At 55.2% G+C, this 46,273-nt stretch carries 43 protein-coding genes, 1 tRNA gene and 3 pseudogenes (1 of these 47 running past the window's edge); 39 read left to right on the forward strand and 8 right to left on the reverse strand.

Annotated features, from left to right (window positions below):
* The 11 genes from gyrA to pyrF form a co-directional block, all read left to right on the forward strand.
* On the forward strand, positions 1-1,103 hold the end of the coding sequence (gene gyrA / locus A3OI_RS0106795; RefSeq protein WP_018403551.1) for a DNA gyrase subunit A. Its footprint begins 1,585 nt before the window's first position; only the last 1,103 of its 2,688 coding nucleotides appear in the window; its start codon lies off the left edge, out of view; it ends in the stop codon at positions 1,101-1,103.
* Positions 1,104-1,154: 51 nt separating this feature from the next.
* Positions 1,155-2,237 carry a 3-phosphoserine/phosphohydroxythreonine transaminase gene (serC, locus tag A3OI_RS0106800; RefSeq protein WP_018403552.1) on the forward strand — a complete coding sequence of 361 codons (1,083 nt, stop codon included), beginning with the start codon at positions 1,155-1,157 and terminating at the stop codon, positions 2,235-2,237.
* 2 nt (positions 2,238-2,239) lie between these two features.
* A complete protein-coding gene (gene pheA, locus A3OI_RS0106805; RefSeq protein WP_018403553.1) occupies positions 2,240-3,337 on the forward strand; it encodes a prephenate dehydratase in 1,098 nt (365 codons plus the stop codon).
* Between the two features lie 19 nt (positions 3,338-3,356).
* Complete coding sequence (gene hisC / locus A3OI_RS0106810) at positions 3,357-4,481, forward strand: histidinol-phosphate transaminase (protein ID WP_018403554.1); 1,125 nt, start codon at positions 3,357-3,359, stop codon at positions 4,479-4,481.
* 1 nt (position 4,482) lies between these two features.
* Positions 4,483-6,711, forward strand: a complete 2,229-nt coding sequence (locus A3OI_RS0106815; RefSeq protein WP_018403555.1) for a bifunctional prephenate dehydrogenase/3-phosphoshikimate 1-carboxyvinyltransferase — start codon at positions 4,483-4,485, stop codon at positions 6,709-6,711.
* Entirely contained in the window at positions 6,711-7,391 is a 681-nt protein-coding gene (gene cmk, locus A3OI_RS0106820; protein ID WP_018403556.1) for a (d)CMP kinase, read from the forward strand. The genes A3OI_RS0106815 and cmk overlap by 1 nt, the downstream gene beginning before the upstream one ends.
* A 128-nt stretch (positions 7,392-7,519) precedes the next feature.
* Positions 7,520-9,214, forward strand: a complete 1,695-nt coding sequence (gene rpsA, locus A3OI_RS0106825) for a 30S ribosomal protein S1 (RefSeq protein ID WP_018403557.1) — start codon at positions 7,520-7,522, stop codon at positions 9,212-9,214.
* Positions 9,215-9,344: 130 nt separating this feature from the next.
* Positions 9,345-9,641: an integration host factor subunit beta gene (locus tag A3OI_RS0106830; RefSeq protein WP_014870821.1), complete on the forward strand. Its 297-nt coding sequence runs from the start codon at positions 9,345-9,347 to the stop codon at positions 9,639-9,641.
* A gap of 58 nt (positions 9,642-9,699) precedes the next feature.
* Positions 9,700-10,002, forward strand: a complete 303-nt coding sequence (locus A3OI_RS0106835; RefSeq protein WP_018403558.1) for a LapA family protein — start codon at positions 9,700-9,702, stop codon at positions 10,000-10,002.
* Positions 10,002-11,168 (forward strand): lipopolysaccharide assembly protein LapB, encoded by a 1,167-nt coding sequence (gene lapB / locus A3OI_RS0106840; protein WP_018403559.1) that lies wholly within the window; start codon positions 10,002-10,004, stop codon positions 11,166-11,168. The genes A3OI_RS0106835 and lapB overlap by 1 nt, the downstream gene beginning before the upstream one ends.
* Positions 11,169-11,221: 53 nt before the next feature.
* On the forward strand, positions 11,222-11,932 hold the full coding sequence (pyrF, locus tag A3OI_RS0106845; RefSeq protein WP_018403560.1) for an orotidine-5'-phosphate decarboxylase: 711 nt from the start codon (positions 11,222-11,224) through the stop codon (positions 11,930-11,932).
* Between the two features lie 84 nt (positions 11,933-12,016).
* On the opposite strand, the gene A3OI_RS0106850 is transcribed toward pyrF, so the two are convergent.
* Together A3OI_RS0106850 and A3OI_RS0106855 are read right to left on the reverse strand one after the other, a co-directional pair.
* A tRNA-Asn gene (locus tag A3OI_RS0106850) sits at positions 12,017-12,092 on the reverse strand.
* A 68-nt stretch (positions 12,093-12,160) separates the two neighbouring features.
* Positions 12,161-13,345: a pyridoxal phosphate-dependent aminotransferase gene (locus A3OI_RS0106855; RefSeq protein ID WP_018403561.1), complete on the reverse strand. Its 1,185-nt coding sequence runs from the start codon at positions 13,343-13,345 to the stop codon at positions 12,161-12,163.
* 208 nt (positions 13,346-13,553) lie between these two features.
* On the opposite strand from A3OI_RS0106855, the gene uvrB reads away from it, so the two are divergent.
* Positions 13,554-15,623: an excinuclease ABC subunit UvrB gene (uvrB, locus tag A3OI_RS0106860; protein WP_018403562.1), complete on the forward strand. Its 2,070-nt coding sequence runs from the start codon at positions 13,554-13,556 to the stop codon at positions 15,621-15,623.
* Between the two features lie 62 nt (positions 15,624-15,685).
* Here the strand turns inward: uvrB and rimI are convergent.
* Positions 15,686-16,208, reverse strand: a pseudogene (rimI, locus tag A3OI_RS19535) (ribosomal protein S18-alanine N-acetyltransferase); the annotation flags it as partial.
* A 38-nt stretch (positions 16,209-16,246) separates the two neighbouring features.
* On the opposite strand from rimI, the pseudogene A3OI_RS19540 reads away from it, so the two are divergent.
* Positions 16,247-17,175: pseudogene (locus tag A3OI_RS19540) on the forward strand (ATP-grasp domain-containing protein); the annotation flags it as partial.
* Positions 17,176-17,196: 21 nt separating this feature from the next.
* On the opposite strand, the gene A3OI_RS0106875 reads toward A3OI_RS19540, so the two are convergent.
* A complete protein-coding gene (locus tag A3OI_RS0106875; RefSeq protein ID WP_018403564.1) occupies positions 17,197-18,351 on the reverse strand; it encodes a cation diffusion facilitator family transporter in 1,155 nt (384 codons plus the stop codon).
* 528 nt (positions 18,352-18,879) lie between these two features.
* On the opposite strand from A3OI_RS0106875, the gene A3OI_RS0106880 reads away from it, so the two are divergent.
* On the forward strand, positions 18,880-19,899 hold the full coding sequence (locus A3OI_RS0106880) for a quinone-dependent dihydroorotate dehydrogenase (protein ID WP_026224045.1): 1,020 nt from the start codon (positions 18,880-18,882) through the stop codon (positions 19,897-19,899).
* Between the two features lie 223 nt (positions 19,900-20,122).
* Here A3OI_RS0106880 and rmf read toward each other — a convergent pair whose 3' ends face one another.
* A complete protein-coding gene (gene rmf / locus A3OI_RS21750; RefSeq protein ID WP_014870831.1) occupies positions 20,123-20,335 on the reverse strand; it encodes a ribosome modulation factor in 213 nt (70 codons plus the stop codon).
* Between the two features lie 321 nt (positions 20,336-20,656).
* Here rmf and rlmKL point away from each other — a divergent pair, with 321 nt between their 5' ends.
* Positions 20,657-22,864: a bifunctional 23S rRNA (guanine(2069)-N(7))-methyltransferase RlmK/23S rRNA (guanine(2445)-N(2))-methyltransferase RlmL gene (gene rlmKL, locus A3OI_RS0106890; protein ID WP_018403566.1), complete on the forward strand. Its 2,208-nt coding sequence runs from the start codon at positions 20,657-20,659 to the stop codon at positions 22,862-22,864.
* A 137-nt stretch (positions 22,865-23,001) separates the two neighbouring features.
* On the opposite strand, the gene A3OI_RS0106895 is transcribed toward rlmKL, so the two are convergent.
* The gene (locus A3OI_RS0106895) at positions 23,002-23,511 is read right to left on the reverse strand and encodes a hypothetical protein (protein ID WP_018403567.1); all 510 of its coding nucleotides are present in this window, start codon (positions 23,509-23,511) and stop codon (positions 23,002-23,004) included.
* Positions 23,512-23,590: 79 nt separating this feature from the next.
* Here A3OI_RS0106895 and A3OI_RS0106900 point away from each other — a divergent pair, with 79 nt between their 5' ends.
* Positions 23,591-24,880, forward strand: coding sequence for a M18 family aminopeptidase (locus A3OI_RS0106900; protein ID WP_018403568.1), 1,290 nt, complete (start codon positions 23,591-23,593; stop codon positions 24,878-24,880).
* A gap of 9 nt (positions 24,881-24,889) precedes the next feature.
* On the opposite strand, the gene A3OI_RS21085 is transcribed toward A3OI_RS0106900, so the two are convergent.
* Positions 24,890-25,633 (reverse strand): 4'-phosphopantetheinyl transferase family protein, encoded by a 744-nt coding sequence (locus A3OI_RS21085; RefSeq protein WP_155903033.1) that lies wholly within the window; start codon positions 25,631-25,633, stop codon positions 24,890-24,892.
* Positions 25,623-26,060, reverse strand: coding sequence for a hypothetical protein (locus A3OI_RS0106910; RefSeq protein ID WP_018403570.1), 438 nt, complete (start codon positions 26,058-26,060; stop codon positions 25,623-25,625). The genes A3OI_RS21085 and A3OI_RS0106910 overlap by 11 nt, the downstream gene beginning before the upstream one ends.
* A 260-nt stretch (positions 26,061-26,320) precedes the next feature.
* Between A3OI_RS0106910 and A3OI_RS21090 the strand changes: the two genes are divergently transcribed.
* The 23 genes and pseudogenes from A3OI_RS21090 (at position 26,321) to A3OI_RS0107025 (ending at position 46,162) form a co-directional block, all read left to right on the forward strand.
* The gene (locus tag A3OI_RS21090) at positions 26,321-27,103 is read left to right on the forward strand and encodes a beta-ketoacyl synthase chain length factor (RefSeq protein WP_018403571.1); all 783 of its coding nucleotides are present in this window, start codon (positions 26,321-26,323) and stop codon (positions 27,101-27,103) included.
* Positions 27,100-27,861, forward strand: coding sequence for a lysophospholipid acyltransferase family protein (locus A3OI_RS0106920; protein WP_018403572.1), 762 nt, complete (start codon positions 27,100-27,102; stop codon positions 27,859-27,861). Before A3OI_RS21090 ends, A3OI_RS0106920 begins: the two co-directional genes overlap by 4 nt.
* Positions 27,854-28,126 carry a phosphopantetheine-binding protein gene (locus A3OI_RS0106925; RefSeq protein WP_018403573.1) on the forward strand — a complete coding sequence of 91 codons (273 nt, stop codon included), beginning with the start codon at positions 27,854-27,856 and terminating at the stop codon, positions 28,124-28,126. Before A3OI_RS0106920 ends, A3OI_RS0106925 begins: the two co-directional genes overlap by 8 nt.
* 2 nt (positions 28,127-28,128) lie before the next feature.
* A pseudogene (locus A3OI_RS19555) lies at positions 28,129-28,388 on the forward strand (acyl carrier protein).
* A gap of 15 nt (positions 28,389-28,403) precedes the next feature.
* On the forward strand, positions 28,404-28,955 hold the full coding sequence (locus A3OI_RS0106935; protein ID WP_018403574.1) for a COG4648 family protein: 552 nt from the start codon (positions 28,404-28,406) through the stop codon (positions 28,953-28,955).
* Positions 28,948-30,723, forward strand: coding sequence for an AMP-binding protein (locus A3OI_RS19560; RefSeq protein ID WP_018403575.1), 1,776 nt, complete (start codon positions 28,948-28,950; stop codon positions 30,721-30,723). Before A3OI_RS0106935 ends, A3OI_RS19560 begins: the two co-directional genes overlap by 8 nt.
* Entirely contained in the window at positions 30,723-31,472 is a 750-nt protein-coding gene (locus A3OI_RS0106945) for a glycosyltransferase family 2 protein (protein ID WP_018403576.1), read from the forward strand. The genes A3OI_RS19560 and A3OI_RS0106945 overlap by 1 nt, the downstream gene beginning before the upstream one ends.
* Positions 31,472-32,443, forward strand: coding sequence for an LpxL/LpxP family acyltransferase (locus tag A3OI_RS0106950; protein WP_018403577.1), 972 nt, complete (start codon positions 31,472-31,474; stop codon positions 32,441-32,443). The genes A3OI_RS0106945 and A3OI_RS0106950 overlap by 1 nt, the downstream gene beginning before the upstream one ends.
* A complete protein-coding gene (locus tag A3OI_RS0106955) occupies positions 32,440-33,993 on the forward strand; it encodes an HAL/PAL/TAL family ammonia-lyase (RefSeq protein ID WP_018403578.1) in 1,554 nt (517 codons plus the stop codon). The genes A3OI_RS0106950 and A3OI_RS0106955 overlap by 4 nt, the downstream gene beginning before the upstream one ends.
* Positions 33,990-34,409 carry an acyl-CoA thioesterase gene (locus A3OI_RS0106960; RefSeq protein WP_018403579.1) on the forward strand — a complete coding sequence of 140 codons (420 nt, stop codon included), beginning with the start codon at positions 33,990-33,992 and terminating at the stop codon, positions 34,407-34,409. Before A3OI_RS0106955 ends, A3OI_RS0106960 begins: the two co-directional genes overlap by 4 nt.
* Complete coding sequence (locus tag A3OI_RS0106965; protein WP_018403580.1) at positions 34,406-35,014, forward strand: outer membrane lipoprotein carrier protein LolA; 609 nt, start codon at positions 34,406-34,408, stop codon at positions 35,012-35,014. The genes A3OI_RS0106960 and A3OI_RS0106965 overlap by 4 nt, the downstream gene beginning before the upstream one ends.
* 3 nt (positions 35,015-35,017) lie before the next feature.
* Complete coding sequence (locus tag A3OI_RS0106970; RefSeq protein ID WP_018403581.1) at positions 35,018-37,351, forward strand: MMPL family transporter; 2,334 nt, start codon at positions 35,018-35,020, stop codon at positions 37,349-37,351.
* Positions 37,348-38,583 carry an NAD(P)/FAD-dependent oxidoreductase gene (locus tag A3OI_RS0106975; RefSeq protein WP_018403582.1) on the forward strand — a complete coding sequence of 412 codons (1,236 nt, stop codon included), beginning with the start codon at positions 37,348-37,350 and terminating at the stop codon, positions 38,581-38,583. The genes A3OI_RS0106970 and A3OI_RS0106975 overlap by 4 nt, the downstream gene beginning before the upstream one ends.
* Before the next feature lie 22 nt (positions 38,584-38,605).
* Entirely contained in the window at positions 38,606-39,211 is a 606-nt protein-coding gene (locus tag A3OI_RS0106980) for a DUF3261 domain-containing protein (RefSeq protein WP_018403583.1), read from the forward strand.
* Positions 39,208-40,377: a beta-ketoacyl-ACP synthase gene (locus tag A3OI_RS0106985; RefSeq protein ID WP_018403584.1), complete on the forward strand. Its 1,170-nt coding sequence runs from the start codon at positions 39,208-39,210 to the stop codon at positions 40,375-40,377. The genes A3OI_RS0106980 and A3OI_RS0106985 overlap by 4 nt, the downstream gene beginning before the upstream one ends.
* 12 nt (positions 40,378-40,389) lie before the next feature.
* Positions 40,390-40,863 (forward strand): ApeP family dehydratase, encoded by a 474-nt coding sequence (locus tag A3OI_RS0106990; protein WP_026224048.1) that lies wholly within the window; start codon positions 40,390-40,392, stop codon positions 40,861-40,863.
* A gap of 2 nt (positions 40,864-40,865) precedes the next feature.
* Positions 40,866-41,591 (forward strand): 3-ketoacyl-ACP reductase FabG2, encoded by a 726-nt coding sequence (locus tag A3OI_RS0106995; protein WP_026224049.1) that lies wholly within the window; start codon positions 40,866-40,868, stop codon positions 41,589-41,591.
* A complete protein-coding gene (locus tag A3OI_RS0107000) occupies positions 41,591-42,817 on the forward strand; it encodes a beta-ketoacyl-ACP synthase (protein WP_018403587.1) in 1,227 nt (408 codons plus the stop codon). The genes A3OI_RS0106995 and A3OI_RS0107000 overlap by 1 nt, the downstream gene beginning before the upstream one ends.
* Before the next feature lie 34 nt (positions 42,818-42,851).
* Positions 42,852-43,397, forward strand: coding sequence for a methyltransferase family protein (locus tag A3OI_RS0107005; protein ID WP_018403588.1), 546 nt, complete (start codon positions 42,852-42,854; stop codon positions 43,395-43,397).
* A gap of 41 nt (positions 43,398-43,438) precedes the next feature.
* Positions 43,439-44,191 carry an ABC transporter ATP-binding protein gene (locus A3OI_RS19565; RefSeq protein WP_018403589.1) on the forward strand — a complete coding sequence of 251 codons (753 nt, stop codon included), beginning with the start codon at positions 43,439-43,441 and terminating at the stop codon, positions 44,189-44,191.
* A 10-nt stretch (positions 44,192-44,201) separates the two neighbouring features.
* Positions 44,202-45,368 (forward strand): ABC transporter permease, encoded by a 1,167-nt coding sequence (locus tag A3OI_RS0107015; RefSeq protein ID WP_177313688.1) that lies wholly within the window; start codon positions 44,202-44,204, stop codon positions 45,366-45,368.
* Positions 45,369-45,373: 5 nt separating this feature from the next.
* A complete protein-coding gene (locus A3OI_RS0107020) occupies positions 45,374-45,658 on the forward strand; it encodes an acyl carrier protein (protein WP_018403591.1) in 285 nt (94 codons plus the stop codon).
* A 21-nt stretch (positions 45,659-45,679) separates the two neighbouring features.
* Complete coding sequence (locus A3OI_RS0107025) at positions 45,680-46,162, forward strand: beta-ketoacyl-[acyl-carrier-protein] synthase family protein (RefSeq protein WP_018403592.1); 483 nt, start codon at positions 45,680-45,682, stop codon at positions 46,160-46,162.
* The last annotated feature ends 111 nt before the right edge of the window (positions 46,163-46,273 follow it).

Genomic DNA, 46,273 nt, shown 5'->3' on the forward strand with positions numbered 1-46,273 from the left:
CCGTGGCCGACCTGATTGATGAAGAAGAGCTGGTAGTGACCATCTCCCACAGCGGCTACGCCAAGACGCAAGCGGTGGAAGATTATCAGGCCCAGCGCCGTGGCGGCCGTGGTAAAGCGGCGACCTCGATGAAAGACGAAGATTTCGTCGAAAAACTGCTGGTGGCAAACTCCCACGATACGATTCTGTGCTTCTCTAACCGTGGCAAAGTCTACTGGTTGCGGGTATTTGAAATTCCGCGCGCCAGCCGTGTTTCACGCGGGCGCCCGATGGTGAACATTCTGCCGCTGGACGAGGGTGAACGTATCACCACCTTCCTGCCGGTTCGGGATTACCCGGAAGATCAGTTTGTGTTGATGGCAACGTCAGCCGGTGTGGTCAAAAAGACTCCGCTGCCGAACTTCTCCCGCCCACGCAGCAGCGGTCTGATTGCGCTGTCGCTGGACGAAGGCGATACCCTGATTGGCGCGGCGATCACCGACGGCAGCGCTGAAATCATGCTGTTCTCCACCGCGGGTAAAGCCGTACGCTTTAAAGAAGACGCGGTGCGTCCGATGAGCCGCACCGCAAGGGGTGTGCGCGGTATCCGTATGGCCGGGGGCCATCACGTGGTGTCGTTGATCATTCCACAGGATAACGCCGTATTACTGATGGCCAGTGAACACGGCTACGGTAAACGCACCAACCTGGACGAATTCCCCACTTACGGTCGCGGCAGCCAGGGTGTTATCGCCATGCAGTGCTCTGACCGTAACGGCAACCTGGTCACCGCACTGCAATTGTTCGACGGCGACGAAATGATGCTGATCTCGGACAAGGGCACGCTGGTTCGTACCCGCACCGATGAAGTATCTGTGCTCAGCCGCAACACCCAGGGTGTGCGCCTGATCAAGCTCAGCCAGGAAGACGAGCGCCTGGTGGGTGTAGAGCGTATTGCGGAAACCGACGCCGAAGACATCGCCGGCGAAGATGTCAGCGACGAAAGCACCGAGGTTGAAGGTGTTACAGGTGAAGGCAACGATGTGCAAGCAGGCAGCGAACCGCTTGACGGCAACAGCACCGATGCAGACGATAATGGCGACGCAGATGCCGGCGACGAATAAGTCGCCGCAGCCGGCACACTGAATCAGCAAGACGCAAGAGACCAGAGCAACATGAGCAGGGCGTATAATTTTTGTGCAGGCCCGGCAACTTTGCCGGAACAGGTGCTGCGACAGGCACGGGACGAAATGCTCGGCTGGCGCGGTACCGGTATGTCGGTGATGGAAATGAGCCATCGCAGCGACGAGTTTGTTGAAATCGCCGAAACTGCCGAACAGGATGTGCGTGATTTAGCTGGAGTATCAGACGATTACGCCGTTCTGTTCATGCAGGGCGGTGCCTCCAGCCAATTTGCGACTGTGCCCCTGAATCTGCTGGGTAACTCAGCCTCAGCTGATTACGTAAACACCGGTATTTGGTCTGAAAAAGCCATCGCTGAAGCCCGCCGTTACGGCGACGTGAACGTGGTGGCCAGCTCTGCCGAGTGCGGTTTTACAACCGTGCCTGATCAGGCCGGCTGGAAAACCCGTGCCGATGCCGCTTACCTGCATTACACCCCCAATGAAACCATCGGTGGCCTGGAGTTTGATTTTGTTCCTGACAGCGGCAATGTGCCGCTGGTGGCGGACATGTCATCCACCATGTTGTCACGCCCCGTAGACGTGTCGAAATTCGGTCTGATTTACGCCGGCGCGCAGAAAAACATCGGTCCTTCCGGCCTTGTGGTTGTCATCATTCGCAAAGATTTGCTGGGTAAAGCCCACGCGAAAACTCCGACCATGATGAACTATCAGGTGATGGCCGATAACGCCTCCATGTTCAACACGCCGGCCACCTATTCCTGGTACCTGGCGGGTCTGGTTTTCAAGTGGCTGAAAGATCAGGGCGGCGTCAGTGCTATAGGCGAGCTCAATGCCCGCAAGGCGAAAAAGCTGTACCACTTTATTGATACCAACCCGTTCTACGCCAATCCGATCGACCCGCGCTTCCGTTCCTGGATGAACGTGCCCTTCATCCTTGCAGATGAAGCGCTAAACAGTGCTTTTCTAAAAGGTGCTGATGAGCGTCAGCTGCTGAACCTGAAAGGTCACCGATCAGTAGGCGGCATGCGAGCCAGCATCTACAACGCCATGCCGGAAGCCGGCGTAGACGCACTGATCGCCTATATGGCGGAATTTGCCAGGGAGCGCGGTTAACCATGAGCGATGAGCAAGCTCGATTGGCGGAACTGCGCGACGAAATAGACAGTATTGATCAGCAGATCATGAAGCTGATCAGTGCCCGTGCCCGCTGCGCCCAAGAAGTGGCCCATGTAAAAATGGCCGCCAATCCGGGGCAAGACGTGGTGTATTACCGCCCGGAGCGGGAAGCTCAGGTACTGCGCCGTATTATGGATCAGAACCCGGGGCCGTTGCCCGGCGAGGAAATGGCGCGCTTGTTCCGCGAAATTATGTCGGTATGCCTGGCCCTTGAAAAACCTTTGCACATTGCCTTTTTGGGGCCATTGGGTACCTTTACCCAAGCCGCTGCGCTTAAGCACTTTGGCCATTCGGTGGTAAGCGTGCCCATGCCTGCCATTGATGCGGTGTTCCGCGAAGTGGAATCCGGGGCTGCGCACTACGGCGTGGTGCCGGTTGAGAATTCAACCGAAGGCATGATCAACCACACTCTGGATATGTTCATGTCTTCGCCATTGAAAATCTGCGGCGAAGTGCAACTGCGCATCCACCACCACCTGATGGTGGCGCTGCAGCACGACGGCCTGGAAATTACCCGAATTTACTCGCACCAGCAGTCCTTTGCCCAATGCCGCCAGTGGCTGGATACCCACCGCTACGGTATCGAGCGCATCACCGTTTCCAGCAACGCCGAGGCGGCGCGTCGTGCCGCAGCAGAGCCTGGCGCGGCCGCCATTGCCGGCGATATGGCGGCAGAGCTTTACGGTTTGGTCAAGCTGGCCAACAGCATTGAAGACCGGCCCGACAACACCACCCGTTTTCTGATTATTGGCCGCGAAGCGGTTACCCCCAGCGGTCACGACAAATCGTCGGTGCTGGTGTCTATGCGCAACAAGCCCGGCGCTTTGTATCAGCTGTTAGAGCCGTTTCACAATCACGGTATCAGCCTGACTCGCATTGAAACCCGGCCCTCGCAAACGGGGACCTGGGCTTATGTGTTCTACATCGACTTTGAAGGCCATATGGACGACGAGCCCGCCCGCAAAGTATTGGCCGAAGTGGATGTAGAAGCGGTAGAACTCAAGCGTTTGGGGTCTTACCCCATTGGTGTGCTTTAACCCGCTTTAAGGATAAATCATGGCGATTGATTACCAGAGTCTTGCAGTATCCGGTGTTCAGGCGTTATCGCCGTATCAACCCGGTAAACCGATTGCAGAGTTGGCGCGCGAGCTGGGCCTGAATCCGGCCGACATCATCAAGCTGGCCAGCAACGAAAATCCACTGGGCCCCAGCCCGAAAGCTGTGCAGGCCGCGCAAAAAGCGATGGGCGAGTTGTGCTTGTATCCAGACGGTAACGGCTTTGATTTGAAGCAGGCCCTGGCTAAGCGTTTTGCTGTCGAGACGTCACAACTGACATTGGGCAATGGTTCTAACGACCTGCTGGAAGTAATCGCCCGTTGTTTCGCCAGTGCGGATGACGAAGTGATTTATTCCCAGTACGCCTTTGCCGTTTACCCGATTGTGACCCAGGCGATTGGCGCTCGGGGCGTGTGCGTTCCAGCGCAAGACTGGGGGCATGATCTGGATGCCATGGCAGCGGCCATTACCGATCGCACAAAACTGATTTTTGTCGCCAACCCCAACAACCCCACAGGCACGGTGCACGGCGCCAAAGCCCTGAAAGCGTTTATGGACAAAGTGCCTGCGCGGGTGCTGGTGGTGCTAGACGAAGCCTACTGCGAATACATGCAGGGCGAAGATGCCGCCGACGGCCTGGTGCTGTTGCCCGACTACCCCAACCTGATTGTCTGCCGCACTTTTTCCAAAGCCTGGGGCCTTGCGGCGCTGCGCATTGGCTATAGCATCAGCTCGGCGGCCATTGCCAACATTCTTAACCGGGTGCGTCAGCCGTTCAACGTGGGCAGTGTGTCTTTGGCCGCGGCTACGGCGGTGTTGAGCGACGAAGCTTATCTTAACGAAGCACGCAGGGTGAACAGTGAGGGCCTGGCTCAGCTTGGCGCTGCGTTTGACGCCATGGGGTTGTCGTACATTCCATCTACCGCCAACTTTATTGCGGTAGACGTGGGTGAGCAGGCACTGGGTGTTTATCAGGCGCTTTTGGCTCACGGCGTGATTGTGCGCCCCGTCGCCGGTTACGGCATGCCACGACATTTGCGGGTGTCGGTGGGCCTTGCGAAAGAAAACGCGCGCTTTATCGAAGCACTATCCCTGGCGCTGGTAGCGTCCGGGCAGGGCGCTTGACATGCCTGTAGCTCAGCCTCTGTTTCAGCGCGTTGCGGTGATTGGCCTGGGGCTGATCGGCGGCTCTTTGGCTGCGGCCCTGCGCAAAAACAAGCTGGCAAAAGAAGTGGTGGGTTTTGACACCCGCGCCGACGAGCTGGCCCTGGGCGTGGCGCTGGGTGTGATCGACAGCGCCGCAGAGTCTGCTGCGCAGGCGGTCAGCGGAGCTGATCTGGTGGTGTTGGCAGTGCCAGTAAAAGCCACTCAGTCGGTGTTGCGGGAAATACAATCGGCGCTGAACGGCGATGTCATTATTACCGATGTGGGCAGTACGAAAAGCGGATTTGTAAACGATGTGCGCGCGGCTTTGGGACACTTGCCGGCAACGGTGATACCCGGCCACCCCATTGCCGGCTCGGAGAAAAGCGGCATTCGGGCGGCGAATCCGCAGCTGTTCGCCAAACACAAAGTCATTTTGACGCCTGCGGATGATGCTTGCCCGCAAGCCTTGGGCAAAGTAACCGCCATGTGGCGTGCCTGCAATGCTAACGTGCTGACCATGGCTGCGGAGCATCATGACGAGGTGCTGGCAGCCACCAGCCATCTGCCTCATCTTATCGCGTTTTCCCTGGTGGACACCCTCGCCGGCGACGACCAGAATATGGATATATTCCGTTATGCGGCCGGCGGATTTCGTGATTTTACCCGCATTGCTGCCAGCGATCCGGTTATGTGGCGTGATATTTTTTTGTCAAATCGCGACGCTGTGCTGCTTACGATTGACCGGTTTACCCAAGATCTCGACCAACTGCGTTCGGCCATTGCCGACCAGGATGGAGACACTTTGCTGCGGGTTTTTACTCGTGCCAGAGCTGCTCGCGAACACTTTTCAAAAATGCTCTCAGGACAGGCCTACGTGACTAACAATACAGAACATCAGGTGACCTTCCGGGCCCAGCCCGCCGGCCCAATTGTGGGAGATATTCGGGTGCCGGGCGACAAATCCATGTCGCACCGCTCCATTATGTTGGGTGCCCTGGCCGAGGGCATTACCGAAGTGAACGGCTTTCTGGAAGGCGAAGACAGCCTGGCCACGGTGCAGGCGTTCCGCGATATGGGTGTGACCATTGAAGGCCCCGACAATGGCTTCGTGCGCATTCGCGGTGTTGGCATGAACGGCTTGCAGGCGCCGCGCGGGCCCATTTATCTAGGCAACTCCGGCACAGGGATGCGGCTGTTTTCCGGTTTGCTGGCGGCTCAGGCGTTTGACTCCGAACTGGTGGGTGACGCCAGCCTTACCAAGCGGCCGATGGGCCGGGTGGCCGACCCGCTGCGCGCCATGGGTGCGGTGATTGATACGGCCGAAGGCGGGCGGCCACCGCTGAAAATTCGCGGCAGCCAGCCACTGGCCGGAATTCACTACGACATGCCGGTGGCCAGTGCCCAGGTAAAATCTTGCCTGTTACTGGCCGGATTATACGCCGATGGCGTCACGTCAGTCACCGAGCCTGCGCCTACGCGTGACCATACCGAGCGCATGCTGGAGGGTTTTGGTTACTATGTGTATCGCGCTGACGCGACCTCCAGCGTCAGCGGCGGCGGCAAGCTGGTTGCTTGCAATATTGATGTGCCGGCCGACATTTCGTCCGCGGCGTTTTTTCTGGTAGCCGGCAGTATCGCGCCAGGCTCTGACCTGACATTGCGCCACGTCGGAATGAACCCCACTCGTGTCGGGGTGATTAATATACTGCGGCTAATGGGTGCAAACATTGACGTTAGTAACGAGTGCGCGATTGGCGGCGAGCCGGTGGCGGATGTTCGCGTGCGTTACGCCCCACTCAAAGGCATCGACATTCCTGAAAGGGAAGTGCCGCTGGCCATCGACGAGTTTCCGGTGCTGTTTATCGCTGCTACCTTCGCCGAAGGTCGCACCACGCTGCGTGGCGCGGAAGAACTGCGGATTAAAGAAAGTGACCGTATTCAGGTAATGGCGGACGGTTTGGCAGCGGTAGGCGTTAAAACCACGGTCACCCCCGACGGCATCATCATCGACGGAGGCCAGGCCATGGCCGGCGGTATTGTTAACAGCCACGGCGACCATCGCATTGCCATGTCGTTTGCGGTGGCCTCACTGCGTGCAAAGGGCGAGATTGTCATCAACGACTGCGCCAACGTCGCAACGTCGTTCCCCGGTTTTGTCGAACTGGCGCAGCAGGTGGGTATGAATATCCAAAGCCAGGGAGATGTCTGATGGGTGTGCAGCCGGCAGCGGTTATTACTGTGGATGGCCCGGGTGGTTCCGGTAAGGGTACCATTACCCAAATGCTGGCGCGCAAGCTGGGCTGGCATCTGTTGGACAGTGGCGCTCTTTATCGTTTGACCGCATTGGCGGCCGAGCGCCAGGGCGTGGCGCTAGACAACGAGCCCGCTCTGGTAGCGGTGGCGGCCAGTCTGGATGTCACCTTTGAGCCCGCGGCCCCTGGTGAACCCGCAAAAGTACTGCTGGCCGGTGAAGATGTAAACGCTGCGATTCGCACCGAACAGTGTGGCAACAACGCGTCTAAAGTGGCTGTGAAGCAGTCGGTTCGAGATGCTCTGTTGCAGCGCCAGCGCGATTTCCGTAAGGCGCCAGGCCTTGTAGCCGACGGTCGTGATATGGGCACAGTGGTGTTCCCGGACTCACCGGTAAAAATCTTTTTGACGGCCAGCGCTGAAGAGCGGGCGCAACGCCGTTTCAGCCAGTTGCTGCAAGCCGGCGTCGATGTTAGTATTGCCAACGTTTTAGAAGAGATTCGGGTACGTGATGAACGGGATATGAATCGTTCGGCTGCCCCGCTTAAGCCCGCGGATGATGCGCAAGTCATTGATTCCACAGGTTTAAGCATAGAAGAGGTGTTAGGCAGGTGTATGGCAGCAGCAGGCCAGGCCTGACGGCACCTTTTTGCCATTGGAACTCCGGGAACAGCACAATCTGCCAGCCCCAGGCTGATTCCGGACTTAATTAACAGACCGTGTTGCTGGTGGCACGAGATACTTGCGTTGAACATATAGGACTCATAATGAGCGAGAGCTTTGCGGATCTTTTTGAAGAAAGCCTAAAAGAAATTGATATGCAGCCAGGTTCCATCGTCCAGGGAACCGTTGTTGATATCGATAGCGACTGGGTCACCGTTAACGCCGGACTGAAGTCCGAAGGCGTTATCCCCGCCTCCCAGTTCCTGAATGAAAAAGGCGAGTTGGAAGTAGCCATCGGCGACGTTGTAGACGTAGCCCTGGAAGCAGTTGAAGATGGTTTCGGCGAAACCCGCCTATCCCGCGAAAAGGCCAAGCGTGCAGAAGCCTGGACAGTGCTTGAAAAGTCCTTCGCAGCGGAAGAAGTGGTTAAAGGTATTATTAACGGCAAGGTTAAGGGTGGTTTCACCGTTGATCTGGCTGGTATTCGTGCGTTCCTGCCGGGCTCCCTGGTAGACGTTCGTCCGGTTCGCGATACCGCGCACCTGGAAAATAAAGAACTTGAATTCAAGGTTATCAAGCTCGACCAGAAGCGTAACAACGTGGTTGTTTCACGTCGTGCCGTTCTGGAAGCTGAAAACAGCGCCGAGCGCGAAGCTCTGCTGGAAACCCTGACCGAAGGTCTGACAATTAAGGGTATCGTCAAGAACCTGACCGACTACGGCGCGTTCGTAGATCTGGGCGGTGTTGACGGCCTGCTGCACATCACCGATATGGCCTGGAAGCGCATCAAGCATCCGAGCGAAATCGTGAACGTTGGCGACGAAATCAACGTCAAGGTTCTGAAATTTGACCGTGAGCGCAACCGCGTATCACTGGGTCTGAAGCAACTGGGTGAAGATCCCTGGGTTGAAATCAAGGCTCGCTACCCAGAAGGTAGCAAGGTCACAGCACGCGTTACCAACCTGACCGATTACGGCTGCTTTGCTGAGCTGGAAGAAGGCGTTGAAGGTCTGGTTCACGTGTCTGAAATGGATTGGACCAACAAGAACATCCATCCTTCGAAAGTTGTCCAGGTTGGCGATGAAGTGGGTGTGATGATTCTGGATATCGATGAAGAGCGTCGTCGTATTTCCCTGGGTATCAAGCAGTGTGTATCCAACCCATGGGAAGACTTCTCTGGCAACTTCAACAAGGGCGACCGCATCTCCGGTAAGATCAAGTCAATCACTGACTTCGGTATCTTCATTGGATTGGACGGTGGCATCGACGGTCTGGTTCACTTGTCTGATATCAGCTGGAACGAGACTGGCGAAGAAGCCGTACGTGAATACAAGAAGGGCGACGAAGTTGACACCGTTATCCTGTCTGTAGATCCCGAGCGTGAGCGTATCTCTCTGGGTATCAAGCAGCTGGAAAGCGATCCGTTTGCAGAGTTCGTTCAGTTGAATGACAAAGGCTCTATCGTTAAAGGTGTTGTCTCTGCCGTCGACGCCAAGGCAGCTACTATTACCCTGAGCGATGAAGTTGAAGCCATTCTGAAAGCTTCTGAAATCAGCCGTGACCGTGTTGAAGATGCACGCAACGCGCTGAAGGAAGGCGAAGAAGTTGAAGCTAAGATCATCAGCATTGATCGCAAAAACCGCATTATCAACCTGTCCGTCAAGTCGAAAGACGTTGAAGACGACAAGCAGGCTATTGAGACTGTGCGTACCAAGACTGCAGAAAGCTCCTCCGGTGCGACCACCATTGGTGATCTCATCAAGGAACAGATGCAGCAGCAGAACGCCAACAAAGATTAATTTCTGAGTTGTGTCAAAAAAACGGGCTCTAAGAGCCCGTTTTTTTTGTGTTTTTTTTCGGTGTGGCTAAACTACAGGCATGGTAAAGTAGTTTCATTCACCGAATAATAACGCAAGAGGGAAATACCTCATGACAAAGTCGGAACTGGTTGAGTTAATCGCTTCAAAGCAGACGCAGTTGTCGGTAAAAGATGTGGAACTGGCGGTAAAAACCATCATCGAGCACATGTCCCGATCCTTGGCAGATGGCCAGCGCATCGAAATCCGCGGTTTTGGTAGTTTTTCCCTCCACCATCGTGCCGCGCGGGTAGGGCGTAACCCGAAATCCGGTGAAGCCGTGCAATTACCGGCAAAATTTGTGCCCCACTTCAAACCCGGCAAAGAACTGCGCGAACAGGTTAACGAGAGCCTGAAACAGGGTTTCTGATGTTGTGTTGGTGCCGTTTCTCAATCGGGCCTGAGTGGCCTTCAGGAGTTCTATTGTTATGGCGGGATTACAGAAAATCCTGATCGTTCTGTTGGTATTAGTGCTGGTTCTGTTGGCACTGGTGTTCTCGTTGAATAATCAGATGGCCGTTCCGCTGAACTTTCTGGTTTTTGAAACCCGCCCCCATGGCGTAGCGTTGTGGATAATCCTGGCCTTTGTGATTGGCGCTTTGGTGGGCGTTCTGATGGCCACACTGGCTACGGTAAAGGCCAAGGTGTCGCGGCGATCCCTGCAGAAAAAGCTTGAACGTATTGAACAAACACTGGGGAAAGAGCGGGCTCAGAACGATCGGACGGTTTAATGGACATGATGTTTCAGTGGCTGCTGGTTAGCACAGCAGTCGCGGTTGGTTGGGCTGTTGGCCGCTTCGGGGGTTCGCGCAGCCACAATGAGGTAATAGCCGATGAAGAATCGGTGCGTGATCGTTTGCAATTTCTGTTCACCAACTACTCCGACCAGGCCGTTGATAACTTTGTTCAGTCACTGGCGGTCAACCGCGACACGGTAAGCCTGCATTTATCCATTGGCAGCCATTTCCGTAACAAAGGCGAAACAGGCCGCGCTATTCTGATTCATCAGAATTTGCTTGACCGCCCTGAGCTTCCTGCCCGTTATTCTCCTCAAGTGACCCTCGAACTGGCTCTGGATTACCTCAATGCCGGTTTGCTCGACCGTGCAGAGGCGTTGTTGCAGCAGCTGATGGGCGATCGTGAATATGGCCGCAGTGCCGCAATCCAGCTGATTGATCTGTACGAACGCGAGCGTGAGTGGGATAAAGCTTCTCAGGTAGCCCAAACGCTCACCCGCGGCGACGCAGACCCGGCCATGTTTAAAATTCTGGCTTATCTGACCTGCGAAAAATCGGAGCAAGCACTGCGAAAAGATGACCGATGGGGCGCCCAGCGCCTGGCCAAAGAAGCGCTGAAATTCGACCGCTCTTGCGTGCGTGCCACTCTGATACTGATGAAATTGCTGACCCGGCAGGGTAGCTTCCGCGAAGCCGGCACCATGGCAATCAAAGTGTTCGAGCAGAACCCCGACTTCGGCCCGGAAGCCATCGACCAGCTGATGAAGCTGGAACGCGAACACGGCGATATTAGCAAGCTCGGTCGGAAGTTGCGCAAGCTTTATGAAAGCTACCCCAGCACCAGCTTGCTGCTGGCGCTGGTAGAGTCGGTAGAGCGCCGCTCCGGCCGCCTAGCAGCTATTGCTCTGCTTCGTGGCGAATTGGAGGTCCGCCCTGGCGTACGCGGCTTATTGCAGCTGGTTGAAATGGCCGGATACGAAAAGGGCATGACCACCGATGAAAGCCGTCTGGTCAGCCGTATCGGCGAATTGATACTGCACAACCGCCCTGTTTACCGCTGCGTAAACTGCGGTTTTGACGGCCAGCAACTGCACTGGCTGTGCCCGAGCTGCCGCCAATGGGAAACCGTTCGCCCGATTCAGGGCGTAGACGCAGAATAAACCAGCGATCCCCTATAGATCACATCCATTCATTTAACGTCAGGAACCCCAGCGTGCAAGGCACCCAAGCATCCCCCATCATCGTTGCCCTCGATTTCCCCTCTGATCAGCCCGCACTAGCCTTGGCCGATCAGCTGGATCCAGAAAAATGCCGCCTGAAAGTGGGCAAAGAGTTGTTCACCAGCAGTGGCCCGGCTTTAGTTCGCGAGCTCCAGCAGCGTGGCTTCGAGGTGTTTCTGGATTTGAAATTTCACGACATCCCCAACACCGCCGCCGGTGCTGTTGCTGCAGCGGCCGATTTGGGTGTATGGATGGTGAACGTGCACGCCTCCGGCGGCGAAAAAATGATGATCACCTGCCGCGAACGCCTGGAACGCTTCGGCGCCGGTAAGCCTCTGCTGATTGCGGTCACCGTGCTGACCAGCATGACCGAGCAAGATCTGATGGGCATCGGCATCAACGCCTCTGCCGAAGACCAGGTTTCACGCCTGGCCACCCTGACCAAAAACTGTGGCCTGGACGGCGTAGTCTGCTCAGCGCAAGAAGCCCCCAAGCTAAAAGCAGAGCAGGGCGCAGCTTTTCAGCTAATCACCCCCGGCATTCGCCCAGCTCGCGCCGATAAGGGCGACCAGCAACGCATCATGACCCCCGCAGCAGCCCTAAAAGCCGGCTCCGACTACCTGGTCATCGGCCGCCCCATCACCCAGGCTGCTGATCCTCTGGCTGCTTTGGAAGCGATCTATGCTGAGGTGGCTGGCTTGTAGTTCGCTGTTGTTTCTGGCTCTACCACGGCAAACACCAGAACGAAAAAGCCCGCTAATCCAAAGAATTAGCGGGCTTTTAAATAGTGGCTCCCCGAGCTGGGCTCGAACCAGCGACAAACGGATTAACAGTCCGTTGCTCTACCAACTGAGCTATCAGGGAACATCGTCGTAAGACGAAGCGCGTATACTAGTCATGCCGCCTCGCCTCGTCAACCCCCTCTGGGGAAATTATCCCAGAGCTTTCTTCAGCCGTTCAATCGCGTTCGTCAGAATTTTCTGACTGGTGGCAAAACTCAATCGCATGTGCCCTGGCATACCAAATGCCGAGCCAGGAACGAGCGCTACGCCTGCTTCTTTCAACAGCTTTTCCGCGAACTCCACATCGTTGCTCACGCTGCTATCAGCATCAATCGCGCCCTGAAAGCTCGGGAATACATAGAAAGTACCGTCGCCCTTCAGGCACTCAACGCCTGGCAAGGTGTTCAAGGCTTCCACCAGGTAATCGTGACGCTCATGGAATGCCGTCACCATGGTCTGCACGCAGTCCTGACTACCATCCAGTGCCGCTTGCGCAGCTGCCTGTGAGATAGACGCCGGGTTAGAAGTGCTTTGCGACTGAATCTTCTTCATCGCGCCAATAACCTTGGCCGGGCCTGCGGCATAACCGATGCGCCAGCCGGTCATGGCATAAGCTTTAGACACGCCGTTCAACACAAAGGTACGGTCGTACAATTCCGGGGTGGCGTTCAGAATGTTGCAAAAAGGCTTACTCGTCCACAGAATGGGTTCGTACATATCGTCAGTTGCAATCATCACCTGCGGGTACTTTTTCAGTACATCGCCCAAAGCTTGTAATTCATCGAGGGTGTACGCCATGCCGCTGGGGTTAGACGGGCTGTTGATCACGAACAGGCGGGTGCGATCGGTGATCGCGCCTTCCAGTTGCTGTGGGGTGATCTTGAAGCGGGTTTCCGCGGTGCTTTCCAGAATGACTGGCTTGCCTTCGGCTACCAGTACCATGTCCGGGTAAGATACCCAGTAAGGCGCAGGAATAATGGCTTCGTCGCCGGCGTTCAGAACGGCTAGGGCAAGGTTGAAAAAGCTTTGTTTGCCACCACTTGATACCAGTATCTGGTTGGCTTCGTAATTTAGGCTATTGTCGCGTTTGAATTTAGCAATAATCGCCTTCTTCAACGCTGGAGTACCGTCGACCGCGGTGTATTTTGTCTGGCCGTTATGAATGGCCTCAATCGCAGCCGCCTTGATGTGATCTGGCGTATCGAAGTCTGGCTCACCAGCGCCAAGGCCAATAATGTCCTGGCCTGCAGCACGAAGTTCTGCCGCTTTGTTAGTGACTGCTAGAGTGGGGGAAGGCTTGATTGACTGTACACGGCTGGAAAGTTGAAGGTCCAAACTTGGGCTCCTTAAAGTTGCATCTGAAAAGGGCTGCGATCGGCCGGAGTCAGCTGCGCTGGCTGAACCTCCTCCAGCCGTCGATCAGGGAGATATTAGCACGAAGCCGGCGCAACACTAAATTTCTCTGTACTATCTATGCACTGTATCTCGGTAAGATAGTGCCAATTTCCACGGCTTACAGAGCTATCGAGGATTTTCTCAGGTTATGGTCAACAGCTTTGAAAACGTTGAACAACCCAATGTGGGTGAGGGCGCTTTTCAGGTGCACTCACCCTACGTTCCGGCCGGTGATCAGCCTAAAGCCATAGAAGCCCTGGTGGACGGTATCGAATCCGGGCTGGCCCACCAGACCCTGCTGGGGGTGACCGGTTCCGGTAAAACCTTCACCATTGCTAATGTCATCCAGCAGATTCAGCGGCCCACCATCGTGATGGCTCACAACAAGACTCTGGCAGCCCAGCTATACGGCGAATTCCGCGAATTTTTCCCGAATAACGCGGTCGAGTATTTCGTGTCTTATTACGATTATTACCAGCCAGAAGCCTACGTGCCTTCATCCGACACGTTTATTGAAAAAGACGCCTCCATCAACGAACACATCGAGCAGATGCGGCTGTCGGCTACAAAAGCTCTGCTAGAACGCCCGGATGCAATCATTGTGGCGACGGTATCGGCCATTTACGGTCTGGGCGATCCGCAGTCGTATAAAAAGATGATGTTGCACCTGGATCGCGGTGATCAGATGGATCAACGCCTTATTTTGAAACGTTTGGCTGAATTGCAGTACACCCGTAACGATATCGAATTCCATCGGGCGAATTACCGTGTGCGCGGCGATGTGATCGACGTGTTTCCGGCAGAATCGGAAAAAGAAGCCATTCGCATCGAGCTGTTTGATGACCTGGTGGAAAATCTGAGCTTTTTCGATCCGCTGACCGGTGAGATGCTACGCCGTGTGCCACGAGTGACGGTGTATCCGAAGTCGCACTATGTAACGCCGCGGCAAAACGTGTTGGACGCCATCGAGCATATTCGGGTGGAGCTGGACCAGCGCCTGACGCAGTTGCGCGACAACAACCGCTTGGTGGAAGCCCAGCGCCTGGAAGAACGCACCCGTTATGACATGGAGATGATGCAGGAACTGGGTTACTGCAACGGTATCGAAAACTACTCCCGCTACCTGTCGGGCCGGCCCCCCGGTGAGCCGCCACCCACATTATTTGACTACCTGCCTGCGAACGCTTTACTGATGGTGGACGAATCCCACGCCAGTATTCCGCAGATCGGCGCCATGTATAAAGGCGATCGCTCGCGCAAGGAAACTCTGGTGGAATACGGTTTTCGCTTGCCGTCGGCGCTGGACAACCGCCCCATGCGCTTTGAAGAGTGGGAGCGCATTGCGCCTCAGATGATTTTTGTGTCGGCCACCCCCGGTAACTACGAAGCCGAGCACCAGGGCCAAGTTGTTGAACAAGTTGTTCGGCCGACTGGCCTGCTTGATCCAGAAATTGAAGTACGGCCAGCGTCAACACAGGTTGACGATCTGATATCACAAATTCACGCCAGGGTAGCGGTCAACGAGCGGGTGCTGGTGACCACACTCACTAAGCGTATGTCAGAAGATCTCACCGATTTTTTGATGGAGCACGATATCCGCGTGCGCTATCTGCACTCGGATATCGACACGGTCGAGCGTGTTGAGATAATCCGCGATTTACGCCGCGGCGAATTTGATGTGCTGGTGGGCATTAACCTGCTGCGTGAAGGACTGGATATGCCGGAGGTGTCGTTGGTGACCATTCTGGATGCGGATAAGGAAGGCTTCCTGCGTTCCGAGCGTTCGCTGATTCAGACCATTGGCCGCGCCGCTCGTAACATCAACGGCAAGGCGATTTTGTACGGCGACCGCATTACCGGCTCCATGCAGCGGGCGATTGATGAAACGGCGCGCCGGCGCGCTAAACAGGCTGAGCACAACGAAATACACGGCATTACGCCCCAGGGCATGACCAAAAAAATTGCGGACGTCATGGAGGGCGCCAGCGGTGGTGGCCGTAGCCGCAACAAATCGAAGCGCCCGGGTCAGCAGGCGGCAGAAGAAGCCGAACATTACCGCACTCTGGTGGGCAACAAGTCGCCGCAGGCAGTGCTCAAGGAAATGTCGCGACTGGAAGACGAAATGTACAAGGCCGCGGCCGATCTGAATTTCGAGACGGCGGCGCGATTGCGTGATGATATTTCCGAGTTAAAAGAAGCGTCGCTGCGTACCGGATAACCGGTGCAGCAGACTGATGCTTTCGTTAGCTGACGCTCTCGTTAAACGGCGCGTTTTGGCCCCACAATCACAGGTAAATTCGGTGGTCTGCGGGTAATAGGGTACCGGCGGGAATTGCGCGCCTGGCGTGTAAAACAGAATGCGGCGTTCAAAGCGGAGGGCGTTACCGTGATCTTCGTAATAATCGCGATAACTGCCAAACTGGCGATAGCCCAAACGTTTATAAAGCGCAATGGCGCCGGGGTTGTCTTCTCTTACCTCCAGGCGCATCACAATACGCCCTGCGTCCGCCGCCTCGGTCTCAGCCATTTGAACCAGCTTTTCACCGATACCTTTACCACGGGAGCCAGGGTTAACGGCAATGGAGTAAATGCGCGCCAGCCGAGTTGCCGCACTCATCAATACCAGGCAATAACCCAACAGGGTGTCGCCGTCGCTGGCCAGTAGTAACCGGTCCCGCGGCATTTCCAGAAAACGGCGAAAGCTGCGGCGAGAAATCCGGTCTTCACTGAAACAGTGATGCTCCAAGGCCAAAAGGGCGTCAAGATCGTCACTGACGGCCTGGCGAAGCACAATTGAAGACATAAATCGGTGGCCTGAACAGACGTACACAAGGGCATGCGCATACGCTTCCCGTATCGGCGTATTATGGGCTTGCGCCGCGCTGGCGCAAGCGCCTCCCGTGTCCGATTCTGGAAGTGGTGTTCAAACGCCGTAAAACCTGGCAAATCGAATCCATGAAGCCGGCTGCGCCGGTAGATTTGCAGGAACAGGAGCAAGACGTGCTTGCCAGCTCGCTGGATCGTTTCAGCGGTATGGTGTGGCGCAAGCCCCGTGCCCGCCGAAACTATCGTTTTGATCTGGCCATTCTGGTGAACCCAGATGAGGAGATGCCTCCCAGTGACAAAGAAGCCCTCAAACGATTCGAAAAAGCCGGTCGCAAGCTGGGCATTAACGTAGAGCAGATCACCCGTCGCGATTACATGCGCATTCCAGAGTACGACGGTCTGTTTATTCGCGAAACCACCGCTATTGACCATCACACCTACCGCTTTGCCCGCAAGGCAGAAGCCGAAGGGCTGGTCGTCATTGATGATCCGGTGTCGATTCTGCGTTGCACCAACAAGGTGTACTTGGCCGACCTGTTAAAAAACAACAAGGTGCCCACGCCAAAAACCCTGATTCTGTCGAAAGATCAGAAAGACGCGGTAGAGCAGGTCATCAATGAGTTGGGCTTCCCGGCGGTGATCAAAATACCCGACGGCGCCTTTTCCCGCGGCGTTAACAAGGCCGAAGATGAGAAATCTCTGCGCGAAGGCTTGAGGGAACTGTTCAAGCAGTCGGCGCTGAATGCAACCCGTCTGATCGGTAACGGCCTGTACGATGTAGACATCAAGCAGTCTGGTAACCGGGTAACCGGGTAGCGGTGATTGAGGTGAACGACAACCCCAGCATTGACGCCGGGGTGGAAGATCTGTTCCTGGGCGGTGAGCTGTACACCCTGATCATGCAGGAATTCCTGTCGCGGATGGAAGCCAACCGCCGCCACTAAATAGTGTTTACGGGCCGCCGCTCAGTCGGCAGTCTGCCACACCCTTAGGCTGCCAAACCAGGGGAACTCGCCTAGCTGTGTGCGTAGCCCTGCGCTATCGAAATCGCCCTCGCTGCCGTCCAGAAATAGCTCCAGATGCACCTTGTTCTTCAGGTAGTGCAGGCGCATCCGATTGCCAGTAGGCGCTTCAGGCATGATCTGATGTATGGCCTTCTGAATGATTTTGCGAGAGGGCATCAATGCCGACGTTGGGTGGTAGCTTTCATCGTCTTCTGCATCAATGTGGAAGTTGATGTCACGAATGTTGTCCAGCTCTTTGCGCATAGCGCCTACCACGCGCATACCCACTTGGTGCCCTTCCGATACGCTGACGTCCGGGCGTACCACTAAATGCACATCCAATAGGATATCGTCGCCCATGCGCCTGCTGCGCAGTTCGTGCACATCACGAACGCCGTCGATATCACTGGCAATGGCAAGCAATCGCTCGGTGTCTTTAACAGAAAGGCCTGTATCGACCAGTTCTTTCATAGAACTCCAGCCAAAGCTCCAGCCCACATGGATGATAATGCCCGCCACAACAACCGCTGCTAGGGTATCTAGCCACAAATAGCCCAGCATGGCGCCAATGGTAGACAGCACCACAATACCTGATGAGAAAGCATCAGTACGGCTATGCCAGGCGTTGGCAATGATCAGATCTGAACGTATCTCCTGGCCCACCTTACGGGTGTAGCGAAAAATCCATTCTTTGCCCACCACCGACAACAGCGCCACAACCAGCACCGGCCAGCCCGGCGTGAAGGTTAGGTCGTCTGTGAATAGCCGTTGCACGTTTTCCCAGGCCAGGGCGGCGCCAACGGCAATTAGCAGGCTGCCCATTAACAAAGTGCCAAACGTTTCAATGCGTTGATGGCCATAGGGGTGGTCTTCATCCGGTGCCTGCCGCGATATCCGCATCACACCCAGTACCATCAAGTCAGAGGCCACGTCCGTGAACGAGTGAATGCCATCCACCACCAGCGCGTGAGAATGGAACAGGGTGCCTACCACCATCTTGAACAGCCCCAAGATAGCGTCCAGCACCATGCCAATTACGGTAACCCGGCTGGCGGCCTGTTTTTCCTTGTCCAGATTGGCGTATTTGTCAGCGGGTGCCGGTGTCGTGTGTTCCATAGTGAATGCTCCAAAGCGCGTTTAACAATGCAAATCAAGCCTTGCCGGTTAGCCGGAATAAGCCAGCGGAGGGTGGCGAGGTATTTCAGATGTTGCCAAAGTGTAGTCTTATTACTGCGTATATAGATCAAGAACAGTGTGCTTTCTGCTGATTTTATGCACAAGAGTGTAAGCCGGTTGGCAGCCAACATGGTTTGTTATTTTAAAAAAGTGTCGATTGCGAAGTATATAGGTTTCTGAAAATAAAGGAAATTTTAACTGATCAAAAAGTGATCAATTAGTAGCCGAGCGCTGCTTGCAAGGCGTGGAACGCGTTAAACCGGCATTTTCAACAGAGTTATCCACAGATTCCGTGGACAAGCCTGAGTGGAGCCAACCAGACAATGAGTTACGACGAAATTCGAACCGCACCCTAACCGCGCAGGATGCTGTGGAAAACTTCCGGTATACTCCTCACACGAATTTTTAGCGTGTGTCTTGGCGCGTGTGTTTGAGATTATTTTTGAGCGTATCTTTGAGGGTGTTTTGATGTACGGGATGATTCGCAACCTGCTGTTCAAATTGCCGCCAGAGCGGGCGCACAATCTTAGCTTGAAAGGGCTGGATATGGCCCATCGGTTGGGCGTGCTGAAGTCTTTGGCGCCGGCTGTTCCTGCACACCCGGTAACGGTGATGGGTCTGGAGTTTCCCAACCCGGTGGGATTGGCGGCGGGGCTGGATAAAAATGCCGATCATATGGACGCTTTGGGCGATCTCGGCTTTGGTTTTATTGAAGTGGGCACGGTCACGCCCTTGGCTCAGCCCGGCAACCCCGAGCCCCGACTGTTTCGCTTGCCCGAACACCAGGCCATTATTAACCGCATGGGTTTTAATAACCAAGGCTTGGGGCGTTTACTGGCCCAAGTAGACCGCCGAAAATTTCGCGGGGTGCTGGGTATCAACGTGGGTAAGAATAAAAACACCCCGGACCAAGACTCGGCGCTGGATTACCGCAAGTGCATCACCGCCGTGTATAACCGCGCCGACTATATTGCGGTCAACGTTTCATCGCCCAATACACCAGGCCTGCGGGACCTGCAATTTGGTGATTCGCTGAAGCAGTTGTTGGCCGCTGTAAAAGATGAACAACTCAGCTGCCAAAAAGAGCATGGCCGTTATGTGCCCATCGCGGTGAAAATTGCGCCGGATATGGACGACGCCGGCATCCGGTTTGTTGCAACGGCGCTGGTGGAAAGCGGACTGGATGGGGTGATTGCGACGAACACAACTATTAGTCGCGAAGCCGTGGCCGGCCACAACCACTGTAACGAAGCCGGTGGCCTAAGCGGTGCGCCGGTACGCGAACCCTCATTACGCGTTATTCGCGGACTGCACGCCGAGTTGGGTGAACGGCTGCCGATTATCGGTGTGGGCGGAATTACTGATGGCGCCAGCGCGGCGGAGAAAATTCAGGCGGGTGCCAAATTGGTGCAAATCTATACCGGTTTTATATACAGCGGTCCTGGGCTGATTGGCGAAGCGGCAGCGGCGATTAAAGCGCTGGGTTGAGGGAATGCCCAAATGTTACCCATAAAAGAAGGGCCCGCTAAGCGAGCCCTTTTTGGGGAACTACAGTCCCCTGCGGTTTACCGCGATTTTACGGGGCGGGTGGCCCCGTTTGGTTTTATCGACTACTCATCCAGTTTTCAGATTGCTCCGATTAGTGGGTTGCGTACAAACACCGAACTTAATTATGTAATGTCGTTAATGATAAACTTAACCACTACGTCCATCACGCAGTGGTGACGGTGGCTAATCGATGGATGCCAGAGACACCGGTCAAACCATCCCATTGATCTGTGCGGCCTTCTCGCCACCCATTTAGCCATTCTTGACGAACTTCAGCTTGTTCAATGGGACAGCTGTCTTTCGATTTACCGGACACTCCTGCGAGATAACCCCGCTTGAATGCTCGAGCGACCATGTCTCTTTTCTGTCTTTTCATGCCGTTCCTCACTGATGGATTAACAGAAACAAGCGTGTACACATTCTGCAGAGGTATCGACAAACGGAGTGGCGAAATGGTTTTCGCTACAACCCACTATTGCCAGCTCACACCAGAGCAGTCAGGATCCTGTTACTGGGGGCAATTGCCCCGAAACGACGCGTCAAGTACAAGGTATGCCGAACTGACTGTTAAAGTACAACACTATTTCGATCTAAGAAGTTTATTTTTTAGACGCTATACGCATAAAAATTAACCCTAAAGTGGTTAATAAGCCCAATTCCAGAAACTTAGCCGTCCCGATAAAACCAGGAGTTCAACTTGTCCCTACCTCTCTTTTTTGTAACCTGCCCAAAAGGCGTTGAATATTTGCTGGCGGACGAGCTGGACGGCTTCGGTCTAAGCCTGGTTCGCCACGCGCCCGCTGGTGTGTGGGTGGAGGGCACGTTGGAAGGGGGATACCGCGCTTGCATGTGGTCACGCCTGGCGAACCGGGTCATCCTGCACGTGGCGGAAGTCGCCGCAACCAGCGATGACGAGTTGTATGACGGCGTGGTGCATTTGGACTGGCAGCAGCACATTGCGGTTAGCGGCAGCTTCAAAGTGAATTTTATTGGCGAGAACGAAGCTATTCGCAATACCCAGTATGGCGCACAACGGGTGAAAGACGGCATTGTCGATCGCTTTACGGCCAACGGAGGTAAGCGCCCGGCGGTAGAGGCCAAAACGCCCGATGTGATTGTGTCGGCGCGCTTGCACCGCGGCCAATTGACCCTCGGCATTGATTTGAGTGGGCACAGCCTGCATCAGCGAGGCTATCGCGCCGAGCAGGGCCAGGCGCCGCTTAAGGAAAATCTGGCAGCTGCGCTGCTGATTCGGTCTGGCTGGCCCGAAACGGTCGCCGCCGGCGGTGATTTTATTGACCCGATGTGCGGCTCCGGCACGCTGTTGATTGAAGCTGCGCTGATGGCTCTGGACATTGCGCCGGGCCGACGCCAGGACGGTTTTGGTTTCGAAAAATGGCTGGGCCACGATGCTGAACTGTGGATGTCGCTACGCCAGGAAGTGGAACGCCGCGCCCACGCTGGCAAACAAGGTCGCATACCGCGTATCGCCGGTTTTGATGAAGACCGCCGGGTATTGACCACGGCACGTAACAACCTTCAGAGGGCAGGGCTGGACAGCATTATTGAGCTCACAGAAATACCGCTGCAAGAGCTTGAACTCAACGGTGACTGGGCCGAACAGGGCTTGGTAGTGACCAACCCCCCTTACGGTGAGCGCCTGAGTGAGCGCAAGTCACTGGCAGAAATCTATCAGGCCTTAGGCGCGGCGGTAAAAAGGGTAACACCAAACTGGCGCCTGGGAGTGTTTACCGGGGCGCCGGAATTCGGTAAATCCATTGGCTTGCGCAGTTTTAAACAGTACAAGCTTTTCAACGGCAAACTGCCGGCACAGCTGCTGCTGTTTACCATCGACGAAGCCAGTGCGCGCATTCCGAAAGATCCGGCGGCCGCCGGTGAAATTCTACCGCGCATTGCCAACGAAGAACGCGCCGCCATGCTGGCGAACCGCTTGAAAAAGAACGTCAAAAGCATTGGTCAGTGGGCACGCAAACAGAACATCAGCTGCTACCGCCTGTACGATGCCGACATGCCGGAATACGCATTGGCGATTGATATCTACGGTGACTGGGTGCACGTGCAGGAATACATGGCGCCCAAGACCATCGATGAGCGTGCTGCTCGTGAGCGTCTGTCAGAAGCCCTGGCGGTGATCCCCGAAGCGCTGGGCATTCCGCGTGACCGCTTGGTGTGCAAACAGCGCCTGCGTCAAACCGGCACCAGTCAGTATGAAAAGCAGGCGGCCAGCGGCGAGTTTTTCGAGGTACAGGAACACGGCTGTACGCTAAAAGTGAATTTGAAAGACTACCTGGATACCGGTTTGTTTCTAGACCACCGCCCGCTGCGCCAGTGGATTCAGCAGAATGCCCGCGGTAAGCGCTTTCTGAATCTTTTCTGTTACACAGGCGCGGCCACGGTGCACGCGATTGCCGGCGGTGCCAGCCGCTCTTTGAGCCTGGATATGTCGCACACCTACGTCAGCTGGGCCAAAGATAACCTGGAATTGAACCACGCTGATCCGCGCAAGCATCAGGTGGACGCCGTAGATTGTCTGGCGTGGCTGGCAAGCAAGCCCAAGCCGGACCAGCGTTTTGATTTGATTTTTATGGACCCACCCACTTTTTCCAACTCGGCGAAAATGATTGGGGTTCTGGATATTCAGAAAGATCACGCCAAGCTGATTCGCCAGGCCATGCAGCGCCTGACCAACGACGGTTTGCTGGTGTTCTCCAACAACTTCCGCCGTTTCAAGCTGGACGACGAAATCAGCGCGGAGTTTGCAGTGGAAGAAGTCAGCCAAAGCACCATAGACAAGGATTTTCAGCGCAACCCGCGTATCCACCGCTGCTGGAACATTCGCCACCCGCTGCAAGCGCGAGAAGCGAGCGCCTTCTACGTTGGCTAAGGCTGAGGGAACAGGGCCAGACCGGGGACGGATTTCAAATCCGTCCCCTAGGGATCAAGACCAGGATCAGGACCAGGGACAGATTTCAAATCTGTCCCTCAGGAATCAGGACCGGGGACGGATTTCAAATCCGTCCCCTAGGAATCCGTCTCTTCGGTGAATCCGTCGTCGCCCAGTACGCCGTAGTGTTGGGCCAACATTAGCAGCGCATACACGCCGTTTTCCGGCAGCTGCGGTTCCAGACCTTCCTCGATCAGCAGGGCGCGGCGTTCGTCTTCCAGGGTTTCGCTGTCTACGCCGGTGATCAGGTCGGTGATCGGTGCGATTTCAAAAGGCGCCTCTTGGCCGATCGCCGCGAAAATTCGGTCGATCAGAATTTCGTCCGGATCCAGACCGTCTACGTAAACCGTCTGGTCAGGCAAGTCTTGGTGCAGTTCGCGGGTCAGTTCTATCAGTGGCACGCCCTGTTCTTCAAGGTAGTTCAGGTCGATATCGCCGGTGTCGCCGTCTTCTGGCAGCCAGTCGTCTTCTGGTGCAATAACCACGGTTTTCATGGTGCCATCCACCAGTGACCAGGCCATGGCAGTGGGGAATAGGGTGTCGTCATCCTGATAGTATTCAATATCGAGAAAACACGGTTTGGCCAAGGGCTAGGCTCCTGTAGGATTGAGTATCTGGGTCTGCATGGCACACTGTTGCCACTATTATTATTGAATTAAGGACACCATGGAACATATTGATTTCAACAACGATCTGCTTTCGTTTCTGAACCACTCACCAACGCCGTGGCACGCTGTCGCTACCATGAAAAAGCAGCTCGACAGCGCGGGGTTTCATTCGCTGGATGAAAAAGACGACTGGTCACTGCAAGCCGGCACTGGTTATTACGTCATTCGCAACGGCTCGTCGATTGTGGCCTTTCGTACTGGCAATACGGACACAACCAAAGCCGGCGTGCGCATGGTTGGCGCTCACACTGACAGCCCGTGCCTGAAAGTAAAGCCCAATCCGGTACTCCGTCGCAAAGGCTTCTTGCAACTGGGTGTTGAAGTCTACGGCGGTGCGTTGCTGAATCCGTGGTTTGATCGCGATCTTTCTCTGGCCGGGCGAGTCACTTACGTCGACGGCCACGGGCAAGTGCAAGATGCGCTGATCGACTTCCGCAAACCGGTGGCGTTTATACCCAGCCTGGCCATTCATCTGGACCGCGAAGCCAACAGCAACCGCACGGTGAACCCGCAAACCGACTTGCCACCGGTGCTGATGCAGGTGCCTGAAGACGACACCACCGATTTTGCCAGCCTGCTGATCACTCAGCTGAAAGCAGAGAAGGGCGTTACTGCAGAGCGTATTCTGGGCTATGAACTGAGCTTTTACGATGTGCAGCAAGCGGGCTTTGTAGGTCTGCGCGATAACTTTATTGCGTCAGCGCGGCTGGATAACTTGTTGAGCTGTTACATCGGCTTGCAAGCATTGCTGGAAACAAGCGGTGAACAGCCGGCGTTACTTGTGTGCAACGACCACGAAGAAGTGGGCAGTATGTCTGCCGAAGGTGCCCAGGGGCCTTTTTTAAGTTCGGTGCTGGAGCGCTGGTGTGGCGCAGGAAAAAGTCGTGCGATTGCCCACTCAATGATGATTTCGGCGGACAACGCCCACGGCATCCATCCGAATTTTATGGACAAGCACGACGAGAATCATGGCCCTGAGCTAAATGCTGGTCCGGTAATCAAAGTAAATCACAATCAGCGTTATGCGACCAACAGCCGTTCGGCGGCGGTGTATCGTCATCTGAGCGACCAGTTGGGCCTGCCCCACCAGACCTTTGTGGTCCGCAGCGATATGGGTTGTGGCAGCACCATAGGGCCGCTGACGGCCGCGAATCTGGGCGTGATCACCCTGGATATTGGCGTGCCCCAGCTTGGTATGCATTCCATCAGAGAGCTGGTCGGCACCCAGGATAGCTTTACCCTCTATCGGGTGTTAAAGGCTTATATGGAGCGGCCAGAAGTTGCCTGATTCAGTGTGTTAGCTCTGGTGGATGATATAAGGGGTTACGATGGGGGTAATTTTTTCAGCTGTTGTCAGCGGGTAGCCTTGAGTAACGTACGCCGGTGGGTAGCGGCAGACAATAGAAAGACTGAAAGGCGCTTTTGACAGTTCCAAGCTGTAGGCGTAGAGGTCTTTTCCCTCGTCCGTCGGGTTGCACGGTACGAAGTGCGCGCGGGCGAGAATGCCAGAGAAAATCGACGAGCCTTTTGCCTTGATCAGGGCTTCCTTCATGGTCCAGAGGCGATAGAAAGCGACGGTCCGTTCATGATCTGCCAGTGTCGCTAATAGCTCGGTTTCGCTTGGATGAAACCACTCGCTGGCGAGTTCTGCGATGTTGACCCGCTGGCGTTGATATTCCAAGTCAATGCCGCAGGGGCCATGATTGCTGATGACAACAGCAATCATGGCGCGACTATGAGTCACCGAATAGTGCCAACCGGCTTCAACGGCTTGGTGAACAAGTGGCGCTTGCTCCGAGCGTTCAGTGATCTGCCAGCGGGTCGGCGGCACGGTTCCGGGCAATGTCGAGCTCAAAGCATGTCGTAAAAGCAGGCGGGTTTGCAGGAACTCATGGTAGCGCTTGCCTTGATATCGGTTGAGGCGTTCGTGCTCACTGGCACCCAATAGGTGTCGTAAGGCGCTGTCATTCGGGAGCGACGTAAGGGCGTCTGTATGGCACAGAAACACCCTTGTGGTTGGCGGGGTCGGTTCAATCGGCAAATTTAACGACGTCTCCCTTAAGTCCCCCAGCCATTATGCCACCTGCATGGCATTCGTATTCTTCCCGGCTGGACATTTCCTGGCGGTCATAATAGGAAGTGATGTTGACCACGGCGTCAGCGCCTTCCCGTTGAGCCCGCTCCTGCAAGGCAATCATGGCAGATAGGAATACCCAACTGCAGGCCTCTTCATCGGATTTCATGAAGGCGTTGGTTTTCCGGTTGGTCACCACGCCCGGAATTCTCTGTGTGACCTGCGGATGTCCTTCATCCGCAAAATAGAACTTGATTGAGTCGTCCAGCTTTTGCTGAGCGTCAGGCGTGTTCATTGCCTCCTCAAGAGAGAGCAGGTGCTTGGTGTCGCGGCTCAGGGCAGTGGATGAGAAGGTAAGAGCCAGAATGGCGGCAGCTAGAACTGGGAGCTTCACTGTTATTATCCTTAATATAGACAACCGGGTCGAATCCACTAGCACATGTGTACTCTATGGTACCAAATTTGCGTCATTTTGACCAAATGTAACAAATTGTCACGTACTGGATTGCCTTGTTGCGGCCCTGTGGTTGTCAGGATAGAATCGCGGCGAGCATGTAATGGTTGTCAACATTTCATAAAAATACCAGTTTCCGTTGCTTGCGTTGTATAGAAGCGTTGCCAGCGGGTCGGGCCTTCCACGGAATTTCTTTCGGTATGGAACGTTTTCAGATAACGATCAGTGACTGGGCGGCGTTTTCCCCATCGCGAATGAAACGTGAGGAGTGGCTGGCGTGGGCCGGTGGCGACGCCGATGGTAATCAGGAAACGAGCCGCAAGCCTGACCTCCCGTGGGTTAACTCCATGTTGCGCCGTCGTCTCAGCCCGATGGGTAGGTCGGCTTTATGGGCGGCTGGTCAGTTGTTGGGCGAGCACCGCCCCGAGCCGATGGCCACAGTGTTTGCCTCCCGGCACGGGGAAGTAGGGCGTACCATCCAGCTGCTGCGAAACCTGGCAGTAAAAGCGCCGCTGTCGCCGGCATCATTCAGTCTATCTGTCCACAACGCCATTGGCGGCATTCACTCCATCGCCAACAAGGTGTTTTCTCCGGTGACAGCGATCTCCGCAGGGCCCGACACACTCTTTGCAGCGTTACTGGAAGCCTACACCCTGTTGCGGAGCTGCCCGGAAGCGGGTGGTGACGTTTTGTGTGTTTTCTATGACGATCCGCTGCCATCCCCGCTGGATGGTTTTAATCAGGTGCCCAGCGACGTCCAGGCGCTTGCGGTTCGCGTAGGGCTGGCAGATACGGGCACCGGTATTCCGCTGGAGTTTTCGTTGGCACAGTTGCCTGAAGGTGCCGGTCAGACTGAATCGGAAGATTGCGCTCACGGCGACAGGTTCCTGCGTTTTTTGCTGCGGGATGACTGTGTGGCTCTGGATCTGATTGCGGATCGACGTTTCTGGCAATGGCGAAAATGCGGTCTAGTGTCGTCATGAAAGTGTTGAATCGTTTATGGCGGCAGCTGGCCACCGGTTTCTTCTTTCTGATCTTCGGCGTGGGTGGGCTGGCGCTCACCCTGATTGTTATGCCGGCGTCGCTGTTGATTGTGGATGGGTCCCGTAGGGAGCGCTTGGTAAAGTATCTCATTCACCGGTGTTTCCGGTTGTTCACGGGTATGATGGCAAAATCGGGTGTGCTGACTGTCGAATTCCATCATCTGGAGCGGCTCGACCGCCCTGGACAATTAGTGATAGCAAATCACCCCACGCTGATTGATGTGGTGTTCCTGATTTCATTTATGCCTAGGGCCGACTGTGTGGTCAAAAGCAGTCTGCTGCGAAATCCATTCACTCGCGGGCCGGTGAAAGCCGCCCGCTATATCGCGAACGATGATCCAGATGCGGTAATCAAGGCAGCTGGGGAGTCCTTTGCCCGAGGCAACAGCCTGATTGTGTTTCCGGAAGGCACGCGCACCACTCCCAGCCAGAAGATCGAGCTGCAAAGAGGGGCTGCCAATATTGCGATAAGAACTGGGCAGAATCTCCGGCCAGTGACCATAGAGTGCGCGCCACTGACCCTGACCAAGAACACCCCGTGGTACCGGGTGCCAGAGCGCCGGTTTCATATGAAGTTTCAGGTAGGCGATGAGCTGGATATTTCACCTTTTCTAAAGGGGAAACCCTCCGTGATGTCGCGGCAACTGACCGTCACCATTAAAGATTATTTTACCAGGGAGACTGCTCACCATGAATGAGCTGAAAGTTGAGCTTAAGAAGCTCGTTATTGATGCACTGGAGCTGGAAGACATCACGGTTGATGACATTGACTCTTCGGAACCACTGTTTTTAGACGGTCTGGGCCTGGATTCTATCGATGCGCTGGAGCTGGGTCTGGCCCTGCAAAAACGTTACAATATCAAGCTCGCAGCGGACTCTGAGAAAACCCGCAAGCATTTCGCCAGCATCAACAATCTGGCAGAACTGGTCGCCAGCCATGAAAGCGCCCGAGGGGAAATCTGAGGATGACAGAAGTAGCTAAAAGTCAGGCAGAGATTTTCGACCACATTGCTGGGGTGTTGGTTGACCTGTTTGAACTGGAACGAGAAGACATCACACCCGAGTCGAATTTGTATGAAGACTTGGATATCGACAGCATTGATGCCATCGATCTGATCGTCGAGCTCAAACAGTGGACGGGCAAAAAATTCAGCCCGAAGCTTTCAAGGTGGTCCGCACGGTGCAGGATGTGGTGAACGCCGTCGATCAACTGCTGCAGAAGTGAGATAAATCCGAATCTATGGAATGGCCGTCACGGATTGGTATTGGCCTGCTGTCGGTAGGATATCCGGTAGCAGTCTACTTCACGCTGCAGCATAGCGGCACGGGGGCAACGATATGGTTGTTGTTGCCCATCGGGCTCCTGCACGGGTATCGCGCGATCAGGGGGCGGCATAGTGGTTGGTGGTGGTTGCTTGGCTGTGTGCTGTTAACCGCTTGGTCTTGGGGGCAGCAGTCTGCCATCGGTGTTAAGTTCTACCCGGTACTGGTTAGTGTCGGTCTGCTAAGCGTCTTCGTCTGGAGCCTGCTGTTTCCTCCCACCGTCATTGAGCAGCTTGCCCGGCTCAAGGAGCCTGACTTGCCACCTTCCGGTGTTGCTTACACGCGCAAGGTCACGAAGATCTGGTGTGGTTTTTTTGTGGTCAATGGCGCAATCGCCACCGGCACGGTCTACCACGGAGACGGTATCTGGACTCTTTATAACGGCTTTATAAGTTACCTGTTGATGGGCTCTCTGTTCGCTGGCGAATGGCTTTTCCGTCAGTATTACCGGAGTCAACACGATGACTGAATCAACATCCCTGATGCATGTTCTCAGTACTCCTGGTGAACCGCATGCGGTCGTTGCTCTGCGGGGTAATACCGTGGTGACCAGGCAGGCCTTTGCGTGTCGAGTAGCTGCTTGGCAGAGGGTCGCCGAGCAGCAGGCAGCAGAGATTGTTGGTGTGTTTGTGGAAGACGCCTGCGAGTTTGCCGCCGCACTGTTCGGGCTCTGGTATGCTGGTAAAACGGCGCTGCTAGCAGGAGATCGATTGCCGGCAACCATGATGCAACTGCAAGAGCGAGTTGGCGCTCTTGCCGGTGACTTTGATGACGACGTCGGTCTTCCGCTCATCCGGGTTCCTGCTCTGGACCCTGCGGGAATCGCTCCGACATTTCCACCGTTGGATTCTTCTCACCTGGCTGTGATTGTGCTCACGTCGGGCACTACCGGCGCGCCGAAGGCGGTGCCCACAAGTCTGGCCCAGCTAGGTAATGAAGTGCTCATGCACGAAAGCCGCTGGGGTGCATTGGTTGGCCGGTCCACGGTTATCGGCACGGTCAGTCATCAACATATTTACGGCTTGTTGTGGCGGGTGCTGTGGCCGCTTATTGGTCGTCGTCCCTTCGTGGCTGAAATTTGCCATTATGCAGAAGAAGTTCTGGCCCGTGCGGAGCAAGTGCCATCCGCAGTACTGGTCACAACACCGACCCATCTTGCGCGCTGGCCACATCAGCTCGGCGAAACCGCTGCGGGCAATTGGACTCTAGTTGTCTCATCTACAGCACCGCTGGCGCGTGAACACAGCGCCTTTGGCAGTGGCTATTTCGGTGTGCTGGTGACGGAAATCTTCGGCAGCTCTGAAACGGGCGGCATTGCCTGGCGCCAGCAGATGAAAGATGAGGTATGGACGACCCTGGATGGTGTCAAAGTGTCCACTCAGCCAGAAACCGGGGCCTTGTTGTTGCAATCGCCCTTACTGGGCAGCGATGACTGGGTTATGACGGGAGACCAAGCCGAGGTTTACGGTCCTCATCGATTTTGCCTGCTTGGCCGGCTGGACCGGATTGCCAAGATTGAAGGCAAGCGGGTTTCTCTGACGAGCATGGAGTCCCGGCTAGCTGAGCATCCGCATATTGAAGAAGTGCGGGTGGTAGCACTCAGCGGCCAGCGCACTGAGACCGCGGTAGTGGCGGTATTGAGTGAGGCCGGTCGGCAATGGTTTGAAGTCGAAGGCAAGCGTGCCGTCACCAAAAATCTGCGTCAATGGCTTGCCGGCCATTTCGAAACCCCGGTATTGCCGCGTCGTTGGCGACTGGTAGACGCACTACCCCGCAATGCTCAGGGTAAGGTTCCACAACAACATCTGACGGCACTTTTCGAGAATGCTGAGCAAAATCGTTTCGGTTCTGATGATTGCGTCAGCAATCGCTGGCCGATTGTGTTGAAGCGCGAGTTATTAGACGCCAACACGGCATTACTACGCCTTCGCCTATTACCTGAGTTGGTATACTTTCGCGGGCATTTCGATGAAATTCCGGTACTACCGGGGGTGGTGCAGGTTCATTGGGTTGAGCATTACGCCCGAGCGATGTTTGGTGAGCGATTGGCAAATAGACATGCGTTCTCCCGGATGGAGGTGGTGAAATTTCAGGAACTGATTCGACCGGGCCGGGAAGTTTCTATGGAAATCTCCCTGCAACCCGAACACAGCCGAATCGTGTTCCGCCTCCATGACGGCGATATCGCGTTTTCCTCCGGACGGATGGTGTTTGATGCGTCGCAGGAGTCCGCTTGATGTCTGATTTGTGCGCCATTGTTCCGGTGTATAATCACCCGGGCACTATTGCCCAGACTGTTCGCGACGTTCGCCAACTGGGCCTTCCGGTAATACTGGTAGACGATGGTAGCGAACCTGACTGTGCCGAAATAATGAAGACGCTGGCCGAAGCAGACCCGCAGGTCTACCTGAAGCGGTTGCCGGAAAATTGCGGCAAGGGAGCGGCGGTCAAGGCCGGATTGTTGTGGGCTGAAGTACTGGGATTCTGTCATGCCCTTCAGATTGATGCCGATGGTCAGCATAACCCGGCGGAAATTCCATGGCTGATATCCTTGTCTGGAAAACATCCTGACGCGCTTATTTCTGGTATGCCTGAATACGACGACAGCGTGCCTCTTTTGCGTTACTACGCCCGCTACCTGACCCATGTATGGGTGTGGATCAACACCCTGTCGTTGGAAATTCGCGATTCCATGTGTGGTTTTCGCGTGTACCCGGTCAAGCGGGTATGCCAGTTGATACGCAGCCAGTACCTTGGCGACCGCATGGACTACGATACCGAAGTGCTGGTCAAATGGTTCTGGCAAGGTGGCCGGGTTGTGCAGACGAAGACCCAGGTGCGTTACCCTCAGGATGGTATTTCTCACTTCCGGGGTTTTGAGGATAATTGGCTGATTACTAAAATGCATACCCGGCTGTTTTTCGGAATGCTTTGGCGCTTGCCGCGATTGCTCTTGCGCCGTGGCCCTTCAAGGAGAGCGCCATAGTGAAAGATAAGCACTGGTCCAACATCGCAGAGGCTGGCGCGGTCAGTGGAATTCGCTTTTTATTTGCGGTTTATCAATTGTTCGGGCGCCTGCCGTTTCGGGTGTGTCTGTACCCGGTCATTCTGTACTATTTCCTGTTTCGAAAGTCGGCTCGAGAGGCATCGCTAGAGTATCTGTGGCATATGCGGGGGCAAGGTCGCCTGCAATCCCGCCAGTCATTACTACTCCAAAGTTATCGTCATTTCATGAACTTTGGCGAAAGCATGCTTGATAAACTGGCGGTCTGGCAGGGTGATATCACACTTGATGCGCTCGAATTCCATAACCATGAGGTGTTCGACAACCTGGTGCAACAAGGCAAGGGCTGTGTGATGGTGGGCTCCCATCTGGGCAATCTGGAAATTTGCCGGGCGCTTGCGAAGCGCAACACCAATGTAACGTTCAATGTGCTGATGCACACCGCTCATGCCATACGTTTCAATGAAATGCTGACCCGTGCCAACAGCGAGGCGCATGTGAACGTTATTCAGGTTTCCAGTATCAGCCCGGCCACGGCCATCGTCTTGCAGCAGAAAATCGAGGCGGGGGAGTTTTTGGTAATTGCCGGTGATCGCTCGCCGGCGTCTGGCCAGGGCAATGTCAGTGAGGTGTCTTTTTTGGGAGAACTGTGTCACATGCCCCAGGGTCCGTTTATTCTGGCGGCCATTCTTCGGTGCCCGGTACTGACGATTTTCTGCCTGCGCCGGGCAGGCGAAGGCAAACCCTTTTATGACCTGTACATAGACTATTTTGCAGATCGTATCGTTCTTCCGAGGCGTGAACGAGAGATGGCGTTGCAGCAAACCTTGCAGCGTTGGGCTGATTTACTGGCCGATTACTGCGAAAAAGCACCGTTGCAATGGTTCAATTTTTATTCGTTCTGGTACCGCCAGAGTACCAACTCCCATAGTGAGAAAAGCGCTGACCAATGATCACTTTCGACGAAAAACCGATAACCATTGAAGACATTACCGCCATTGCCCGCGGTGAAAAGGACGTCATGCTCAGCCAAGACTCGGCGTTCGTGGCTGGCATCCGCAAGGGTAGTGCCTTTCTGGAACAGTTGCTGGAAGAAGATGGTGCGATTTACGGCGTAACCACCGGATACGGTGATTCCTGCACCACCATGATTCCCGATGATTTGGTGGCGGAACTGCCGCATCATCTGTTTACCTTTCACGGTTGCGGGCTGGGTGAAATGCTTAGTCCGGTTCAGGCCAGAGCCACGGTGGCTACCAGGCTGAATTCGCTGACCTTCGGCTACTCCGGCGTGACCTTTGAATTGCTGGAACAACTGGTGCTGTTGCTACAGAGAGATATAGTACCGGTTATTCCTTCAGAAGGGTCGGTCGGTGCCAGTGGTGATCTAACACCGTTGTCTTACGTCGCGGCGGTGCTGTGTGGTGAGCGCGATGTGTACTGGCAAGGCGAGCGCCGGGCAACGGCGGATGTTTTTGCTGAGCAAGGCATTACGCCGCTACGCCTTAGACCTAAGGAAGGCCTGGCGATCATGAACGGCACCGCAGTGATGACCGGGCTTGCTTGCCTGGCTTTCGAACGGGCGGAATATCTGTCGCGACTGGCCACCCGTATTACCGCCATGGCCTCGCTGGTGTTGGATGGCAATGCTCATCACTACGACGAAGTGCTATTTTCCGTCAAACCTCACGTCGGTCAGCAGCGAATTGCCGCCAGACTGCGCGAGGATCTGCATGCCGGCGAACTGCCACGTAACCCTAACCGACTGCAGGATCGTTACTCGTTGCGTTGTGCCCCACATGTTATCGGGGTACTTGAAGACTCTCTGCCCTGGCTGCGCCAGTTCATCGAGAACGAACTTAATAGCGCCAACGACAATCCGATCATCGACGCCGAAGGTGAACACGTTCTCCACGGGGGTCATTTCTACGGTGGCCATATCGCAGCGGCCATGGATTCACTGAAAACCGCGGTGGCCAATATTGCCGACTTGCTAGACCGGCAAATGGCACAGATGATGGATGTGAAGTTCAATCATGGTCTGCCGGCCAACCTGTCCGGTGCTAGCGGCCAACGGGCGGCTATCAACCATGGCCTTAAGGCTGTCCAGATTGGTGCTTCGGCGTGGACGGCGGAAGCACTGAAACTGACCATGCCGGCCAGCGTATTTTCCCGTTCTACCGAGTGCCACAACCAGGACAAGGTCAGCATGGGGACTATTGCGGCCCGCGATTGTCTGCGGATACTGCAGTTGACCGAACAAGTGACCGCCTCTGCACTTTTTGCGGTGTGCCAGGGGCTGGAACTGCGTATCGAAAAGGGCGACCTGTCATGGGATGGGATCGGTGGCGAACTGCGGAAAACGCTGGAGTCGGTTCGTCAGACCAGCACGAAGCTGACCGAGGACCGGGCCCTGGAACAGGAACTTCGTGCCCTGATCACCCGAATCCAGAACCGGGAATGGCTGCTATACCCGGAGAATTTAGAGGAAAATCCTCGATGATTTATGCTGACGCACAGGTCAAAATTCCGTTTCATGACATCGACATTATGGAAATTGCCTGGCATGGCCATTACGTCAAGTACTTCGAAATTGCCCGTTGTGAACTGTTGAATAAGCTGGATTATGACCACTTGCGCATGCGCGATTCCGGTTATGCCTGGCCTGTGATAGATATGCACCTGCGCTACGCCAAACCGGCCAGTTACAATCAGATTTTGAATGTGCGGGCGGTACTGAAGGAATGGGAACACCGGCTCAAAATTGACTACATCATTACTGATGCCCAATCTGGCAAACGACTGACCCGTGGCCACACGGTTCAGGTCGCCGTCAGGATGTCAGATAGTGAAATGTGTTTCGCCTCGCCGCAGATTCTTCTCGACAAGGTGGCACGGATTGAAGGGGAAACTTCATGACATTGCTGTCACTGGTTGGCCGGTTTGCGGTGGTTCTAGTGTCTATGGTCTTCATAGTTTCTGCTGTGTGGGCTTCCGAGCCTGATACCGAAGACGCATCGGCTTTGGAAAATCTGCTTGGCGACCAGGCCAGTGTCGCCTTTCTTGAAGGCAAATTTGAGCAAAGCAAGTATATTGCGGATCTGGATACCACTCTGGACTCCAGCGGTCATTTCAGTTTTGTCCCCGATGAAGGACTGCGCTGGAGTATCCGTAAGCCGGTGTCTACCAATCTGAGAATTACCCCGAACGAGATTGTGGAACGGCAGGATGGCGAAGAAGTCATGCGCATGAATGTAGACGAACAGCCCATGACCCGAGCAATCAGTGAGGTCTTTTTCGCGATCTTCGGAGGCGATTGGGACGCGCTGGAGAAACGTTTCACCATCCGATCGATGCAGGAAGCATCGCCCTGGCGTTTAGAGTTGGAACCCAAAGATGAGCTGTTAAAGTCCTATCTGAACACCATCGAGTTGCAGGGCTCGGAATACTTGGAGGTTCTGATTCTGAGCGAGAGCAATGGCGATCGGACCCGTATCCAGCTGAATGATGTCAAAGCCAGGTAGCCCGTGATTGCTCGTTGTCGTTCCTATCGTTGGCCGGCGTTGCTGTGGGCGCTGGTATTGTTGCTGCTGGTGATGCAGCTCTTGCCGCGCCTGTCGTCAAACACTTTCGATACTAGCATTCTGGCATTACTGCCCCAGGACCAACAGGAACCGTTGGTTGAGCGTGCCATGAACCGGATGAATAGCTTTGTGGCTAACCGGGTGTTGCTGCTGGTTGGTGGAGCGAATGCCGACCGGGATAAATTGCAAGTGCTGGCCGATCAGGTTGCCAGCAGCCTGTCAGACTCCGGGGCGTTTACTTCGGTAACGGTCCGGGCCAGGGTGGGCTGGTTGTCGCAAATGACAACCGTCTATGAACCTTACCGATACCAACTGCTGCCCGAAAATATTGCTGAAAAGCTGGCAAGCGGGCAAGGCCTGGCGCTGGTTTCCGGTGCAGTCCGAGAGCTGGTCAGCCCCATCGGTCGTCCGCGCTCGGCCTCTATCATAGACGACCCGCTCAATCTGCTGGGCATATGGTTGGAAAACCTTACCCCTGCAGCCGGTTTTGCGGTGGATGAACAGGGTCTTTATGCCCGCGACGGTGATCGACACTACCGGGTTGTCACGGCGTCCTTTGCTGGTGATCCGTTCGCTCAAGCTACCCATAAGCCGTTGCTGGATGCGATTCAGGCCGCTGGGGAGCTGGTTCACGAAAATAAGGCTTCGAACGAATTTCTGCGTTCCGGGTTGGTTTTTCACGCCGCTGCAGGTGCCGAGCAGGCCAAGGGAGAGCTGTCTACTATTGGTGTTGGCTCCTTGGTTGCCATCGTTGTGTTATTGCTCTGGCAATTTCGCTCCCTCTATTATTTATGGTTGCCTGTGATCAGCATCGGGACCGGGTTGCTGGTGGCGCTGTCTGTCTCATTAATGATTTTCGGCCAGGTGCACCTGGTTACGCTGGCGTTTGGCGCCAGCTTGGTCGGCGTATCGGTGGATTATGCGTTTCATTACCTGTGCCATGTCCGTTACAGCCGCACCGAAGGTATCGGGCGCATTCTTCCAGGTATTACCCTGGGATTGGTTTCCAGCTGTCTGGCCTACGGTGCCCAGGCCCTCACGCCGTTTCCCGGTTTACAACAGATTGCGCTGTTTTCCGCCGCCGGCCTGATTGGTGCCTGGATAACCGTTGTACTCTGGTTTCCTTTGGCTCGCCCTTGGCTTCCGGTCAGTGAAACGGCAGGGCAGCTGGGACAATGGCTGCAGGTGCTGGCCCGATTTCGTGCTCCGCTGGCAATGTTGTTAGTTGCACTGGTGCTCGTTGCGCTGGCGGGCCTGCCGATCATACATTTTGACGACAGCCTTGGGGCGTTGCAGTCGTCTCCTGCTGCTTTGGTTGCCCAAGAGCAAAAGGTACAGCGGCTGAGCCAAAATCCTGGAAGCGCCCGCTTCCTGCTGGTCGAAGGTGAATCCGTTCAGCAGGTTCTGGAAAGAGAGGAGCGGGCCAGGGTAGCCTTGGATCGTCTGGTTTCCGATGGGCAGCTTCAGGCCTATCAGTCGGTTTCCGGGTTCGTGCCATCAATTCAGCAGCAACAGAAGAACCGGCAGCTTGTGCAAGCCGGCGTTTATGAAACTGGGCTGCCGAAGCAGTTGTTCGAGTCGTTGGGCATGTCAGCACGGCTGGCAACCCGGAGCGAGCAGCAGTTTTCCAGTTACCATCCGGGTTGGCTGGTGCCAGATGACCTGCAAAAAACACCTGTCGCCGATCTGCTGACTGCCTTGTGGCTGGAGCCGGATCTGTTGGAGTCGCCGTCAGCATCGCTGATTACCATTGGCGGTGCGGCAAATGCTAGTGTGTATGACAAGCTGGCGGCGTTAGCAAACGGGCTTGAGGGCGTGCGCTTTGTCGATCGTGTGGGCCGGACCTCCGCTTTACTCGGCGGTTACCGGGTAACCGTCAGTCTGTGGATGGCGCTCGCCTATAGCCTGGTGATGCTGGTGTTGATTATGCGCTATGGTCGGCACTGGTGGCGGGTGATTCTGCCGCCGGCTCTGGCAACCGTTATGACCCTGGGATTGCTGGCAGTGTTCGGCCAGCCGCTGAACCTGTTCAATTTGCTGGCGGCACTGCTGATTCTGGGTATCGGACTGGATATCGGCATTTTTGTGCGCGAAAGTAACGGCGAGCTGCCTGCATGGGAGGCGGTTACCCTGTCTGCGATTACCTCGTTATTGGCGTTCGGTTTGCTTGCGCTGAGTGAAACACCCGTTCTGCACCACTTCGGCATGACGGTACTGCCGGGAATCGGATTGGCGTGGCTGATCGCGTTTGTACTTCAAAGGAGAATACAGAGTTGACTACAAAGGATTTGGAAAGCGACATCATTATCATCGGTGCGGGCCCCTCGGGGGCTGTTGCGGCAGCGCTGTTGCGCAAGCACGGATACCAGGTAACGATCCTGGAAAAACAGCACTTCCCCCGCTTTTCCATTGGTGAGAGCCTGCTGCCTCAGTGCATGGAGTTTCTAGAGGAAGCCGGTATGACAGAGGTCATTCAGGATGCCGACTTCCAGTACAAGAACGGTGCTGCTTTTCATTACAATGGTAAAAACACTTCTTTCAATTTTTGCGAAAAATTCTCCTCGGGCCGGGGAACCACCTTTCAGGTCCAGCGCGCACATTTTGATCATCTGCTGGCCCAAGAAGCAGAGAAAAAGGGCGCCGAAATTCGCTATGGTCATGAAATTACGGCGGCCGACTTCAGTGGTGAGCGTCCATGGCTAAGAGTGTGCACTGATGACGGCCAGGAGTATGAGGCTCGGGGCAAATACGTGCTGGATGCTAGTGGTTTTGGCCGTGTGTTGTCGCGCCTCCTGGACCTGGAGACACCCTCCGAGTTTCCGGTAAGAATGTCGCTCTTCACCCACGTTGAAGACAAGATCGACCATCCAGGCCATGATCGCGACAAGATCCTCATTACTGTGCACCCGAAGTGGCGCGATGTCTGGTTTTGGCTTATTCCTTTTGCCAATGGTCGCTGCTCTCTGGGTGTGGTGGCAAAACCTGAGTTCATCGAAAGCAGGGACGGGGATCCATTGGATGTGTTGCGGGAAATTGTCGGTGAAGATCCGAACCTTTCTGCCCTTTTGGCCAATGCTGAATGGGACATGCCAGTCCGGCCGATACGGGGTTATTCTTGCAACGTCAAACAGTTGTGGGGCACTAACTACGCACTTCTGGGCAATGCCGCCGAATTCCTTGATCCGGTGTTCTCCTCGGGTGTCACCATCGCGATGAAATCCGCCAGTCTGGCTGCACAGGCCCTGCATCGTCAGTTCTGCGGAGAAACCGTCGACTGGCAGGCGGATTATGCCGAGCCACTGATGAGCGGCGTTGATACCTTCCGCACTTACGTGGACGCCTGGTACGAAGGCACTTTTCAGGACGTGGTTTTCGCAGAGAATCCCTCCGACCCGGTCAAGCGAATGATTTCATCCATTCTGGCCGGTTATGCCTGGGATACCAAAAACCCGTATGTTAGCGAAAGTCGCCGCCGGCTAGCGACACTGGCCGAGTTGTGTCGTGCGTGAACGCAGATGGTTGGCGATAGCTGTGATCAGAGGCGTGTTACTGGCCTTGGCGATAATAACCCTGGCCGGCTGTAATATGCTGGGGGTTCGCCCCTTGCCCCCGGTGCCGCCGTTGTTGGAGCCGGGGAGCGGTGATATGGCCGTGCAGATGAACCAACGCATGACCCTAACCTTGGAAGATCGGCGCCACCACATGATGGTAGTGGTCAGCTTCACCCCCGAACAGACCAGGATGACCGGCTTCACCCTGACCGGTCAGCGCCTGCTGGATATTGTGCATGAAGATGGCAAGGTCAGCATCTGGCAAAGCGAGCAGGTGGACCGGGACATTCCCGCTCGTTGGCTGATGACCCAGTTACAGTTGGCCTATTGGCCAAAAGCGGCATTGCAAGAGGCTTATGGTTTGCCATGGGTCTTTGTGCAGGAGGGTACACAGCGGGCGCTTTATCTTGAAGATGAATTGCTGGTAATGGTAAGCTGCGCCCCCGATTTTCATGCCCTCAAGGCAGGATCGAAACTGATAATAAACCAGCCACGGATGGGATTGGTGATGACCGTCGAAACCCTGAAAGTAAAGGATCTTGCGGCTCCGTCCGGGTCGGGTAATAGGCAAGAGACGGGGCAATGACTAGCCCCATTTACCTACATAAACCTGGTGTCGTCTGTGCTCTTGGAGCCACAACAGACGAGGTGGTCGAAGCACTGATGGCCGCGCAGCCGACACATTTGACCGTCACCGAAGCTTATACGCCGGGTCGTGCCTTGCCGCTGGGCGTGATTTTGGTCGAACTGCCGATAATTAAAGGGCGGCATGCCAGCCGTAATAATCGTCTGCTGCTGCAAGCTGTGGAACAGGTGCAGCCTGAGCTGGACCGGGTTTTGCAAAATCATGCGCGCCATCGTATCGGCGTGGTTTTGGGCACTAGCACCTCCGGCATTGGCGATGCCGAGAACGCATTCTCTGAAGAGCGGCCCGAGGGTTTGCCGTCCTGGTATCACTACTCTATGCAAGAAATCGGCGCGCCGGCACAGTTTCTGGCTCGTCATCTTGGCCTATCAGGGCCGGCAACTACCATATCCACCGCCTGCTCTTCCAGTGCCAAGGCACTGGCTAGCGCCCGGCGATTGCTCAAAGCCGACGTTTGTGATGCCGTTATCTGTGGCGGTGTGGACAGTCTTTGCCGGCTCACGGTCAACGGCTTCGACGCCTTGAACTCCGTCAGTGGAACGACCTGTAATCCTATGAGTCGCAACCGTGACGGTATCAACATCGGCGAAGCAGCGAGTATTTTCGTGATGTCTCATGAGCCCGGGCCGGTCATCCTGTCCGGGGTGGGCGAATGTTCCGATGCCCATCATATTTCGGCGCCACATCCGGAAGGGATCGGTGCCCGCAATGCCATCAAGACTGCGTTAGACGACGCGGGACTGAAGCCTGAACAGATTGGCTATATCAACCTGCATGGTACCGCCACGCCCCAGAATGACAGCATGGAAAGCTTGGCGGTCAGCCAAATATTTGAAACGTCACCACTGTGCAGCTCCACCAAGCCGCTGACCGGCCACACTCTGGGCGCGGCCGGAGCATTGGAAGCGGCTTTCTGCTGGCTCACGCTGGTCGGTGATGGTCATTTACCGGTGCATTGGTGGGATGGTGAAAAAGATGAAGAGTTGCCGGCTTTGGAGTTGGTGACGCCGGGCCAGACGCTTCCCGCGGCGTCCAAGCATGCGCTGAGCAACTCGTTTGCCTTTGGTGGCAATAACATCGCACTGGTGTTCAGTGCCGCGAACTGAGGTGTTGAGATCGTGGCGATAACGAACCAGAGACCGCATTATAACGTGGACGAGTTGGTGCGCCATCGTGGCGGAATGAGCCTGCTGGACCAAGTGGTTGACTATGACAAAACCTGGCTGAAAGCCACCTCTAAACTGACAGAAGACAACCTGTTCATGAGTGGGGGCTGGATGCCGTCGTGGATTGGCATCGAGTACATGGCTCAGTCTGTTGCCGCCTTGGCCGGGACTCGTGCGATACGTCAGAACGAACCTGTAAAGGTGGGGTTTTTGGTTAGTACGCGCAAATATGAGGCGGAGCGGCCAGCATTTCCGGTGGGCAGCACTCTTACGGTTGTTGTCAGTGAAGTGGTAATGGGTGAAAACGGGCTCGGTGTCTTTGACTGCGAGCTGACATGCGAGCAGCCAGATGGTCAGAGTTTTGCGGTCACCACCCGGCTAAATGTGTTTCAGCCGGTTGATTTCAGAAAAGTTTTTGGAGCATGAGTATGACACAAACAGTATTGGTCACCGGCTCCAGTCGAGGTATTGGCCGTGCGTGCGCGTTGCGACTGGCGCGGGACGGATATGATGTCGTTCTCCATTGTCGCAGGGAAACCGGCCGGGCACAGGATGTTCAGCAGGAAATTGAAGCGATGGGACAAAACGCCCGAATTCTTCAGTTTGATATTACTGACCGGGAGCAGGTGTCCCGTGTGCTGTTGGACGATGTCGAAGAGCACGGTGCCTATTATGGTGTTGTCTGCAATGCCGGTGTTGCCCGTGATAACGCTTTCCCCGCCATTTCCGGTGAAGACTGGGATCTGGTGCTGCGCACAAATTTAGATGGTTTTTACAACGTGCTCAGCCCTCTGGTTATGCCCATGATTCGCCGGCGCAAGCCTGGCCGGATCGTTACCCTGTCGTCCGTATCCGGGCTTAACGGCAATCGTGGGCAGGTTAATTACAGTGCGGCCAAGGCTGGGATCATCGGTGCGACCAAGGCGTTGGCAGTGGAGCTGGCGAAGCGCAAGATAACGGTGAACTGCGTCGCTCCGGGGCTTATTGAAACTGACATGATCGAAGGAGTTCCTGTCGAGGAAGCATTGAAAATGATCCCTTGCCAACGTCTCGGCAAGCCGGAGGAAGTGGCGGCCACCATCAGCTTTCTAATGTCGGAGGATGCGGGTTATATCACCCGACAAGTTATTTCGGTCAACGGAGGTATCTGCTGATGAAGCGAGTTGTGATTACCGGAATGGCCGGAATCTCTCCGATCGGTAGCGATTGGCAAACCGTGTCCGACAACCTGGAAGCCGGGCGCAATGGTATCCGGACCATGACAGACTGGAAACGTTTTACCGGCCTGAATACCCTCCTGGGCGCGCCGGTGACTGATTTCAAAAAGCCGGCACATTATTCTCGCCGGGCAGTACGTGGTATGGGACGGGTGGCGCTGATGGCAACCCGGGCTTCCGAACTGGCACTGGATGATGCCGGCCTGCTGGACGACGAGAGTATCCGTGATGGCAGGATGGGTGTCTCCTACGGCTCATCTACAGGGTCCACAAATGCGGTTACAGAATTCGCCACTATGTTGATCGACGAAGTGGTAGATGGGATCACTGCTACGTCTTATGTCCGCATGATGTCTCATACGGCGCCGGTCAATATTGGGGTGTTTTTCGGGCTTAAAGGGCGGGTTATTACAACATCCAGTGCCTGCACATCTGGCAGCCAAGGCATTGGCTACGCCTACGAAGCCATTAGGTTCGGTCGTCAGACCATGATGCTGGCCGGAGGGGCTGAAGAGTTGTGCCCGACTGAAGCGGCGGTATTCGATACACTATATGCCACAAGTACGGTTAACGATTCACCGGAGTCAACGCCAAGACCTTTTGATGCCGAGCGGGATGGCCTGGTGATCGGTGAAGGCGCCTGCACGCTGGTTCTCGAAGAACTGGAGCATGCTCGGGCCCGTGGCGTCCATATCTATGGCGAGATTGTCGGTTTTGGCACCAATTCCGATGGTACTCACATCACCCAGCCGACCCGCGAAACGATGCGCCAGGTGATGGAGCTCTCGCTGGAAGACGCTGACCTTGATGCCAGCGCGATTGGTTATGTCAGTGCCCATGGAACCGCCACCGACCGTGGTGATATTGCCGAGAGTCATGCCACCCATGACATTTTCGGAAGCCGTGCACCTATCAGCTCCCTGAAGAGTTACACCGGGCACACTCTGGGCGCTTGTGGTGCTCTGGAGTCCTGGGTGGCACTGGAAATGATGAACCGCAACCGTTTTCACCACACCAACAATCTAAACAAGGTGGATCCGGAGTGTGCGGATCTCGATTACATCGTCAACGAGCCGCGTGAGATTAACTGCGAGTACGTGATGAGCAATAACTTTGCGTTCGGTGGCATCAATACATCGCTGATTTTCCGCCGGTGGCCGTAATGATGTTCAAGCTGGCCGAGCATGGAGTGGGTTTATGCAGTTAATAATCTTCGCCGGCTCGATAGCAGTTCTGGCTTGGCTTTGTTGGCACCAGCTCAGGAACCCGGGTTGCCACGGGTTCTATCGGTTTTTTGCCTTTGCCGGTATTGCCTGGCTGCTGGTTTACCGTATTGGTTACTGGCACGACAATCTGATTTCCTTCCACCAGTTGGTGTCTAGCTTGTTGATGTTGTTGTCGCTCTGGATGGTGGTTGCAGGCGTCCGGGAGTTCCGTCTGCGGGGAGGCCACCGGGAGAGCGGCCAACTGCCGGAAAATTTTAGTTTTGAAAATACCAGCCATCTGGTAACAACGGGAATCTACCAGTATATCCGGCATCCGATGTATACCTCGTTGGTGCTGCTTGCCTGGGGGATCTTCCTGAAACAGTTTTCCTGGTATGGACTGCTGGTGGTGAGCTTGGTCACTTTGGCGCTTTATTTGACGGCGCGAACGGAGGAGCGCGAAAACCTGGCCTTCTTCGATGAGGCCTATGAACGCTACCGCCGCTCCAGCAAACTGTTTTTCCCATTTCTGGTATAACCATACGCAAGCCAGCGTGCTGAAACCGACCGGAACCACCTGTGATTGCTATTAGCCAACTTGAATTCAGTTACACACCATCGGCAAGCCCGGTGCTGAAGGGGATCGATCTTGATGTGCCCGACAATGCGTTATTCGGTCTGCTTGGCCCTAACGGCGCCGGCAAGACCACGTTGTTGTCGCTTCTGGCCGGCTTGATTCCGTGTCCGCAGCAGTGTGTTTTCATTAACGGCAAGGATTTGTCTACCCCGGCTGGTCGTGCTGCCTCTAGGGTTTCCCTAGTGCCGCAGGAGTATGCCTTTTATCAGCCATTAACCGTGCGGGAAAACTTGGCTTTTTTTGCCGGTGTTCAAGGCGTGCCGGCGAAGAAAATCAAACAGCGAATTCAGGACGCGGTCGCACAAACCGGGCTGAAGGAAAGGCTTGACAGCCGCGCGGGCAAATTGTCGGGAGGGCTTAAGCGACGGTTGAACCTGGCCATCGGCTTGTTAGACCAACCCCGCTTGCTGCTATTGGATGAACCAACGGTGGGTATCGACCCCCACTCCCGGCACTTTATTCTTGAAACCATTCGTCACCTGGGTGCTACCGGTACCACAGTGATTTACACCTCCCATTACATGGAAGAAGTAGAAGAGTTATGTGATCGTGTGGCCATTATGGACCACGGTCGGATACTCCGCAGCGGCGCCCTGGTTAAATTGCTGGCCGAGGCGCCCCAAACCGGACATCGTCGGAAATCCAGCCTGGAGTCCCTGTTTCTGGATCTCACTACTCGCGACTTGAGGGACTGAAATGGGCGTTATGATCGCACTGATCCGCAAGGAATTGCTGCTGCTGTGTCGCGATCCCCATGGCCTGCTGTTACTGTTCGTGATGCCCGCTATATTTGTGCTGATCATGACCTTTGCTCTGCAGAATCAGTACGCCATGAACAAAGAAGTGACACTGGATTTCCTGCTTTTCAGTGAGGACGACAGTGGGCTCAGTCGCGCCTTTGAGCGGGAGCTGGCCACTATGGCACCACTGCAGCGATTGCCTACACAGAGCGACTGGGAGGAAATGCAGGCCCTGGCGCAGGCGGATAAAGTGAAATTTCTGGTTCGAGTGAAGCCCGGTTTTGATCAGTTGCTTGTCGATCGCGAGCCGGCGGTCGAAATTCTGTTTTCACCCGGAACGTCGCCGGTATTTGCCAGTGTTGGACAAGCCCGGGTCACAGAACTGTTGAACCGATTATACCTGCGTTATCGGCTGGCAACCATGCCGGGTGTGCAAAGCAGTCTGGAAGCGCAATCTTCGGATCTCGTTCAAACGCGTTCCCTGTATGACGACAGTGGCGCTATGCCGTCATCGGTGCAGCAGAATGTGCCCGCATGGTTGCTGTTTGCCATGTTTTTTATCGCCATCCCACTGTCGACCACTCTGATCAACGAGCGACAACAGGGTACCCTGCTGCGGCTGCAAAGCATGGGTATTGGCCCGGTAAAGCTGCTGGCCGGTAAAGTGATTCCGTTTTTCATCGTCAACTTGTTACAGGTGGCGGTATTGTTTCTGATCGGTCTGTATATGATCCCGCTATTGGGTGGTGATCAACTGACTTTGGGTGAAAATCCCGAAGGTCTGATATTGGTTGCGGTGGCCGTTAGCCTGGCCGCGGTCAGTTATGCGCTTTTGGTCGCGCAGATTGCGAGTACCATTGAGCAGGCCACGATTGTTTCTGGTGTCCTTAACATTATTATGGCCGCACTTGGTGGCGTAATGGTCCCCAGGTTTTTAATGCCTGATGCCATGCGAGAAATAGGCAGTTACTCGCCCATGTCCTGGGGGCTTGATGGTTTCTTTGACATCCTGTTACGCAATGGCACGGTGGTGGATGTCCTGCCGGAAGTGGGTGCCCTGTTGGGGTTTGCAGCGCTTATGCTGAGTCTTGCTATATGGTGTTACCGCCGTGCTGCCCCGGAACGGGGATAACGCACATGTCAGTCAACAACATTAGTGATGGTATGAATACGTCGAAACTCAAAACAGAGCTCAAGGAATTGATTGTCGAGGAATGCGATGTGGATATTGAAGCCTCCGATATCCAGGACGACGAATACCTGATCGGACCGGATAGCCGGCTGAATCTGGATTCGCTGGACGCTCTGAGCATTTCTCTGGAAGTGAAACGCCGCTACAAAAAACACATCGACAGTGGTAACGAAACTCGCATGGCATTGGCCTCGGTAACGACCTTGGCGGAATTCATTCTTGCCGACTGACCCTGGGTTATTGAACTCTCAATGAAAGATCTAAAACGATCAGCGACAGCACCCGTCAGAATTGTCGCCAGTGGTATTGTCAGTGCTCTGGGCAATGGCAAGCGCAGCAATCTCACGGCGCTGTTCAACGATACTGTCGCCGCCCCCGGTAGGCTGTCTCTGCCGCATTTCGAAGAGCCTATCGCGGTTCCTTACCACGCTGTCCTCGGTGCTCCGGAGTCAGCAGGAGGTCGCCTGCACTGGTTATTGAATCAGGCGATTGGTGAGCTATTGGCTGAGCATCCATTGACCCTGGAGCAGCGCGCCACTATTCCGGTATTTATCGGTTCTTCCTGTTGGGGAATCGGTATTGCCGAGGAAGGGTATCGCCAGCAATACCGTGACAACCCTGAAACTGCCATTCCGCTGCCACTCGACGGCTTCAGCCAGATCAGCCGGTATCTGCAGCAGCAGTTCAGCTTTCATGGTGCGGACTTTGCGCTCAATACCGCTTGTACGGCGTAAGCGCCAATAAATCAGCACCTACATTTCGGCTCGCCGATTGCACACACTGACTTCCTCACCCATTCCATGAGGAATCAGCATGACCCCAACCGAACGAGCACACGTCTGGCA

The organism is Marinobacter gelidimuriae, from assembly GCF_000372805.1.
Taxonomy (GTDB): Bacteria; Pseudomonadota; Gammaproteobacteria; order Pseudomonadales; family Oleiphilaceae; genus Marinobacter; species Marinobacter gelidimuriae.

What these genes read in the sequence shown, in the direction of transcription:
- serC (WP_018403552.1), top strand. Translation starts at nt 1,155, where the DNA reads ATGAGCAGGGCGTATAATTTTTGTGCAGGCCCGGCAACTTTGCCGGAA.
- pheA (WP_018403553.1), top strand. Translation starts at nt 2,240, where the DNA reads ATGAGCGATGAGCAAGCTCGATTGGCGGAACTGCGCGACGAAATAGAC.
- hisC (WP_018403554.1), top strand. Translation starts at nt 3,357, where the DNA reads ATGGCGATTGATTACCAGAGTCTTGCAGTATCCGGTGTTCAGGCGTTA.
- A3OI_RS0106815 (WP_018403555.1), top strand. Translation starts at nt 4,483, where the DNA reads ATGCCTGTAGCTCAGCCTCTGTTTCAGCGCGTTGCGGTGATTGGCCTG.
- cmk (WP_018403556.1), top strand. Translation starts at nt 6,711, where the DNA reads ATGGGTGTGCAGCCGGCAGCGGTTATTACTGTGGATGGCCCGGGTGGT.
- rpsA (WP_018403557.1), top strand. Translation starts at nt 7,520, where the DNA reads ATGAGCGAGAGCTTTGCGGATCTTTTTGAAGAAAGCCTAAAAGAAATT.
- A3OI_RS0106830 (WP_014870821.1), top strand. Translation starts at nt 9,345, where the DNA reads ATGACAAAGTCGGAACTGGTTGAGTTAATCGCTTCAAAGCAGACGCAG.
- A3OI_RS0106835 (WP_018403558.1), top strand. Translation starts at nt 9,700, where the DNA reads ATGGCGGGATTACAGAAAATCCTGATCGTTCTGTTGGTATTAGTGCTG.
- lapB (WP_018403559.1), top strand. Translation starts at nt 10,002, where the DNA reads ATGGACATGATGTTTCAGTGGCTGCTGGTTAGCACAGCAGTCGCGGTT.
- uvrB (WP_018403562.1), top strand. Translation starts at nt 13,554, where the DNA reads ATGGTCAACAGCTTTGAAAACGTTGAACAACCCAATGTGGGTGAGGGC.
- A3OI_RS0106875 (WP_018403564.1), bottom strand. Translation starts at nt 18,351, where the DNA reads ATGGAACACACGACACCGGCACCCGCTGACAAATACGCCAATCTGGAC.
- A3OI_RS0106880 (WP_026224045.1), top strand. Translation starts at nt 18,880, where the DNA reads ATGTACGGGATGATTCGCAACCTGCTGTTCAAATTGCCGCCAGAGCGG.
- rmf (WP_014870831.1), bottom strand. Translation starts at nt 20,335, where the DNA reads ATGAAAAGACAGAAAAGAGACATGGTCGCTCGAGCATTCAAGCGGGGT.
- A3OI_RS0106900 (WP_018403568.1), top strand. Translation starts at nt 23,591, where the DNA reads ATGGAACATATTGATTTCAACAACGATCTGCTTTCGTTTCTGAACCAC.
- A3OI_RS21090 (WP_018403571.1), top strand. Translation starts at nt 26,321, where the DNA reads ATGGAACGTTTTCAGATAACGATCAGTGACTGGGCGGCGTTTTCCCCA.
- A3OI_RS0106920 (WP_018403572.1), top strand. Translation starts at nt 27,100, where the DNA reads ATGAAAGTGTTGAATCGTTTATGGCGGCAGCTGGCCACCGGTTTCTTC.
- A3OI_RS0106925 (WP_018403573.1), top strand. Translation starts at nt 27,854, where the DNA reads ATGAATGAGCTGAAAGTTGAGCTTAAGAAGCTCGTTATTGATGCACTG.
- A3OI_RS0106935 (WP_018403574.1), top strand. Translation starts at nt 28,404, where the DNA reads ATGGAATGGCCGTCACGGATTGGTATTGGCCTGCTGTCGGTAGGATAT.
- A3OI_RS19560 (WP_018403575.1), top strand. Translation starts at nt 28,948, where the DNA reads ATGACTGAATCAACATCCCTGATGCATGTTCTCAGTACTCCTGGTGAA.
- A3OI_RS0106945 (WP_018403576.1), top strand. Translation starts at nt 30,723, where the DNA reads ATGTCTGATTTGTGCGCCATTGTTCCGGTGTATAATCACCCGGGCACT.
- A3OI_RS0106955 (WP_018403578.1), top strand. Translation starts at nt 32,440, where the DNA reads ATGATCACTTTCGACGAAAAACCGATAACCATTGAAGACATTACCGCC.
- A3OI_RS0106960 (WP_018403579.1), top strand. Translation starts at nt 33,990, where the DNA reads ATGATTTATGCTGACGCACAGGTCAAAATTCCGTTTCATGACATCGAC.
- A3OI_RS0106965 (WP_018403580.1), top strand. Translation starts at nt 34,406, where the DNA reads ATGACATTGCTGTCACTGGTTGGCCGGTTTGCGGTGGTTCTAGTGTCT.
- A3OI_RS0106985 (WP_018403584.1), top strand. Translation starts at nt 39,208, where the DNA reads ATGACTAGCCCCATTTACCTACATAAACCTGGTGTCGTCTGTGCTCTT.
- A3OI_RS0106995 (WP_026224049.1), top strand. Translation starts at nt 40,866, where the DNA reads ATGACACAAACAGTATTGGTCACCGGCTCCAGTCGAGGTATTGGCCGT.
- A3OI_RS0107000 (WP_018403587.1), top strand. Translation starts at nt 41,591, where the DNA reads ATGAAGCGAGTTGTGATTACCGGAATGGCCGGAATCTCTCCGATCGGT.
- A3OI_RS0107005 (WP_018403588.1), top strand. Translation starts at nt 42,852, where the DNA reads ATGCAGTTAATAATCTTCGCCGGCTCGATAGCAGTTCTGGCTTGGCTT.
- A3OI_RS0107015 (WP_177313688.1), top strand. Translation starts at nt 44,202, where the DNA reads ATGATCGCACTGATCCGCAAGGAATTGCTGCTGCTGTGTCGCGATCCC.
- A3OI_RS0107020 (WP_018403591.1), top strand. Translation starts at nt 45,374, where the DNA reads ATGTCAGTCAACAACATTAGTGATGGTATGAATACGTCGAAACTCAAA.
- A3OI_RS0107025 (WP_018403592.1), top strand. Translation starts at nt 45,680, where the DNA reads ATGAAAGATCTAAAACGATCAGCGACAGCACCCGTCAGAATTGTCGCC.